The 57671-nt window shown below is 69.3% G+C and carries 43 protein-coding genes (2 of these 43 only partly in view); 16 read left to right on the top strand and 27 right to left on the bottom strand.

Going from position 1 to position 57671, the window contains the following annotated elements:
- The 5 genes from B0F77_RS21725 to B0F77_RS21705 all read right to left on the bottom strand — a co-directional run.
- Positions 1-175 carry the beginning of a cupin domain-containing protein gene (locus B0F77_RS21725; protein WP_086664772.1) on the bottom strand. The gene continues 191 nt to the left of window position 1, outside the view, so only the first 175 of its 366 coding nucleotides appear in the window; it begins with the start codon at positions 173-175; its stop codon lies off the left edge, out of view.
- A gap of 10 nt (positions 176-185) precedes the next feature.
- Positions 186-764 carry a hypothetical protein gene (locus B0F77_RS21720; RefSeq protein ID WP_245848514.1) on the bottom strand — a complete coding sequence of 193 codons (579 nt, stop codon included), beginning with the start codon at positions 762-764 and terminating at the stop codon, positions 186-188.
- A complete protein-coding gene (locus B0F77_RS21715; protein ID WP_086664770.1) occupies positions 751-2355 on the bottom strand; it encodes a VWA domain-containing protein in 1605 nt (534 codons plus the stop codon). The genes B0F77_RS21720 and B0F77_RS21715 overlap by 14 nt, the downstream gene beginning before the upstream one ends.
- Before the next feature lie 289 nt (positions 2356-2644).
- Entirely contained in the window at positions 2645-3787 is a 1143-nt protein-coding gene (locus B0F77_RS21710; RefSeq protein WP_086664769.1) for a toxic anion resistance protein, read from the bottom strand.
- Between the two features lies 1 nt (position 3788).
- Positions 3789-4862, bottom strand: a complete 1074-nt coding sequence (locus tag B0F77_RS21705) for a hypothetical protein (RefSeq protein WP_086664768.1) — start codon at positions 4860-4862, stop codon at positions 3789-3791.
- Between the two features lie 170 nt (positions 4863-5032).
- Here B0F77_RS21705 and B0F77_RS21700 point away from each other — a divergent pair, with 170 nt between their 5' ends.
- Positions 5033-5365: a YciI family protein gene (locus tag B0F77_RS21700; RefSeq protein WP_245848513.1), complete on the top strand. Its 333-nt coding sequence runs from the start codon at positions 5033-5035 to the stop codon at positions 5363-5365.
- Here B0F77_RS21700 and B0F77_RS21695 read toward each other — a convergent pair.
- The 7 genes from B0F77_RS21695 to B0F77_RS21665 all read right to left on the bottom strand — a co-directional run bounded on the left by B0F77_RS21695 (position 5351) and on the right by B0F77_RS21665 (position 23166).
- Positions 5351-5737: a VOC family protein gene (locus tag B0F77_RS21695; protein WP_086664766.1), complete on the bottom strand. Its 387-nt coding sequence runs from the start codon at positions 5735-5737 to the stop codon at positions 5351-5353. The two genes, B0F77_RS21700 and B0F77_RS21695, sit on opposite strands and share 15 nt — an antisense overlap.
- Positions 5738-5759: 22 nt before the next feature.
- Positions 5760-6716, bottom strand: coding sequence for an alpha/beta hydrolase-fold protein (locus tag B0F77_RS21690; protein WP_086664765.1), 957 nt, complete (start codon positions 6714-6716; stop codon positions 5760-5762).
- On the bottom strand, positions 6713-8404 hold the full coding sequence (locus tag B0F77_RS21685; RefSeq protein ID WP_211293918.1) for an ABC transporter ATP-binding protein: 1692 nt from the start codon (positions 8402-8404) through the stop codon (positions 6713-6715). Before B0F77_RS21685 ends, B0F77_RS21690 begins: the two co-directional genes overlap by 4 nt.
- A complete protein-coding gene (locus tag B0F77_RS21680) occupies positions 8391-19295 on the bottom strand; it encodes a non-ribosomal peptide synthetase (RefSeq protein ID WP_211293917.1) in 10905 nt (3634 codons plus the stop codon). Before B0F77_RS21680 ends, B0F77_RS21685 begins: the two co-directional genes overlap by 14 nt.
- A gap of 29 nt (positions 19296-19324) precedes the next feature.
- The gene (locus B0F77_RS21675) at positions 19325-21121 is read right to left on the bottom strand and encodes an ABC transporter ATP-binding protein (RefSeq protein ID WP_086664764.1); all 1797 of its coding nucleotides are present in this window, start codon (positions 21119-21121) and stop codon (positions 19325-19327) included.
- Between the two features lie 87 nt (positions 21122-21208).
- On the bottom strand, positions 21209-22237 hold the full coding sequence (locus B0F77_RS21670) for an iron-siderophore ABC transporter substrate-binding protein (RefSeq protein ID WP_211293916.1): 1029 nt from the start codon (positions 22235-22237) through the stop codon (positions 21209-21211).
- Positions 22238-22332: 95 nt separating this feature from the next.
- Entirely contained in the window at positions 22333-23166 is an 834-nt protein-coding gene (locus tag B0F77_RS21665) for an ABC transporter ATP-binding protein (RefSeq protein WP_086664762.1), read from the bottom strand.
- 73 nt (positions 23167-23239) lie between these two features.
- Here B0F77_RS21665 and B0F77_RS21660 point away from each other — a divergent pair, with 73 nt between their 5' ends.
- Positions 23240-24022: an SDR family oxidoreductase gene (locus B0F77_RS21660; protein ID WP_086664761.1), complete on the top strand. Its 783-nt coding sequence runs from the start codon at positions 23240-23242 to the stop codon at positions 24020-24022.
- A 4-nt stretch (positions 24023-24026) separates the two neighbouring features.
- On the opposite strand, the gene B0F77_RS21655 is transcribed toward B0F77_RS21660, so the two are convergent.
- The 7 genes from B0F77_RS21655 to B0F77_RS21625 all read right to left on the bottom strand — a co-directional run bounded on the left by B0F77_RS21655 (position 24027) and on the right by B0F77_RS21625 (position 30951).
- Positions 24027-25106 (bottom strand): FecCD family ABC transporter permease, encoded by a 1080-nt coding sequence (locus B0F77_RS21655; protein WP_211293915.1) that lies wholly within the window; start codon positions 25104-25106, stop codon positions 24027-24029.
- Positions 25103-26167 carry a FecCD family ABC transporter permease gene (locus B0F77_RS21650; protein WP_245848510.1) on the bottom strand — a complete coding sequence of 355 codons (1065 nt, stop codon included), beginning with the start codon at positions 26165-26167 and terminating at the stop codon, positions 25103-25105. Before B0F77_RS21650 ends, B0F77_RS21655 begins: the two co-directional genes overlap by 4 nt.
- A 50-nt stretch (positions 26168-26217) precedes the next feature.
- Entirely contained in the window at positions 26218-26658 is a 441-nt protein-coding gene (locus B0F77_RS21645) for a hypothetical protein (protein ID WP_086664760.1), read from the bottom strand.
- A 70-nt stretch (positions 26659-26728) separates the two neighbouring features.
- Positions 26729-29446, bottom strand: a complete 2718-nt coding sequence (locus B0F77_RS21640) for an AfsR/SARP family transcriptional regulator (protein ID WP_086664759.1) — start codon at positions 29444-29446, stop codon at positions 26729-26731.
- Between the two features lie 85 nt (positions 29447-29531).
- Positions 29532-29969 (bottom strand): roadblock/LC7 domain-containing protein, encoded by a 438-nt coding sequence (locus tag B0F77_RS21635; RefSeq protein WP_086664795.1) that lies wholly within the window; start codon positions 29967-29969, stop codon positions 29532-29534.
- A gap of 44 nt (positions 29970-30013) precedes the next feature.
- The gene (locus B0F77_RS21630) at positions 30014-30388 is read right to left on the bottom strand and encodes a hypothetical protein (RefSeq protein ID WP_086664758.1); all 375 of its coding nucleotides are present in this window, start codon (positions 30386-30388) and stop codon (positions 30014-30016) included.
- A gap of 176 nt (positions 30389-30564) precedes the next feature.
- Positions 30565-30951 carry a hypothetical protein gene (locus B0F77_RS21625; protein ID WP_086664757.1) on the bottom strand — a complete coding sequence of 129 codons (387 nt, stop codon included), beginning with the start codon at positions 30949-30951 and terminating at the stop codon, positions 30565-30567.
- Between the two features lie 98 nt (positions 30952-31049).
- On the opposite strand from B0F77_RS21625, the gene B0F77_RS48020 reads away from it, so the two are divergent.
- Entirely contained in the window at positions 31050-31208 is a 159-nt protein-coding gene (locus B0F77_RS48020) for a hypothetical protein (RefSeq protein ID WP_158102785.1), read from the top strand.
- A gap of 19 nt (positions 31209-31227) precedes the next feature.
- Here B0F77_RS48020 and B0F77_RS21620 read toward each other — a convergent pair whose 3' ends face one another.
- From B0F77_RS21620 to B0F77_RS21600, 5 genes are all read right to left on the bottom strand, one after another.
- The gene (locus tag B0F77_RS21620; RefSeq protein ID WP_086664794.1) at positions 31228-31653 is read right to left on the bottom strand and encodes a nitroreductase family deazaflavin-dependent oxidoreductase; all 426 of its coding nucleotides are present in this window, start codon (positions 31651-31653) and stop codon (positions 31228-31230) included.
- A gap of 62 nt (positions 31654-31715) precedes the next feature.
- Positions 31716-32717, bottom strand: a complete 1002-nt coding sequence (yjfF, locus tag B0F77_RS21615) for a galactofuranose ABC transporter, permease protein YjfF (RefSeq protein ID WP_086664756.1) — start codon at positions 32715-32717, stop codon at positions 31716-31718.
- Complete coding sequence (locus tag B0F77_RS21610) at positions 32714-33700, bottom strand: ABC transporter permease (RefSeq protein ID WP_086664755.1); 987 nt, start codon at positions 33698-33700, stop codon at positions 32714-32716. Before B0F77_RS21610 ends, yjfF begins: the two co-directional genes overlap by 4 nt.
- A complete protein-coding gene (locus B0F77_RS21605) occupies positions 33697-35226 on the bottom strand; it encodes a sugar ABC transporter ATP-binding protein (RefSeq protein ID WP_086664754.1) in 1530 nt (509 codons plus the stop codon). The genes B0F77_RS21610 and B0F77_RS21605 overlap by 4 nt, the downstream gene beginning before the upstream one ends.
- 85 nt (positions 35227-35311) lie before the next feature.
- The gene (locus B0F77_RS21600; RefSeq protein WP_169730961.1) at positions 35312-36277 is read right to left on the bottom strand and encodes an ABC transporter substrate-binding protein; all 966 of its coding nucleotides are present in this window, start codon (positions 36275-36277) and stop codon (positions 35312-35314) included.
- Positions 36278-36480: 203 nt separating this feature from the next.
- Here B0F77_RS21600 and B0F77_RS21595 point away from each other — a divergent pair, with 203 nt between their 5' ends.
- The 6 genes from B0F77_RS21595 to araA all read left to right on the top strand — a co-directional run bounded on the left by B0F77_RS21595 (position 36481) and on the right by araA (position 45801).
- Positions 36481-38958, top strand: a complete 2478-nt coding sequence (locus tag B0F77_RS21595; protein WP_086664753.1) for an alpha-L-arabinofuranosidase C-terminal domain-containing protein — start codon at positions 36481-36483, stop codon at positions 38956-38958.
- The gene (locus B0F77_RS21590) at positions 38955-40394 is read left to right on the top strand and encodes a family 43 glycosylhydrolase (protein ID WP_086664752.1); all 1440 of its coding nucleotides are present in this window, start codon (positions 38955-38957) and stop codon (positions 40392-40394) included. Before B0F77_RS21595 ends, B0F77_RS21590 begins: the two co-directional genes overlap by 4 nt.
- An 83-nt stretch (positions 40395-40477) precedes the next feature.
- Positions 40478-41491 carry a LacI family DNA-binding transcriptional regulator gene (locus B0F77_RS21585; RefSeq protein WP_245848508.1) on the top strand — a complete coding sequence of 338 codons (1014 nt, stop codon included), beginning with the start codon at positions 40478-40480 and terminating at the stop codon, positions 41489-41491.
- A 451-nt stretch (positions 41492-41942) separates the two neighbouring features.
- Positions 41943-43628 (top strand): ribulokinase, encoded by a 1686-nt coding sequence (araB, locus tag B0F77_RS21580; protein ID WP_086664751.1) that lies wholly within the window; start codon positions 41943-41945, stop codon positions 43626-43628.
- Positions 43628-44281: an L-ribulose-5-phosphate 4-epimerase gene (locus B0F77_RS21575; protein WP_086664750.1), complete on the top strand. Its 654-nt coding sequence runs from the start codon at positions 43628-43630 to the stop codon at positions 44279-44281. Before araB ends, B0F77_RS21575 begins: the two co-directional genes overlap by 1 nt.
- Positions 44282-44298: 17 nt before the next feature.
- The gene (gene araA / locus B0F77_RS21570) at positions 44299-45801 is read left to right on the top strand and encodes an L-arabinose isomerase (protein ID WP_086664749.1); all 1503 of its coding nucleotides are present in this window, start codon (positions 44299-44301) and stop codon (positions 45799-45801) included.
- On the opposite strand, the gene B0F77_RS21565 is transcribed toward araA, so the two are convergent.
- Positions 45771-46553, bottom strand: coding sequence for an alpha/beta fold hydrolase (locus B0F77_RS21565; protein WP_211293914.1), 783 nt, complete (start codon positions 46551-46553; stop codon positions 45771-45773). The two genes, araA and B0F77_RS21565, sit on opposite strands and share 31 nt — an antisense overlap.
- A gap of 211 nt (positions 46554-46764) precedes the next feature.
- Between B0F77_RS21565 and B0F77_RS21560 the strand changes: the two genes are divergently transcribed.
- The 3 genes from B0F77_RS21560 (at position 46765) to B0F77_RS21550 (ending at position 50659) form a co-directional block, all read left to right on the top strand.
- Entirely contained in the window at positions 46765-47595 is an 831-nt protein-coding gene (locus B0F77_RS21560; RefSeq protein ID WP_086664747.1) for a hypothetical protein, read from the top strand.
- A gap of 157 nt (positions 47596-47752) precedes the next feature.
- On the top strand, positions 47753-49741 hold the full coding sequence (locus tag B0F77_RS21555; RefSeq protein WP_086664746.1) for an RICIN domain-containing protein: 1989 nt from the start codon (positions 47753-47755) through the stop codon (positions 49739-49741).
- Between the two features lie 36 nt (positions 49742-49777).
- Positions 49778-50659 carry a cellulose binding domain-containing protein gene (locus B0F77_RS21550; protein WP_143466841.1) on the top strand — a complete coding sequence of 294 codons (882 nt, stop codon included), beginning with the start codon at positions 49778-49780 and terminating at the stop codon, positions 50657-50659.
- Between the two features lie 49 nt (positions 50660-50708).
- Here the strand turns inward: B0F77_RS21550 and B0F77_RS21545 are convergent, their stop codons facing one another.
- The gene (locus B0F77_RS21545) at positions 50709-51170 is read right to left on the bottom strand and encodes an NUDIX hydrolase (protein ID WP_211293913.1); all 462 of its coding nucleotides are present in this window, start codon (positions 51168-51170) and stop codon (positions 50709-50711) included.
- Positions 51151-53226, bottom strand: coding sequence for a hypothetical protein (locus B0F77_RS21540; protein ID WP_086664743.1), 2076 nt, complete (start codon positions 53224-53226; stop codon positions 51151-51153). Before B0F77_RS21540 ends, B0F77_RS21545 begins: the two co-directional genes overlap by 20 nt.
- 132 nt (positions 53227-53358) lie before the next feature.
- Between B0F77_RS21540 and B0F77_RS21535 the strand changes: the two genes are divergently transcribed.
- From B0F77_RS21535 to B0F77_RS21520, 4 genes are all read left to right on the top strand, one after another.
- Complete coding sequence (locus tag B0F77_RS21535; RefSeq protein WP_086664742.1) at positions 53359-54036, top strand: GntR family transcriptional regulator; 678 nt, start codon at positions 53359-53361, stop codon at positions 54034-54036.
- Positions 54037-54134: 98 nt separating this feature from the next.
- Positions 54135-57104: a beta-L-arabinofuranosidase domain-containing protein gene (locus B0F77_RS21530; protein WP_158102784.1), complete on the top strand. Its 2970-nt coding sequence runs from the start codon at positions 54135-54137 to the stop codon at positions 57102-57104.
- 94 nt (positions 57105-57198) lie between these two features.
- On the top strand, positions 57199-57501 hold the full coding sequence (locus B0F77_RS21525; protein ID WP_245848506.1) for a gas vesicle protein GvpO: 303 nt from the start codon (positions 57199-57201) through the stop codon (positions 57499-57501).
- Positions 57502-57515: 14 nt separating this feature from the next.
- Positions 57516-57671: the 5' portion of a gas vesicle protein gene (locus B0F77_RS21520; RefSeq protein WP_086664791.1), read on the top strand. It continues 150 nt past the right edge of the window; 156 of the gene's 306 nt are visible here — the first part of the coding sequence; its start codon is at positions 57516-57518; its stop codon lies beyond the right edge, outside the window.

Raw genomic sequence — 57671 nt, 5'->3', positions numbered from 1 at the left:
ACTCTGGTGTGCCGGCGGACGGTTGCTCGACCACCAGCATCGAGGACGCCTGGAACGGGCCGGAGACGAGCAACGGCGGCACACCCTCGACCGTGACCGTCGGTGTGCCCTGCACCTCGACGTCCTCGAAGGCCGATCCGCCGTTCTCGTCCGCGAACACCCGCACGTAACGCATGATCTGCAGGCTACTCGCGATCTTCGAGGTAGCGGGTGTGGTCCGCCTGCCGCTGCACGTCGGCCGCGTGGAACCGTTCCGCGACCCGCACGGCATCGGCGTGCAGCAAGTCCAGCTGCCGCACCAGTTCCGCGCCCGAACCACGCGCGGCGGCGAACCACCACGGCAGGTTCAGGTAGGTCTGGACGGACAGCGGCAGGTCGGTGCCGACGAGCCGGGTGACGGCGTGCAGGGCGTCCGGGTCGGCGCGCAGCGCGCGCGGGCGGTCCAGCATGCCGCGCAGGATCTCGGCGATCTCCGCGAGCTTCGGCGCGACCTCGGCGGGCACGTGGAAGCCGCGGACCCGCAGGACGAGCGCGTCCAGTTCGGTCCGCAGCTGCCCTGCTTCCTCCTCAGGGTCGGTCACCAGGATGATCCGCTCGGGCGGCGCGGCGAGGGCGCCCACGCCGTAGAGGCCGAGCACCACCAGCAACCAGTAGGAGCCGGCGAACCCGGCGAGGTGCAGGAGCAGGCCGATCAGCCCGCCGGCGCAGCCCGCGATGTTCTTCCAGGACGTCAGGTAGCGCAGCACCGGGTTACTGGTAGCCACGGATCTCCTTGAACGCCGCGGAAAGCGAGCGGCTGCGGGCGTCGAAGACCTTGCCGCCGCTCATCTTCGCCAGCTGTTCCATCTCGGCTGTCGCGCTCTCGCCGAACAGCACCGGGAAGATCGGGATGCCCTTGAGGTTCTGTGGCAGGCCCTGGTGGAACGCCTGGAAGTTGCCGATGGTCTCGTCACCGGTGTTCTCCCCGTCGGTCATCAGCACGATCGACGTGAACCGGTCCGGGTCCGCGTCGATCTGCTCGCGCAGCACGTCGTACCCGCCACGCAGGCTGCTGTAGATCGCCGTGCCGCCGACCGCGTTCAGCGACGTCGCCGTGGTGCGGATCTGGTCGAGAACCGGGCGCGGGTCGGCGGTCGGCACCTCGTACTTCAACGCCGGTTGCGCGCTGCTGCTGAACGGCAGCAGCGTCACCTGCTCGCGGCCGTGGAACCGGTTGAACTTGCCCGCGAGCGACTCGTCGGCGCCCGTCAGCCCCACCAGCGCCTGGCGCAGGCCCTCGATCCGGTCGCCCTGCATCGAACCGGACGTGTCGAGCACGTACAGCGTGCGGGACGGGCGGCGCAACTGGTCGAAGTAGGTGGTGACCAGACCGTCCACAGCGGACTGACTGCCGGGGAACGGCAGTTCGACGAGGTCCTTCACCGCGAACTTCGGGTCCAGCGGTACCTGCGGCACGACCGGGCGGCGGCGGGTGGTGTCCATGATCTTGCGCTGGACGTCCGCGCTCTTCAGGTGGTCGGAGAGTTTCTGGTGCGCCGCACGGGCTTCCGAGCTCGCGGACGTGAGCAGGGTGAGCGGGTAGTCCGCCGTCACCACGCCGTCGCTCGGGTACACCAGCGTCAACGGCTCCTGGCTCTGCGACAACAGGACCGACTCGTAGTTGATCAGACCGTCCACTTTGGCGCCGGGGTCCTCGCCCCTGGCCCTGCGCTGGTAGGCCTCTGACAGCCAGCCGGACGAGCCCGCGGACAGCGTCTGCGCGGAGAAGAACTGCTTGAGCTGCGGCGCGACCGCGTTGATCTTGGCGGCGTCGAGTGCCGAGCCCGAGCCGGACAACGCCGCCGCGACCCCGACCAGTGCGGAGAAGCCCGAGTTGGAGGCAGATGGGTCGGTCATGCCGTAGGTGAACTTCCGGGCGCCCGCGGCCGCGGCGATCTCCGCCCAGCCGACGCGTTTGGTGTCCCAGCCGAGTTCCTTGACCTTGGCGGCGGGCAGGCCGAGCACGACGGGGGAGGACATGACCTTGGTCGGGGTGCCGAGGCGTTTCTGGGCCTCGGGCACCAGCTCCAGGTAGCGGTTCGACGAGAACCAGACCGCGTCGAAACCCTGTTCGGCGGCGCCGCTCGCGACTTTCTCGGCACCCTCGATGGTGCCGGTGAAGCTGAACTTCACCGAGATTCCGGTGGCCTTGGCGGCCTCGTCGAGGACGGGCTGGAGGTCGGCGAGTTCGCTGCCCGCCAGGACGCGCAGGACGCCGGGAGCGGCGTCGCCCACCGGTCTGGACGAGTCGGCTTCGTCGGAACACCCCGCGAGCAGCGCCAGAGCGGCGACCGCGGGAACGAGGCGGCGGATCATGCTTGCTCCTTCGTACGAAGGAAACGAACTCCCGCGGAGCAGAGCAAGAAGCGGGGGCCCGCCCCGAGGGCGAAAGACCGTCGTGTACGTCCGGTCAGCCGGTCCGGGGTGAAAACCAAGCTGCGGACGGGCCTACCGCCGGGCTGGCGGGAGGTGAAGTCTGTGGAGCTCAGGTAAGACCGATGGTCGGTATTCCGACCCTCGCCGTGAAAGCGGGTCGGCACTGGGCGGTGAAGCAGAAAACTCAACCCGCGAGGGGCGAATCTCCCTGCTTCAGTGGGGAGGGAAGTCAAGCTTGCTCCTCAGCGCCGCGCACGCGGCTCAGGTGGTCGTGGGCGCGCCGGATCTCGGCGTCCAGCGCGGTGACCGTGCTGGACATCGAGTCGGCCGCGCGGGCCTTGAAGGTGTCGATCGCGTCGATCGCCGCGTAGATCTGGTCGAACGAGGTGCGAACCGCCTCGATGCCGACCGCCGGGGTCGCGGCGATGCGCTGGATGTCCTGGCCCTGCAACGACATCAGTGTCGCGTTCGACTTCAGGATCGAGTCGGTGAGGCCGCGCACCGCGTCGACCTGGTCGATCACCTCGCGCTGGCCGGCCAGCGCCGCCGCCACCGCCACGCCGACGCGCAGTGCGGTGACGGTGGTGCTGACGGCGCGTTCGATGCCCTTGATCAGCTCGTCGTTGTTGCGGCGCACCACGTCGAGCGCCAGGTACCCCTGCGCGCACACGGCCAGCTGGGTCAGCAGGTCCTGATGGCGTTGCCGCAGACCGAACAGCACGTCGGCGCGCAACGTGTTGGCGCGCCCTGGATCGGCCAGGTCGAGGATCGCCACCTGCCGTTGCACCGCCTCGTCCATCTCGGCGGCGAGCGCGGCGTCCTGCGACAGCTTGGTCATCAGGTCCCACAATCGCTGCCGCTCGCCCTTGATGGCGGCGTTGTCGCGTTTCAGCGCGTCCTGGCCGGACCGCAGTTTCAGCACGATCCGGTTCACCGGCTCGTCGGCCGCCCGCAGCCGCGCCAGCACACCCTTGGCCGCGTTGCCGCCGGGGATGAACCCCAGGATCTTGCGGCCGGTCAGCTTCGTGAGGTCCTGCGGGTCCAGCTCACGCACCGAACGCCGCAACTCGGTCAGGCTCGTGGACACCTGCGTGGTGTGGGGCGACGACACCGAGGCGAGCGTGCGGTCCAGCAGCCGTCCCGCGATCTGGGCCGCGATCCGCATCTCCGCCTCGCCGAGCACCAGCGCCTCGTCGACGATGCGGCTGAAGTCCGGCGACTGCGGATCGACGGCGTTCAGCGCGTCGATGAAAGCCATGGCTCGCGCGGAAAGCTCGACCCTGGACTCGTCGGTGACCGGGATCAGCCCTGCCGCGCGGGCGACCGGCACGGGCTCGACGGGGTCCGGTGGCGTGAGCGCGAAGTCGGTCACGTCAGTACTGCTTCGCGATCGCTTCGAGCATCCGCTCCAGCGTCTCGTGCGCGGGCGGTTCGACGACGTCCACGATCGTCTGCGGCACGGTCAGGTTCTTCTCCTTGACGATGTCGTTGAAGTGCTTGGGATCGGCGGTCCGGAACCCGAACGTCGCCGCGAGCCTCCCCAGTTCGGCGTCGCTCGACAGCAACTGCCCGACCCGGTCGCCGGGCTCGCGCAACGGCACCAGCGTGTGCTTGGACAGCACGGTCGGCGCCGGGTACAGCAGCTTCATGTCCGGCCGGATCGTCGAGTCGCCGCGCACCACCCGATCGACGAACTGCGCCTCGTACGCCAGCACCAGCGGCGTCTTGCCCATCCCCGCGGACAGGTAGTCCTCGAACGGCCCCTCGCTGCTGCTCTGCGTGTAACCCTGGTCCAGGAACAGCTTCGACACCGCCGGCAGCACCTTGGCCTCGGCGTCGGGCGTGCTCACGACTCCGCCGTTCGCCACGAACGACGTGATCGCGAGATACATCGCCGCCGAATTCGAATCACGCGGATCCGTCGTGGTGACCAGCAGGTTCTTGCGCGCCGCATAGGAACCGTTGCCCGGCAACTGGTCCCACCGCGTGCCCTTGGCCGCGAGATCGAGGTAGGCCTGCACGTCGAACGTCTGGTAGCCCGGCCCCGCCTTGACCACCCCGGCCTTGGTGAGCAGGTCGGCGATCGGGTCGAACGTGGCGATCACCATCGGCGACGAGAACGGCGCGTACGTCCGCGCCGCCTTGCGGTCGCGCTGGATCTTCTCGGCGGCGGGCGCGCTCGACGGGAACGCGAAGTCGTACCTGTCGAGCTCCGTGGTCGTCGCGATCTGCCGCGACCCGGCCGGATCCACCTCGACCTTCAGTCCGTGCTTCGCGAAGACGTCCTTGACCCGCTGGTCGGCGAAGAAGGCGAGCTTCTCCGAGCCGATCACGCCGCGCACCGTCTGGAGCTGCGTCTGCTCGCCGCCGCCCTGCCCCAGGACGATCGCCGTGACGACACCCACCAGCAGCACGATCGCAAGACCGATGCCGAGCGTTCTCTTCACTGTCCACCTCTGCCGGATGCCCTGTCGGAGAAGAGATCCTTCGTCACTTCGACGCCGTTACGAGGTGGGTGGTCGCAACCGTGAGATGAACAGTCGATGAACGGGCCGATGAGTTCGCGGCGCCGCCCGAGTCGGTATGGCTGAAGAGTTCGAATCGAGGAGGTTCAGTGATGAGGTTCGTGACGATCGGCTACGGCGAACGCGCGGGCTACGACCGCACGGACCAGGCTGTTCGCGACGCGGCGCACGCCCACGACGAGCGTCTGCGCGCGGCCGGGGTGCAGATGGGCATCGCCGGGTCGCCCGTGCAGGTGCGCAACCCGGAGAACGCCGGGACGAAGGTGGAGGAAGGCCCGTTCATGCGATCCACCCTGCCGATCGCGGGATTCGCGCTCATCGAGGCCGAGTCCTTGGAAGAGGCCGTCGAGATGGTTGCGAACACTCCGTGCGCGGTTGCTCACGGAGTGGTGGAGGTGTGGCCGTTGCAGTCAGCGCAGGGGTGATCTGTCGCCCACGGACCACTTGTGGCCGAACGGATCCGTGAAGCCGCCCTGCCGGTGCGTGCCCCACGGCATCTGGTGCTCCACAACGGCCGAGCCGCGGACAGCTCCGGCAGCGAGAGCGCGTCCCACGAACCCGTCGGGATCGTCGCAGAACAGCTCGACGCGGACGCTCGTGACCCCGCTCGGACTGCTCTCCGCGGGGTTCGACGGGGTGACCTCGTGGACGAAGAAGGCCGCGCCGCCGATCGACAGGCCGGCGACGCCGCCGAGGTTCCACAGCTCCGTGGCGCCGAGTGCGGTCCGGTACCAGCTGACGGCCGCGTCGGCGTCCGGGACGATCAGCATCACCGAGATCACCGCAGGCTCGCCCATGGGGACAGCGTGCCGGATCCGGTCAGAGATCGCTCAGCAACCAGGCGACGTCGCGGACCAGCGCGTGCCGCCACCCGACGCGGTCGTGCCCGGCCGGTGACCGGTTGACCCGCACCGTCGCCCCCGCCGCCGCGGTCAGCTCTTCCACGGCCGCACAATGCCTGTGCATCGCCGGTTCGTGCTCACCGACGTCGAACGCCACCCGCAGGCCCGACAGGTCGAGGCCGGGCAGGCGTGCGGCGGTGTCACCACCGGCCGGGCCGTCGAGCGCGATCCCGTGGCCCGGCAGGTCGCGGGCGTACCAGAACGACCCCGACTGGCAGGCCACCTTCGAGACCAGCGACGGGAAGTCCAGCGCGGCCTGGAACGCGCTCAGCCCGCCCAGACTCTGCCCGGCGACGACGAACCGCGAGAGGTCCACGGTCACACCGTTCTCGGCCAGCAACGGCAACAGCTCGTCCTGGATCGCCTGCCACAACGCGGGACTGCTGTACTCGGCATCGCGATCACGAGGCGTGGGCAGGAAAACCAGCGTGGTCGGCGGCATCTCGCCGTTCTTCACGGCCGATTCGAACGCGGCCACAGCGGGGTGCGAGTACATCCAGTCGTCGCCGTCGAGCAGCAGCACCACCGGCTCGCCGCCTTGGTGCACGCGAACGGTTTTACGTCCGAGAGAACCGTTCCAGCGGATGCGCGACGACGGCAGGTCCAGCACCTCGTCCGGCCCGACGACCGGCCAGTGCGGCTGCGGCTCCAGGTCCGGGGTCGAGAAGATCGACCTGTTCGGCCCCGCCCCTTCGGGGTTGAGCGGATCGGCGTGCTCCTCGCCGTCACAGAGGAAGTGATAGGTCACGCGAAGCCGGGCGGGCAGGTCGACCTCGGCGACCCAGACGTCGCCCCGGCGGTGCAGCTCGACAGGCTCCAGCACGCTCTCGAACCGCAGGGTCGCCGGACCACCATGCCACTGGAACAACGTCATCGCGCCACCGCCAACTGGTACGAGGAGTCACGGCCGAGCAGTTCGCGGTGCGTGCCCTCACCGGTCACCGTGCCGTCGGCCAGCACGATCACGCGGTCCGCCACGTCGAGCAGCGCCGGGCTGCTGGTGATCACGATCGTGGTGCGGCCGCGGCGCAACGCGGTGACGTTGCGGGCGATGAGCTGTTCGGTCACCGCGTCGACGGCCGTGGTCGGGTCGTGCAGCACCAGGATGTCCGGGTCGGCGGCCAGGGCGCGGGCCAGGGACAGGCGCTGGCGTTGCCCGCCGGAGAGGTTCGCGCCGCGGTCGCGCACGGCGTAGTCGAGGCCGTCGGAGTGCAACGCCACGACGTCCGTCAGCATCGCGGCGGCCACGGCTTCTTCCACCAACGCACTCGAACCGGACGGATCGACGTTGTCGCGCAACGTTCCCGCGAACACCTCGTGGTGCGACGGGTTCACCAGCAGGCAGGTCCGCACGCTCTCGATCGAGAGTGATGCGATCTCCCGCTTGCCCACCCGGACCACACCCGAGTAGGCGGACGGCGGCACGTCGACGGAGAGCAGCGAGGTCAGCTCGGCCGCCGCCTGGGGCTGGTAGGCCGCGATCGCCACGAACTCGCCGGGCCGCACCGAGAACGTCAAGTCCCGCAACGTTCCGTGCGTGACGGACCTGACCTCGAGACCGCTCGACGGTCCTGGCTCCTCGACCCCGGGGGTCATCCGGGGCGGCGCCGCGAGGATCAACGCCATCCGTTCGGCGGAGGCGCGCGCGATCATGACGTACTTCGGCATCTCCGAGAACATCTTCAGCGGCTCGATCAGGAACTGGGCCAGGCCCACGGCCATCACCAGCTGACCGACCGAGATCTCGCCCCGGAACGTCAGCAGGCCCGCCCACAACGTCACCGCCGCGGCCAGCAACGAGTTCAGCGCCAACGCCAGACCGGCGTAGACGCCGTTGACCCGTGCCACCACGATCGACTGCTTCTTGGCCTCGGTGCTCACCCGCCGGTACGCCTGGAACGCCGCGTAGCTGCCGCCGAACCCGTGCAGTGGCCGCAACCCCGCGATCAGGTCGGACACCTTCGCGCCGGCCCGCGCGACCTTCGCCTGCTGCATCTGGGTGTTCGCGCCGATGCGTCGTGACATCACGCTCAGCACGCTGAGGATCGCCGCGGTACCGACGAACACCAGCACACCCAGCGGCACGCTGATCACCGCCAGCACCACGCCGGTGATCACCACCGACACCAGGGAGCTGATCAGCAGCGGCACCACCTCGATGATGTCCGCGGTCTGGTCGGCGTCCTCGGTGGCGATGGTGAGCACCTCGCCGGACTTCAGGTCGACGTCCCGCGCCACCGGCTGCAGGCCGTGGTCCGCGACCGCGACCCGCCACCGGTGCGCTTCCGTGGTGTTCGCCTTCTGCAGGATGCGCATGCCGAACCGCCACGAGTACGACACCGTGGCCATCACGAGCCCGAGCGCCAGCAGCGCCAGGCCCAGTGAGCTGAGCTGACCGCCGCGCAACGCGAACTCGACGATCACGCCCAGCAGGATCGGTACCGCGGTCTCGGCGGCCTGGTACGAGCCCATCAGCAGGGTGCCGGAGGTCATGGCGCCGACGTTGCGGCGCAACGCGACCCGCAGGATCTCCCGGCCGGAGCGGACTTCAGTGTTCGTCAACGTGGCGCGCAATCGCTTCGGGGGTGGAAAGGGACAGCAGGTCGCGGATCGTGACCACGGGACCGAACTCGCGGCGCAGCAGGCCGATCAGCCGGACCGCGAGCATCGAGTGCCCGCCCAGGTCGGTGAAGCCGCTCGTCATGCCCACCTCGTCCTCGTCGAGGTCGAGCGCCTCGGCGAACATCTCCCTGACCACGAGCTCGGTCTCGGTGAGCTCGCGGACCTCCTGCCGGACCAGGGTGCCGAGCGGCCGGGCGTCGGGCAAGGCGCTCGTGTCGGCCTTTCCGTTGACCGTCAACGGGATCGCGTCCACCTCGGCGTAGTGCGAGGGCCGCAGGTAGTCCGGCATCCCGGCACCGACCTCCGCCGCGATCGACGGGATGTCCGCGCCCGGCTCCAGCACGAGGTAGGCCGCGAGCCGGTACGCGCCGTCGACCTGCGGGTCGGCCTGCGCGACGGCGGCGACGAACCGGACGCCTTCGTGGGCGGCGAACCTCGCCTCGACCTCGCCCAGCTCCACGCGGTGACCGCGGATCTTGACCTGCTTGTCCGTGCGGCCGAGGTAGAGCAGGTTGCCGTCGGGACGCCTGATCACCAGGTCGCCCGTCCGGTACATCCGCTCGCCCGGCACCCACGGGCACGCCACGAACCGTTCGGCGGACTGCCCCGGCTGACCGAGGTATCCGCGCGCGATGCCCACGCCCGACACGTAAAGCTCGCCGGGGACGCCGTCCGGCACGTGCCGCAGCCACGGGTCGAGCACGTACACGTCGGTGTTGTCGATCGCCACGCCGACCACCGGGTCCACGCAGTCGAACGTGCCGACGCCGAGCGTGTTGATCGTGTACTCCGTTGGGCCGTAAAGGTTGTAGCCGATCGTGCCGGGGGTGTCGGCCAGCTGCCGCCACAGCGTCGGCGTCACGGCCTCACCGCCCAGCAACACCAGCGCCGGCTTGTGAGCCGGGTTGTTCAGGAGGCCTTCGGCAACCAGTTGCTGCGCGTAGGTCGGCGTCACGTTGATGACGTCGATCCGGTGCTCAAGGCAGTACTCGACCAGTTCGGTCGCGTCTCGGCGCAGTTCCTCGTCGCAGACGTGCACCTCGTGGCCGTCGGCGAGCCAGAGCAGCTCCTCCCACGACATGTCGAAGGCGAACGACACGGTGTGCGCGATCCGGAACGTCCGGTGCCCGTGCTCGGCCAGCACCGGCTCGAAGATCCGCCGCTGGTGGTTGACCAGCATGTTGGTCAGGCCGGCGTACTCGGTCACCACGCCCTTGGGCTTGCCGGTCGAACCGGACGTGTAGATCGTGTAGGCCGCGTGCTTGAGCCGGTCCGGGTCGTCGGGGGCGAACGTGATCACCGGCTCGGCGTCCGGCCACGGCCCGTCGAGCTCGAATGCGGGGCCTTGGATCCGCGGCGCCACCGAGCTGGTCGTGATGATCAACGACGGCCGGGCGTCGTCGATGATCGCGGCGATCCGCTCGTCCGGGTGGTCCAGCTCCAGCGGCACGTAGGCCGCACCGCAGCGCAGGATTCCGAACAGTGCGACGACCCAGTCCATCGAGCGCGGCACCGCGATGGCGACCGACGTCTCGACGCCGATGCCCCGGTCGGTGAGCACGCCCGCCAGATGACGGCTGCGGTCGCGCAGTTCCGCGAACGTCATCGACTTGCCGTGCGCGACCAACGCGATCCGGTCCGGGTTGCGGTCGGCCGCGATGTCGAACAGGTCGACGACGGTCTGGTTGCCGAAGTCGTTGGCGGGGTTGAGCTCCGGCTCAGGTCCGGTGCCGCGGATCGCCCCGACCGGGCCGTCCGCGGTGGCGAGGTCGTCGAGCACCCGCAGGTAGTCGTCGAACAGCCGCTCGGCCAGCGCGGGGTCGGTGACCTCCGGCCGGTACTCGAGCTTGACCGTGAGCTGCCTGCCCGGCGTCACGACCCAGGTGAACGGGTAGTGCGTCGAGTCCTCCGACTCGTGGTCGATGATCCCGTTCGCCGCGTTGAACTCGTCGAACGTGCTGTCGCCCAGAAAGTTCTGCAGTACGAACAGGTTGTCGAACAGCTGGTCGTGGCCGCTCGCGCGCTGGATCTCGCCGAGCCCGACGTGCTCGTGTTCCATCGCGTCGACCCGCGACGCCTGCACGTTCGCGAGGAACGTGGCCGCCGTGTCGTCCGGCCGTGCGGTGATCCGCATCGGCACGGTGTTCAGCAGCACGCCGACGATCCCGTCCGTGCCCTCCTCCTCACGACCGGACACCGTGACGCCGAACGTCGCGTCGCCGCGTCCGGTCTCGCTGCCCAGCAACAACCCGAGCGCGCCGGTGACGACCGAGTTCAGCGTGACCCCGTGCCTGCGCGCGGCCTCCTTGATTCTTGCGGAGTCCTCCGTGGACAGAATTTTGACGATCTTGGTCGGCAAGGTGTCCGAAGTGGACCCGTCGCCGAGCAGTGTCGGACCGGGCAGGTCCGCGAGGTAGCCGGCCCAGAACCGTTCGGCCGCTTGAGCGTCCTTGGCTCGCAGGGCACGGGTGTAGCTCTCGAAGCTGGGCGTGGCGGGGGAGGAGTCGACCGGCTCGTTGCGGAGGAACGCCTGGTAGGCGTCGAACAGGTCGCGCAGCACGATCTCGCGCGACCAGCCGTCCCACAGCAGGAGGTGGTAGCTGAACAGCAACGCGTCCCGGCCGTCCGGCAGCCGCAGCACGGTGAGCCGCACGAGCGGCGGAGCGCCGAGGTCGAAGCCCGTGCCGCGGTCCTCGACGCGCAGTGCCTCGACGGCGTCCTGGTTCAGCACGTCGACCGTGCGAACCTTGATGTCGTTGTGAATGCCGAGAACCTGGACCGGCGACCCGTCCTCGTCCTCGAACCCCGCGCCGACGACCGGGTGCCGGGCGATGACGTGCTGCAGGGCTTTGGTCAGCGCGGCGGTGTCGAGGCGGCGGTCGAACGTGAAGTAGCTCTGCGCGACGTAATGCCCAGCCGCACTCAGCTCCGCCTGGAAGTACAAACCGCGCTGCAACGGCGAAACCGGTGCCGTGCGCCGCGCGTTCACCGAGGCGTCCGCGATCCGTTCGAGCGCGAGCAACCACCGTGCCGCGATCTCGTCGGACACGTCCTCGGTCAGCGCGAACGTGGCCCGCAGACTGCCGGTCGACGTGTCCACCCACGAGTTGACCTCGACCGCGTACGGACTCGGCTGCTCGCCGGCGTCGATGGTGATCGCCTGCGCCTCGCTGCCCCGGCCGAGGTAGTTGAACAACACCTGCGGCCTGGGCAGTGCCGCCAGGACCGGCGCGGTCTGCGGGTTGAGGTACCGCAGCCGGCCAAAACCGACGTGCTGCTGCTCATCCGGCTGACGCTGGGTGAGCTCCCGCGCCGCCTGGACGGGATCGGTGTGCGGGCTGAGCCTCACCGGCGCGATGGAGGTGAACCAGCCGACCGTGCGGGTGTAGTCGTGGTGGTCCTCTACCGGCACACGGCCGTGGCGCTCCAACTCGATCACCAGATCCGTCGGCGTGCTTTGGATCTCGGTCAACGCCGTGCGCAGCGCACCGCAGAGGAGCTCGGTCAGGCCGACGCCGAGCGCGACCGGCGCGGCGTGCACGACGCGGTCGGTGATGTCGGCGGACAGGTTGACCGTGATCTCGCGCTGGTCGCCGATGTGGTGCGTCAGGACCGGGGAGTCGAGCACGTCGATCCAGCGGCGCAGGTCTGTGTCGGACTGGGCCTGGATGGTGAGGGCGCTGGTGTAGGCGCTGAACGGGGTGGTGGCCGGGGCCAGGTCTTCGCCGCGCATGGCGGCGGCGATGTCGTCGAGCAGGATCAGCCACGAGACCGCGTCTACGGCGAGGTGGTGGACCACGACGACGAGGGTGCGGGTGGACTCCAGCCAGGTGAACGCGGCCATGACGCCGGCCTCGGGGTCGAGGCGGTGAGCGGCTTCGTTGGCGGCGGCCTGGGGGTCGTCGGTGGTCGCGACGAGCACCGGCACCACACCGGCTGCGACCTGCGGATCGTCAGAATTGTCAGACCCGCTTGAGACGATTGGAGTGGGGACCCGATCCCCCCAGGGGGCCTGCCAATCGGGATCGATTCCGAACGACCAGACCCCGTGCTCGACCCGCAGTCGCATCCGCAGGGCCGCGTGAGCTCGAACCACGGCGTCCGCGGCGCGCTGTGCCTCCGCCAGGCTGCCGCACTCCACCTGTCGGGCCTGGGCGAACAGCTTCAGGTCCCCGCCCAGCTCCCGCTGCCGCAACACGATCGGCGTCGGCACGATCGGCCCGTCCTCCTGCTGCTGCTGAAGTGCACGCGGGGAGCTTTCGTTCACTTGGAGCGCACGAGAGGGCCCCGCGTGCGCGGCCAGGGCGCGCGGGGTTTTGTGGAGGAAGAGGTCTCGGGGCGCGATGGACAGGCCGAGCGCGCGCGCCCGGTTGACCACGCTGATGGCGATGATGCTGTCGCCACCCGAGACGAAGAAGTCAGAGTCGGCGTCGACGTCGGTACCGGGCAGAGCCTCGGCGAAGATGCTCACCAGCGAGGTCAGGACCGGAGCGTCGGCCGCGGCGGCAACCGGTGCCTCCTCGGCACGGGCCCGCTCCTCCAGCACGGCACGGTCCAGCTTGCCGTTCACCGTCAGCGGCAGCGCGTCCAGCGCCAGAACCCGCTGCGGCACCATGTGCACCGGCAGCTTCGCCCCGAGCACCGCGGCGATGTCCGCGGCGGGCGTGCCCACGACGTGCGCGACCAGATGGTCGGCGGTGTCCGCCACCGTCACGGCGACGTCCACGACGCCGGCGACCGAGCGGATCGCCGCCTCGACCTCGCCCAGCTCGATCCGGAAACCCTTGAGCTGCACCTGGTTGTCCGCGCGGCCGACGAACTCCAGCGAGCCGTCGAGGGTGCGGCGCGCTAGGTCGCCCGTGTTGTACATGCGCGCGCCGTCGCCGGAGAACGGGTCCGCCACGAAACGGCTCGCGGTCAGGCCCGGCCGGTTGTGGTAGCCCAGCGCGATCTGGAAGCCCGCCACGTAGATCGCGCCGACCTGGCCCGGTGGCACCGGGCGCAGAGACGGGTCCAGCAGGTACGTGCGCAGGCCGGGGATCGGTCCGCCGATCGGGCTGACCTCGCGGCCCGAAGCGAAGTCAGCGTCCTCCAGCACGCGATGCGTCACGTGGACGGTGGTCTCGGTGATGCCGTACATGTTGACCAGCTCGGGACGGTCGGTCCCGTACCGCTCGACCCACCCGCGCACCCGCGACAGCTCAAGGGCCTCGCCGCCGAAGATGACGCGGCGCAGTGCGGGCAACGGCGATGAGAGCCGGTCGGCCTCGATGAACTGGTAGAACGCTGACGGCGTCTGGTTCAGCACGGTGACGCCACGCGCGCGCACCAGGGCGTGGAAGTCGACCGGCGAGCGGGTCAGGCCGTGGTCGGGCACCAGGAGTTCGCCGCCGTAGACCAGCGCGCCCCACAGTTCCCACACCGCGAAGTCGAACGAGTACGAGTGGAACTGCGTCCACACGTCGTCCGGGCCGAAGTTCATGTCCGGCTGGGTGTTCGCCAGCAACGTCACCACGCTGGCGTGCGGCACGACGACGCCCTTGGGCTTGCCCGTCGAGCCGGACGTGTAGATCACGTAGGCAGGGTTCTGCCAGTCGAAGGAAGGCACGGCAGCCTCGCCCGGCACCTCGTCGCCGTAGACCAGGACACGCGCCGCAACGCCGGCGCGGGACAGCAGGCGTTCGAAGCGCTCCCGGTGCTCGCGTTCCACCAGCACCACCTGGGGTGCGGAGTCGGCGAGGACGTACTCGAGGCGCTCGTCCGGGTACGCGAGGTCCAGCGGCACGTACGCGCCGCCGGCGGACACGATGCCGACCAGAGCGACGACCTGCTGCGGCGATCGCCCGATCGCGACCGCCACCCGCTGCCGCGGCCCCACACCCGCGTTGACGAGCGAGCGCGCCAGCCGGTTCTTGGCGTCGGCGAGCATTCCGTAGGTCAGGCTCTCGGAGCTGCCGTCGAGGTGGCACATCGTCACGGCGCGAGACGACGGGGAACGCTGGGCCGCGGCGTCGAACAGGTCGGCCAGCGTGACCGGTTCGACGTCGGCAGCGGCGCGCGTCGAGGTCAGCGATGGCACCGGAATGCTGGAACCGCCCAGCAAGGAAGTCAGCGTGTCGACGAACGCCCGCAGGATCGTGTGGGCGCCGGCCTCGCGCACGACCGTGGTGTCGTAGATGAGGTTGAACCGCAGCGCGCCGTCGTTTCCGCGCTCCGCCACCAAAGTCAGCGGGTAGTGCGACGCGCCCTCGTTCACGATCTCGGTGATCTCGAACGGGCCGCTCAACGACGTCGCGTCCGTGGCCACGTCGAACACCACGATGGTGTCGAACGCCGAACCGTGCGGCGCCTGCCGTCCGATGCGGGTGAGCGACACGTGCTGGTGCGGCAGGACCGCGGTCTGGTGCGAACGAACCGATGCCAGCAGTTCGCGCGCGGTCGCGGAGTCGGACCACCGCACGCGCACCGGGATCGTGTTGATGAACAGGCCGACCATCTCGGCGATGCCGGGCACGTCGGCGTCCCGGCCGGAGACCGTCGAGCCGAACACGACGTCCTGGCTGCCCAGGATGCCGCCCAGCGTCACGCCCCACGCGCTGTGCACGGCGTTGCTCAGCGACACACCCGAAGCGCGCACCGACTCGTCCAGGTCAGCAGGCGCGTCGATCACCATGTCGGCGAACTGGTCGGACGGCGTGTGCCCCTCGGCGACCAACGACGGCGCGGCCAGCCCGGCGAGCTCGGCGGCCCAGACGCGGTCGCTTTCGAGAGCATCACCGGTCACCAGCCAGCGCACGTAGTCGGCGTAACCGCCGCGTACGTGCACAGAACCTGGCGTCTCGTACTCGGCCAGCAAAGCCCGCAGCATCGGCGGGACCGACCAGCCGTCCGCGATGATGTGGTGCACGGTCTGGACCAGCACGTAACGGCCGGGCGCGGTCCGGATCAGCGTGAAGCGCATCAACGGCCCGCGGGCGAGGTCGAACCCGGCGACGCGGTCCTGTTCGGCGAACGCCTGGAGCTCCTCTGCGGTCATGCCCTGACCGTCCACAGTGGAGAACTCCGGCCGGACCCCGGACTCCAGCACGGAGACGACCCGGCCGTCCGGCAGGCCGACGAACCGCGCGGCGAGGTTCGGGAACAGCTCCAGCACGCGCACGGCAGCCGCTTCGAGCCTGCGCGCGTCCACGGATCCGGACAGCGTCAGCAACTGCTGCTCGACGTAGCGGTGCGCCGAGTCGTCGTCGAAGACCGAGTGGAAGTACAGGCCCTCCTGCAACGGCGTCAGCGGCAGCACGTCGCGCAGCGCCGGGTTGTCCAGCGAGTCGACGTCCGCCTGCGTCAGCGGCACCAGATCGAAGTCGCTGGGGGAGTGGCCGCCCACGGTCAGCGCGGCCAGGCCTTCCAGCGCCTCTGTGAAATACGAGCCGATCTTCGCGATGTCGGCGTCGGTGAACACACCCGACGGCCACGAGATGACGGTGACCAGTTCGAGTTCGCCGTCAGCGCCCGGTTCGGCGGAGGCGTTGAACTCCAGCGCGCGCGGCAACCGCATCGCCGGGTCGCGCTTCTCGCCGAGCTGTCCGGCGTTCTCCGCGAGCTGCCAGTCGCCGCTGGTGCCTCCGCCGAAGCGGCCGAGGTAGTTGAACAGGACCTGGGGACGGCCAACGCCGAACTCGTTGCGCCCCAAGTACTTCAGCGCACCGTAGGAGACGCCGTTCGAAGGCACCAGCGCGAGGTCTTCCTTGACCCGCTTCAACGCCGAGGCCAGGTCGTCCGAACCCGGATCCACGGTCACCGGGAACAGCGTGGTGAACCAGCCGACCGTGCGGGACAGATCCGGGTCGAGCGGCACGAACCGGCCCTCACGGCCGTGGCCCTCCAGCTCGATGTGCGCGAACGTCTGGTCCTGACCGTTGTCCCGCCGCCACCGGGCCAGCGCGACCGCGAGACCGGTCAGCAGCACGTCGTTGACCTTGGCGTGGAACAACGCGGGCACGTCGCCGAGCAGTGCGGCGGTGGCGGCGGAACCGACCGTGACCGTGCGAACCTGTTCGCCCGCAACGACATCCTCGTCGGTCAGCTCACGCCGGCCGAGCAGCTGATCCTCCCCCGGCAGCGCACGCTCGAAGTACGCGCGGTCCGCCTCGAAAGAAGCCTGCTCCAGCAACTGGGTCCAGCGACGGAACGACGTGCCGACCGGACGGAGTTCCACGGGTGAGCCCGACGAAACCTGTTGCCACGCCAGGGCGAGGTCGTCGAACAGGATGCGCCACGACACACCGTCGATCACCACGTGGTGGATCACGATGACGAGCTGCCGGGCCTCGGACCGCCACACCGCCCGCAGCATGATGCCCGCGTCCGGGTCGAGCCCCTCGGTCGCGGCGAGCACGCACTCGTCGAGCGGCGCGTTGCTCTCGTCCCACAACGCATGGCCGTCGGAGGGGATGTCGAACGACCAGCGCTCACCGCGGACCAGCTTGGCGCGCAACATGTCGTGCCGCTCGACCACCGCGTCGAGGATCTGCGTCAAAGCGTCGGCGGTGAGGTCGGGGGGAGTGTTGAGCACGACCGACTGCACGAACCCGTCGATGGCGTCCGTGGTCTCGCCGAGCCACTGCACGATCGGCAGACCCGCCACCGGCCCGGTCGGCACGTCGTCGTGGTCGACCGCCGAGGCACCGTCCCGCGACGCGACGGCGGCCAGCGCGCGCGGAGTGCGGTTGAGGAAGATCTGGGTGGCCGTGACGAACACGCCCTCGGCCCGCAGTGCGGACAGCAGCGAGATCGCCAGGATGCTGTCGCCGCCCAGCTCGAAGAAGTCCTGGTCGGCACCGACCTGCTCAACCCGCAGCACCGACGCGATGGCGGCGCAGATCACGGCCTCGTCGTCGTTCGCCGCTGCGGTGACCGGCCCGGTCTCCGCCACCGGCTCCGGCAGCGCGCGGCGGTCCAGCTTTCCGTTGGCGGTCAACGGGAACTCGGCCATCACGACGATGTGCGCCGGCACCATGTACTCGACGAGGTGCTCGGCAGCCCACTGCTTCACGGCGTCGGCGGTCAGGCTGTCCACGGCCGGCACGACGTACCCGACGAGGTAGTTGCCGCCCGCCGAGTTCTTCCGCACCACGACACAGGTGTGACGGACCTGCGGGTGCTCGGCCAGCGCGACCTCGACGTCCTCCAGCTCCAGCCGCATGCCGCGGATCTTGACCTGGTTGTCCACGCGGCCGAGGAAGTCGAGCGAGCCGTCCGGCGCGAACCGCGCCAGGTCACCGGTGCGGTAGAGGCGCGAACCGTCGGCGGCGAACGGGTTCGCGACGAACCGCGACGCCGTCAGGCCTGGGGCGTTCACATAGCCGCGGCCCAGCAGGAACCCGCCGATGTACAGCTCGCCGCCGACACCGGGCGGGCACGGCCGCAGTTGGTCGTCCAGCACGTAGAGGTCCGTGTTCGGGTTCGCCCTGCCGATCGACGTCGACAGCCGCTCGGCCTCGCCGCGGTAGATCACGTGCGAGACGCCGATCGTGGCCTCGGCCGGGCCGTAACCGTGGTACATCGGGATGTCGAGCTGCGTGCGGAACCGGTCGTACAGCTCGGGGGTCAGCACCTCGCCGCCGCACCACACGTGCCGCAGGCTGTCCAGCTCGCCCTCGGAAGCGATGTTCAGCAGCACGTCCAGCATCGACGACACCAGATACACGAACGTCACACGGTGCTGGTCGATCGTGCGCAACAGGTGGTGCGGGTCGCGCTCGCCGCCGGACCGCACGACGACGGTCCGTCCGCCGCACACCAGCGGCAGGAAGATCTCGTTGATCGAGATGTCGAACGACAGCGGCGCCTTGAACAGCGACGCGTCGGAGTGTCCGAAGTGGAGGATCTGGTCGACCTGCCACAGCAGGCGTTCGCTGATCGCCTCGTGCCGGATCATCGCGCCCTTGGGGCGGCCGGTCGAACCGGACGTGAACATCACGTACGCGAGCTGCGCGCCCTGGATCGTGACGTCGGTGGGTTCGCCGGAGTACGCCGAGAAGTCCCACGAATCGAGGTCGACCGCGACGGCCGGGGGTTCACCCTCCTGGCCGGTGCCGAGAAGTAAGACGACCTGGGCGTCGGTGATCACGGACTCGCGCCGCGACGCCGGCCACTGCGGGTCCAGCGGCACGAACGCGCCACCGGCCTGCAGCACGGCGAGCAGGCTGATCACCATCTCCGCCGAGCGGTCGAGCGAGATGCCGACGACCTGCTCGGCCCGCAACCCGCGTTCGACCAGGTGGCGGGCCAGCTGGTTGGAGCGGGTGAGCGCCTCGCCGTAGGTGAACGCGCGCTCGCCGTCGTTGATCGCGACGGCGTCGGGGCGCTGCCGGGCCTGCGAGCGGAACAGTTCGACGATGCTCGGCCGGTCGCGCGGGAACTCGTTGTCGTTCCACCGCGCCAGATCCGCGAGCCGCTCCTCGACCGTCTGGGAGGTCAGCGTGCCGATGGCGCGGTTCGGGAACTCGGCCAGGTCGTCCAGCGCTCGTTGTGCCTCAACGAAGTCGACGCCCTCCGGGAGCGGGATCGCCCAGCCCTCAGGCCGTTCGGCGACGTCCCACCGCTGGCCCTTGTCGGCCCAGACCAGCAGATCGCCGAAAAGCGTTGCAGGCGTGAGGTCGAGTCCGTCGACCTGAAGGTCCGGGTTCGCCCAGCGGGACAGCGCGACGGCGCTCGCGACGGCGATGGTCCGCTGAGGGTACTCACCGGCACGGCGCCGAATGGAGGCGATCCGGGCGGTCGAAAGAAGTACGTCACGCTCGGCCATCAGTTCCATCGACGACTCAGCCATCCCTTCACGATCGGTGAAGGTAGCCTAACCTAAGTAGTTGCCGATCCGAATCGCCAAGCGGCCCAAAGTGCCGCGTAACGCCCGTCACGCGCGACGAGTTCCTCGTGGGTGCCCTGCTCGATGACCCGGCCCGCGTCGAGGACCGCGATCCGGTCGGCCGCCATCGCCTGCGTCAGCCGGTGCGCGACCAGCAGCGTGGTGCGGCCCCGGCAGGCCGCGAGCGCGGCACGTTCGAGCGCGGCGGCACCCTGGCTGCCCGCCTCGGCCGTCGACTCGTCGAGCACGACGACGGGGGACCGGCCGAGCACGAGCCTGGCCAGCGCGATCTGGGCGATCTTGGTCACGTCGAGGCGTTCGCCACCCTCGCCGACGTCGGTCTGGAGTCCCTGCGGAAGTGCCTCGACCCACGAATCCGCGCCGACGGTGCGCAGCGCGTCCATCAACTCGTCGTCGGTGGCGCCGGGAGCGGCCAGCCGGAGGTCCTCCGCGAGCGGACCGGCGAAGACGTGGGCCTCCTGGGTCAGGATGCTGACCAGCGCGCGGGCGCCGGCCTCGTCCAGTTCGGCGAGATCGGACGGTCCGATGTGGACGGACCCGGTCTGCGGGGTGCCGGTACCGGCGACCAGTGCCGCCAGCGTCGTCTTGCCAGCACCGGTCGCGCCGACCAGCGCGAGCGAGGTGCCGGCGGGGATCTCCAGGTCGACGTCCCGCAGCACGTCGTGCTCGGATTCGGGATAGCGGAAGGAAAGCCCGCGCACCGACACCGGAAGCGGTGCGGCGTTCCGGTCCACCGCGACCGCGCTGCGAACCAGTTCGTCACCGTCGGACTCCGTGAGCACGCCGACGAGCCGGGTCAGCCCTGCACCGGACTTCTGCGCCTCGTCGAAGAACGCCATGATCAAGCCGAGCGGCACGAACAGCTTGTGGAACAACAGCGCCGCGACCGATACCTGGCCGAGCGACGACTGTCCGTTCGTCACCAGGAAGTAGCCGACCACGATGATCAACCCGAGGCCGATGAACTCGGCGCGGTTCTCCCTGCCGATGAACCGGCCGAAGAACCGGAAGACGTCGATGCCGATGTCGCGCACCCGCCACGACTCGGCGGTCACCTTGTCCCGGAACGCGTTCTCGAGACGGTAGGCGCGGACCGTGTCGATGCCGTCCAGGCCGCTGATCAACGCCTGGGCGCGATCGGCCTGGGCTTCGGAACGGGCCCGGTAGAGCGGCTGCGAACGCGGCAGGTACCAGCGCAGCGCCAGCCAGTAGGCGGGCAGCGCGCAGGCACCGGCGAGACCGAGCCGCCAGTCGAGCCCGAACATGCCCGCGGTGGCGATCACCACCAGCACGACCGCCGAGAAGATCGTCGGAATCGCGGTGCGGAAACCCTTGGAGATGACCGCGACGTCGTCACCGACCCGGGACAGCACGTCGCCCCGGCCGACCTGTTCGATGCGCGCACTCGGCATCCCGAGCACCGCGCGGACCGCGCCTTCCCGCAGCCGCGCCAGCATTTCCGCGCCGACCCGGCCGACGAGGTACGTCGAGACGGCGGTCATCACCGCGCCGGACACCGCGGCCACGACCGTGGCGATGCCGATCGTCCAGAGCAGCGATGCGTCTCGCCCGCCGACGATCCCGTCCACCACGGTGCCCAGCAGGAACACCGGGATGATCTGCAGCACCGCCCCGGCCACCGTCGCCAGCACGGTGGCGATCGGCAGGCCGGGGGCGGCGCGGCAGTGGTCGAGCACCCACGTCAGTGCCTCCCGTCCGGACGCCGTGCGCAGGATCTTCGCGGGCACGGTGGAGACACTCCTGGTCACGAGAGACCTTTCCACGGTCGCGGGCTGGCCATGAACGGCGCTTTTGTGGACCTCAGGTCCACAAAAGCGCCGTTCATGGCAGTTGGGTCAGCTGACGGACTTGGCGGCCTTGACCAGCTCGTCGATCGCGTACGGCATGGACGCGAGGGTGGCCTGCGAGATCGCGGCACCGACGGCCGGACCCTCGCTGTCGAGGATCCAGTGGACCTTGCCGGCCTTGACCGCGGGCAGGTTCGCGAAGAGCTGGAAGCCCTTGAGCGCCTTCTGGTCCGCCTCGTCGTTGATGATGAAGATGCGGTCGACGTTCATCACGTCGATGCGCTCGGGGGACAACGACACGTAGAACTTGCCACCCGCGAGCTCGTCGACCTTCGTGTTGCCCTTGAAGCCGAGGCCGGTGATGACCTGGCCACGCACGTCGGTCGTGGCGAACGGGCCGATGGCGTCCTTGTACCAGGACGCGACGACCGCGGTCTCGTTCGCCCAGGCCGGGTTCGCCTTCTTGGCCTCGGCGATCTTGTCGTCGATGGCCTTGATCATCTTGGTGCCCTCGTCGCCCTTGCCGACCGCCTTCGCGACCTGCAGCGCGTTGTCCTGCCACTTGGCGGAGAAGGGCTCCTTCTCCTCCTTGGTGCGGCCGACCACCGGAGCGATCTTGCTGAGCTTGTCGTACCACTCCTGGGTCGCCTCGGAGTAGACGGCGACGATCAGGTCGGGACGCAGCTGGGCGATCTTCTCGTAGTTCGGCTCGGTGTCGCCGTTCTTCATGACGACCTCGGGCGTGGTCGAGCCCCACTTGTCCTTCACCCAGGCCCACTGGGTGTTGATGTCGGGCTTCTTGCCCTCGGGGTTCGGGTACTGGTCGACCATGCCGACCGGTACGACGCCGAGTGCGAGCAGCGACTGCTCGTCGGTGTAGCCCAGGGAGACGACGCGCTTGGGCGCTTCCTTGATCTCCGTCGTGCCGAAGAAGTGCTCGACCTTGGTCGGGAACGTGCCACCGGAGGCGTTGTTCGAGTCGGCGGTCGTGGCAGGCGTGGAGGAACCGCACCCGGCGAGGACGCTGGCACCGACCACCACGGCTGCTGCCACAGCGGTCAGTCGCTTCCAGGTCATGGTCGTTCTCTGGCCCATTCGGCACCTCGTTCGTTCGCTGCCCACGCGGCGGTGGAAATTAGGACAGCCGAACCTTATCACCCGGTTAGGGCAGGCTAACCTAGTCCTTGGTCACTCTTCGATACCACGTGGGTCCGGCCGATGGGCACGATCAACGGACGCTCGCTGACCGGGTCGTCGATGACCTTCGCCTGCAGGCCGAACGTGTCCAGCAGCAGTTCGCTGGTGATCACCTGGCTCGGGTGTCCCTGCGCGACGATCGATCCCGCCTTCATGACGATCAGGTTGTCGCTGTAGCGCACGGCCAGGTTCAGGTCGTGCAGGACCATGACGATCGTGCAGCCGCCCTCGTGCAGGTCGTCGACGAGGTCGATCACGTCGATCGCGTGCGCCAGGTCCAGATAGGTCGTCGGCTCGTCGAGCAACAGCAGGTCGGTGCCCTGGGCGAGCGTCATGGAGATCCACACCCGCTGCCGCTGACCGCCGGAGAGCGAGTCGACCGGGCGGTGGGCGAGATCGGCCACACCGGTCATCCGCAGCGCCTCGGCGACGATCCCCGCGTCGTCGCTCGACCACTGGCGGACCCAGCTCTGGTGCGGGTGCCGGCCACGTGCGACCAGGTCGGCGACCGTGAGTCCCTCCGGCGCGATCGGGGTCTGCGGCAGCAGGCCCATCTTCTTCGCGACGTCCCTGGTCCGCAGCCGCGCGATGTCGTGGCCGTCCAGCAGCACGGTTCCCTGGCGCGGTTTGAGCAGCCTGGACAGCGTGCGCAGCAGGGTCGACTTGCCGCAGCCGTTGGGCCCGATGACCGTGGTGATGACACCGGTCGGGATGGAGACGTCCAGGTTGTCGAGCACGACCCGGTCGGCGTACCCGACCGTGACGCCCTCGGCCCCCAGTCGGGCGACATCGTTGCGCAGCGCGGTCATAGGGCAACCTTACTTAACTGAGGTTGCCCTTGGTCAGCGTGTGTCATGGCCCGCGTTCTGCCAGGCTGCCCCGATGTTCTCCGGCAAGCACGTGATCATCACCGGCGGCTCCAGCGGCATCGGCTTCGCGACCGCGGAGCTGCTGACGGCCCGCGGCGCCCGCGTGTCGCTGCTGGCCCGCGGTGCGTCGAGGCTGATCGCCGCGGCCGAGCAGCTGCGGGCCCGCGGCGGCCAGGTCGACACCCGCCCCGTCGACGTCGCGGACGGCGCCGCCCTCGCGGCGGTGATGAGCGATCTCGGGCCCTGTGACGTGCTGGTCAGCTGTGCGGGGCTGGCGCGTCCCGGCAAGTTCCTCGAACTCGACGACGAGGTGTTCCGCGAGATGATCGAGGTCGACTACTTCGGCACGTTGCACGCGGTGCGGGCGGCGGTGCCGTCGATGGTGGCCCGAGGCACCGGCAGCGTGGTGGCGGTGTCGTCGGCGGCCGGACTGCTCGGCGTCTACGGCTACAGCGCCTACGCCCCGGCGAAGTTCGCGGTGCGGGGCCTGATGGAGACGTTGCGGGCGGAGCTGCGGCCGCACGGCATCCACGTCGGCGTGGTGTTCCCGCCGGACGTGGACACGCCGCAGCTCGCGGAGGAGAACCGGTGGAAGCCCGCCGAGACGCGCGCGATCAGCGGGACCGTCAAGCCGATCCAGGCCTCGGTGGTGGCACGGGCGATCGTGGCGGGCATCGAGAAGCGGCGGTTCCTCATCTGCCCTGGCCCGAGCATGAAGGTGCTGGCGAGGCTCGGCGGGGTGCTGACGCCCGTGCTGAACCGCTACTTCGACCGCAAGATCGACCGGCTGGCCTGAACCGTCAGGCCGCGCGCTTCACGTTGGCGCGCACCAGGAGGTAGACGAGGAACGGCCCGCCGATGATCGCCGTGACGACGCCGACCGGCAGGTCGTTGGGCAGCACCAGCCGTGCGATGAGGTCGGAGCCGATCAGCAGCAGCGCGCCGAACAGCCCGGACGCGATCAGCGGCGGTACCGGGCTTTTGAGCAACCGCATGGTGATCTGCGGCGCGACCAGTGCGACGAACGGAACCGGGCCCGCTGCCGAGACCGCGACACCTGCCAGAAGCACGGCACAGAGCAGGAGCAGGGCTCGCACGGCGCCGTACCGGACACCGAGACCGGCGGCCACGTCGTCACCGAAGTGCATCGGCCGGAGCTGGAACGAGATCGCCAGCACGATCACGACCAGCGCGATGGTGACCCACAGCGTCGTCCACACCTGGGGCCACGATCGCGCGTCGAGCGACCCGACCAGCCAGGACTGCGCGCGGGCGACGTCGCGGATGTCCGCCAGCACGAGCAGCCACGTCGTGAGCGCCTGCATCACCGCGTTGACCGAGATGCCGATGAGGATCAGCCGGAAGCCGTCGATGCCCTTGCGCCACGCGAGGAAGTAGACGAGCAACCCGGTCAGCAGCCCGCCGGTGAGCGCGGCCGCGGGCAGCCCGATCGCGCTGGTGATCGCCGCGCCGCCAGACGCCGTCACGAGGGCGACCGCGGTGGCGCTGGCACCGCCGGTGATGCCGAGAACGTCCGGGCTGGCCAACGGATTGCGCGCGATCGACTGGCTGAGCGCGCCGGAGATCCCGAGCGCGGCGCCCACGATCAGGCCCACGAGCGCGCGCGGCATCCGCAGATCCATGATCACGAACTCGTCGACCCGCTCGCCCTGCCCGATCAGCGTCCGGACCACGGCGTCGAGCCCGATGGTGAAGTCGCCGACCGAGATCGACACGCAGAAGATCAGGAACGTCAGCGCGGCCAGAACCACCGTGACGAGCACGATCCACGGCCGCCAGACCCAGGACCAGCCACCGACGCGGACACCTGGATGCATGTTTTCCGGGTGCATCTCCGCTGGATGATTCTGGATGCTCATGCCTGCCTGAACTTTCCGAGCCAGACCAGCGCCGCGAAGAACGGTGCGCCGATGAGGGCGATGACGATGCCGGCCTGCAGTTCGGCCGGCCGCACGACGAGCCGTCCGAGGATGTCGCCGACGAGCAGCACGACCGCGCCGAGCAACCCGGCGTACGGCACCATCCAGCGGTAGTCCGGGCCGGTGATCCACCGCGCGATGTGCGCGACCATCAGCCCCAGGAACGCGATCGGCCCGCACGCCGCCGTCGCCGCGCCCGCCAGCAGCGTGACGGCCACGACCCCGATGGTCCGGCTCGCCGCGATGTTCACGCCGAGCCCGCGCGCCACGTCGTCGCCGAGGTTGAGCAGGTTGAGCGCGGGGGAGTTGAGCAACGCCAGCACCACGCCGACGCCGACGAACGCCGTCGCGACCCAGATCACGTCGAACCCGACGCCCTGCACCGACCCGGCGTTCCAGAACCGCAGCGCGTCCAGCGACTGCTTGTTCCCCAGCGCGACCGCGGTCGTCATCGCGGCGAGGAACACCGTGACGCCCTGCCCGGCCAGGGCGAGGGTGAGCGGGTTGCCCGACCCCCGGCCCAGACTCGACAGCCCGAACACGAGCACGCCGGCCGCGGCGGCGCCGACGAACGCGAACCACATGTACTGGACCGGGTTCTGCAGCCCGAACAGGTACACCGCGAGCACCACCGTGAACGACGCACCGGCGTTGACGCCGAGCAGCCCGGTGTCCGCGATGGGGTTGCGGGTGTGCCCCTGGATCAACGCGCCCGCGATGCCGAGCGCGACGCCCGCCACCACCGCGAGCACCGTCCGCGGGATGCGCAGGGTGTGCACGATGAGCGTGATCTCGGTGAGCCGCTGGTCCGTGCCGGGATCACCGAACAGGCCCTGCCACACCTCGGCGGGGCTGAGCGACCGCGCGCCGATGACCAGCGACAGCACCGCCGACCCGGCGAGCAACACCACCAGGCACGCCAGCCCGAGCAGCCGCCGCTGCCGCGGACCCGCCTCGGCCGGTGCGGACTCCCGTCCGCGTTGCTCCACCACGATGCTCACGACGGGCTACGTTAGCCGCCGCCGGTCGGCCGGACCCAGGGCACCCTTACCTAACCCCGCGCCTCGATCGTTTTCACGGTCTTGGCGAACGCACCGCCCAGGACCTGCCTGCCGAACAGGGCGAGCACACCGGCGAGCAGCCGCCCCTTGAGGTTCTTGCCGTCGCGCACGATCTCGGCGTGCACGACGGTCGTTCCGTCGGCCTGCTTGGTGAACGTGTAGGTGTGACCGGACCGCCCGCCCCACAGGTTGGAGTCGGTCGTGGTGAGCACGACGCGGCTCGGATCGGACCAGTCGTAGCGCAGACGTTCCCAGATGCCCCCGTTTCCCTCGGTGACGTCGGCGAACGTCTCGCCGCGCTCGTGCACCCGCAGCGCGTCGTCGCTGCTGTTGGGGAAGAGCTGCTTGCGGCCGGGACCGAAGTCGGTCAGCGCGGCGACGAACTGCTCGGGGCTCGCGGTGGTCGGCTGGTGCAGGGTGATGGTGGTCATGTCGTGGCTCCTCGTTGTGCTGTCTGCAGGAGCTACTTTCCTCGCGCCGCCGGTTGTTCGCGCCCGTGAATCACCCTGGTCGTTCCGTCCCCGGGACAGCGGTGAGCTGCTCGCGCATCCGGCCCGCCTCGTCCTCGCGGCCCTGCCGCTCGAACATGTCCAGCGCCCGTTCCCAGACCTCGGTGGCCTGGTCGCGCTGCTTCAGGGCGAGGTGCGGATGGCCGAGGTTGGTCAGCATGTTGGCGGTCGTGTAGTCGTCGTTCTCGGCCTGGCACAGCTCGATGGCGCGCTCGTACAGGGCGATCGCCTTGGCGTGGTTGCCGACCTGGTGCTCGATGCGGGCGAGCGTGTCGACGGCGGACGCCTCACCCTGCCGGTCGCCGAGCTCGTGCAGCAGGGCGAGCGCTTTCGCGGCGTGTTCGCGGCCGAGGCCGGTCTCGCCGACCTCGCTGGCGCAGTGGCCGATGTTGTTGTGCGCCAACGCGATCAGCATCTGGTTGCCGGTCTTCCGGTAGTGCGGCAACGCGGCTTTGGCGTGCTCGAACGCTTTTCCGTACTCCGAGCGGCTGGCCCACAGCCAGGCCAGCGTGCCGTGGGCGTCGGCGAGCTGAAGGGGTTCGCCGACCTGTTCGGCCAGTGCGAGGGACGCGGCGAGGTGGTGCTGGGCCTCGTCGTAGCGGTGCACCTGGCCGAGGCTGCTGCCCATGATCCGGTGCGCGACCACCCGTTCCTCCGGGTCGTCGGCGGCGTCGATGGCCGTCTGCCACATGGCCAGCTCGTCGTCGAGATGGCCCCGCAGCTGGTGATAGGCGTGCGACACCCTGGCCAGCAGCACGACCCGGTCGTTCCAGCCGTGCGCCGCGGCGGCCTGTTGCACGGCCCGGCGCGTGCCCCGTTCCGCGTCGAACCACGCCAGCGCGCCCGCCTTGCCGGCGGCGGGGCGGATGACGGTTCCGGCCGCCGGCGCGTCGAGCTCGATCAACGGACGGTGCGGGTCGATCAGCCGGTCGTTGGCGTGCGCGGTGTGCGCGTGGTGGTCGACGAGCCGGCGAAGCGCCTGGTCGCGGTTGCCGGGCCGTTCGGCCGCGTAGGCGCGCACCAGGTCGTGCATCCGGACGCGGAACCCGCTGCCGATCGAGATCAGCGAGGCCTGTTCCAGTGCCCGCAAGGTCGCATACGTGTCCTCTGTGGACAGACCGGCGAGGCTGGCCACCGCGTCCGGCCCGATGTCCTCGCCCGGTGCGACGCCGAGCAGCGCGAACAGTTCCTTCTGCTGGTCGGTCAGCGCGCGGTACGACCACGAGAGCACGACCGGCACGCTGACGCTCGGGTCGGCGTCGAGCGCGCCGAGGCCGAGTTCCTCGAGCTGCCGGGCGATGGCGGCCAGCGACAGGTCCGGCTCCGTCAGCACCCGTGCGCCGACGATGCTCAACGCCAGCGGCAGCCCGCCGCACAGGTCGATCAGCCGTGCCACGGCACGAGGTTCGGCGGTCAACCTGGTCGCGCCGATCCGGCCGGCCAGCAACGTGCTCGCGTCGCCGTCGTCGAGCACGTCCAGCCCGACCGAGCGGGCGGTGGTGAGGCCGGGCAAACGGTTGCGGCTGGTCACCAGCACCCGGCAGGTGTCGCCGCCGGGCAGGATCGGGACGACCTGGGAGGCGTCGACGGCGTTGTCGATCACCACCAGCATGCGCCTGCGCGCGGTCAGGCCGCGGAACAACGCGGCGCGAGCACGTGGGTCGGCCGGGACGCGGTTCGCGTCCAGCCCGAGCGCGTGCAGAAACCCGCGGATGGCCACGTCCGGTTCCATCGGCGTCTCGTCGGGGCTGAACCCGCGCAGGTCGACGAACAGCTGGCCGTCCGGGAAACGGTCCAGCTCGCGGTGCGCCCAGTGCAGCGCGAGCCAGGTCTTGCCCATGCCGCCCGCGCCCGCGATCGCCGCGACGCCCTGCTCCCGCAGGGCGTCGTCCAGCTCCGCCAGGTCCTCCTCACGGCCGACGAACTGCGCGGGCGCGGACGGCAGCTGCCTGGGCACGCCGGCCGCGGGTCCGGCGTCACCGAGGAGGAGCTCTTCGTGGAGCCGGCGCAGTTCCGGGCCCGGTTCGGCGCCGAACTCCTCGACGAGCCGGGTCCGGACACTGCGGAACTCCTCGAGTGCCTCGGAGCCGCGGCCCGCCTGCGCGAGCGCCTGCATGTGTTGTGCCGCAACACGTTCGTCGAGCGGACCGGCCGCGGCCCGCGCGGAGATCGTCGCGAGCAGCTCCGGGCCCTGGCCGAGCCGCAGCCGGGCGTCGACGAGATCCAGTTCGGCGGCGTCGCGTTCCGCGGCGAGCCGGTCGCGGGTGTCACCGGCCCACTCGCCGCCGATGCCGGTCAGCGGTTCACCTCGCCACAGCGTCGCCGCTTCGGTGAGAATCCGCACGACGGCTTCGTCGTCGCGCCGCCGGCGTGCCTCGTCGCGGAGCGCGCGGAACCGCATGAGGTCCACGGCGGACTCATCGGTGACGAGCGCGTACCCGTCGGCCCTGCTGGCCAGGGTGACGGCGGTGGTCCCGGCGAACGCCTGCCGCAGCCGCGAGAGGTAGCTGTGCAACGTCGCCCGTGACCGAGGCGGTGGCTGTGCGCCCCAGACCCGTTCGGTCAACCGGCTCACCGACACGGTCCTGTTCACGTCGACCGCCAGTGCCGCGAGCACGCAGCGCTGCCTCGCCGGCCCCAGTCCGACGTCGAGGCCGCCGACCCGCGCGCTCACCTCTCCGAGCAGAGCGATCTCGACCGCCGATCCCACCGCACCTCCCGTCCACGGCAACCACGAGCCTATGACACGGAGACGGGAGGGACGGGGTGGAATACCTCCGGTGGGTAACGCCAGTTCAGCGGCGAGCAGCGACCGCCTGTTGCAACAGGGTCAGTGCCTGCTTGGCCACGACGTTGAACATGCCCATGGTGGTGTCGCGCTCGCCGAGCACCACCAGCAGCGTGTCGGCGTCGACCCCGAAGACGCCGACCTGACCGGAGTCGCCCTCGAAGAACACCGCTTTCGGGCTGCCGACCCCGGCCTGGGTGGTGAACTGGGTCGCGAGCCCCGCGGCGGCCGCGGCCATCGCGGCGACGCCGTCGTCCTGGACGGCCCGCGTGGCGCTGCACAGCACCAGGCCGTCCCGCGTCGCGACCAAGACCCCGTTGATCGCGATCGAGTCGATGCTGTCCTGGATCTCCCGGAGCGCCTCGGTCATGAGTCGCGCGTTGGCGCCCGCCTCCGGCCGCGAGACCGTCGCCGCGGCGTCCTGCGTCGATCCACGTCTGCGCATGGGGAGCACGTCGGGCGTCGACGCCGGCTGGGTGGACATCCCGGTCACACCGTCAGGTCGGCTTCGATGGCCTTGAGGTGGTGCCGCGCCAGCGCGAGGTTCGCCCGCTCCCGGTCCAGCACGAGGTAGAGGAACAGCATCGAGTCGCCCCGCTTGGTGGGCTTGAGCAGGCGGATGAGGTGGTACTGGCGGTGCAGGGTGATCAGGATGTCCTCGATCTCGTCGTTCAGCTTGAGCGCCGAGATCACCCGCTGCTTGGACCGCACGACCTCGGTGTTGCCGGCCGCGGCCACCTCCAGGTTCAGCCAGTCACCGCCACCGATCGAGCCGAGCGACATCCCGCTGTCGTAGTCGACGAGCGCTGCCCCCACCGCGCCGGCGACGGTCATTGCTTCCTTTAATGCGGTTTCGATGTCCATCCGGAACACATCTCCTCGCGGCGAGTCACACGTGGAGACGGTTTTCCTGTGTTCCCAACGACTTTGCTGGCAGGACCACGTGATCAAGTCACCCTACGTCGCGTCGACCGTGCCTGAAATGCCCGTTCGGAGCAACGTGGACGGTCCATTTGGGACCGCGAGGACGCAAGGACGAGTCAGTCGTCCTTTTTCGACGCGACGAGCGACACGACGGCGAGCCCGGTGTTGACCGCCGAGATGATCGTGGTGAGCTTCGCGGCCCTGCCGGTCAGCTCGCCACGCCTGGCGGCGTACATCGCGGCGGCCGTGTCGGTGGCGTGAATGAGCACGGCCTGCCGCAGGACGCGCGGAGCCGACGCGTCATCGGCCTTCAGCGTCAGCAGATCCACGCCGAGAACGAGCGTGCGGATGCCGAACATGCGTGCGGGGTAGACGAACCGCTTGTCGTCACCCAGTTCCCCGCCGAGACTCTTCGCCATCCTCCCGGCCGCGAACAGCCCCAGCGCGCCGTTGAAGATCCGGACGCAGGCCAGTGCGATCCGGGTGACCTCACCCAGCTTCATCAAGCCACCTCTTCAGCCAGCAGTCGATGTTGTGGCCAGTGTGGACCACTTGGGTCTCGCCACGGGCGTCAACACCACGGCGCGGGCACACTGAGTTCATGAACGACAAGTGGAAGGCCCTGCCCGAACGGCCGAAGCCGGAGGACTGGGTCGAGGAGAAGGACACGAGCCCCCCGCTGCCGGGCGCGCTCGCCGAGGCGGAGGGCGACCGGGAGGTGCGGGAGGCGCGCAACGTCCTCGAACGCGGCGGCTTCTGACCGGCCGGGGGTCAGTCCGTCACTTCGGGTCGAGCACGAAGACCGGGATCTGCCGGTCGGTCTTCTCCTGGTATTCGGCGTAGGACGGGTAGGCCGCGACGGCCCGTTCCCACCACTCGGCTCGCTCGGCGCCGTCGACCTCGCGGGCGACGTAGTCCTTCGTCACGGTCGCGTCCTGCAGCACGATCTCCGGGTTTGCCTTGATGTTGTGATACCAGGTCGGGTGCTCGGGCGCGCCGCCCTTGGACGCCACGACCGCGTAGCTGCCGTCGTGCTCCACGCGCATGACCGGGGTGTAGCGCAGCTTGCCGCTCTTCGCCCCGCGCACGGTCAGCAGCACGATCGGCTTGCCGAGGACCTTGATGCCCTCGGTGGTCCCGGTCTCCAGGATCTTCTTCGTCTGGTTCTGCACCCACTCGGTGGGGCTGAGTTCCACGTCCGCCATGTCACCGATCAACGTCGGACGAGCCGCCCGCATTCCCGTGCGGGCGGCTCGTCCGACGAAGATCAGGTCGTCAGCGTCTGCCGCCGTCGCGGGCCGCGGGCGAGGCCTCGCTGCACCGCGATGAAGACCAGCAGAAGGGCGCCGATCACGATCTTGGTCCACCACGAGCTGAGCGTGCCCTGGAACGAGATCAGCGTCTGGATCGTGCCGAGGACCAGCACGCCGGCCAGCGAGCCGAGCACGTAGCCGACGCCGCCCGCGAGCAGCGTGCCGCCGATGACGACCGCCGCGATCGCGTCGAGCTCCATGCCGACGGCGTGCAGGCCGTAGCCGGACAGCATGTAGAGGCTGAACAGCAGCCCGGCCAGGGCCGAGCAGAAGCCGCTGATCACGTAGACGCCGACCTTGGTCCGCGCGGTCTTCAGACCCATCAGCAGCGCCGACTGCTCGTTGCCGCCCACCGCGTACACCGACCGGCCGAACCTGGTGCGGTGCAGCACGTAGAGCGCGACGAGCACCACCACGAGGGCGATCACGACGTTGTAGGTGATCGTGACGCCGCCGGGCAGTTCGATCACGGCGGTGGCGATGTCGCGGAACGTGCTGTCCTTGATGGACACCGACTCCACGCTGATCACGAAGCACAGGCCGCGGGCGAGGAACATGCCGGCGAGCGTCACGATGAACGGCTGGATGTCGAACTTGTAGATCACCAGCCCCATCAGCAGACCGAGGGTGCTGCCGATGACCAGCACGGCGACGACCACCAGCGGCACCGGCCAGCCGGCGCGCAGACCCGCCGCGGTCACCATGGTGGACAGCGCGACGACCGATCCGACGGACAGGTCGATGCCGCCGCTGAGGATCACGAACGTCATGCCCGCGGCGAGCACGATCAGGAACGCGTTGTCGATGAACAGGTTCGCGATTACCTGCCCGGACGCGAAGCCGTCGTAGCTGGCCGAACCGGCGCCGAACGTGAGCACGAACAGCACCACGGTCGCGAGGACCGGGAGGAACCGCGCCGGCACCCGCTGAGAGACCCGCTGGGTGAGAGCGGTCATGAGACTGCCACCTTTCGGGAGCGGAAGCTGAGTGCGGCACGGGCTTTCGGCGCCTGGACCAGGCACACGGCGATGACGACGACCGCCTTGAACACCAGCGTGACCTCGGGCGCCACACCGATCGTGTAGACGGTCGTGGTGAGGGTCTGGATGATCAGCGCGCCCAGCAGCGTGCCGGTGAGGGAGTAGCGGCCGCCGGCGAGCGAGGTGCCGCCGATGACCACGGCGAGGATCGCGTCCATCTCGATCCACAGCCCGGCGTTGTTGGCGTCGGCGGCGCTCACGTTGGAACTGATCATCAGGCCCGCGATGCCCGCGCACACCGCCGCGAACACGTACACGGTCCAGATGATCGTCCGGGACCGCACGCCGGCCAGCCGGGACGCCTCCGGGTTCACGCCGACCGCTTCGATCAGCATGCCCAGCGCGGTCTTGCGGGTGACGAAGGCGACCAGACCGAGCACCGCGAGGGCGATCAGGATGGAGATCGGGAGGATCAGGAACCCGGCGCCGACCTGCCGGTAGGGGGTGTTGTTGACGGTGATGATCTGGCCCTCGGTCACCAGCATGGCGATACCGCGACCGGCGGTCATCAGCACCAGCGTGGCGATGATGGGCTGGATGCCGAGGCCGGCGACGAGGAAACCGTTCCACAGGCCCAGCAACGCGCACAGCACCAGCGCGATCGCCATGCCGGCGAACGCCGTGCCCGCGTCCCCGGACGCTCCGATGTGGACACACGTGACCGCGCCCGCGATGGCCGCGACAGCGCCGACGGACAGGTCGATGCCGCGGGTGGCGATCACCAGGGTCATGCCCAGCGCGATCAGCAGGGTCGGCGCGCCGTTCTTGAGCACGTCGACCAGGCCGCCGTAGAGGTGGCCGTCCTGGATGCGCAGCGCGAAGAACGACGGGGTGACGACGAGGTTGAGCACCAGCAGCGCGGCGAGCGCGATCAGCGGCCAGAGCAGGCGGTTCTTCACGACGCCGTCCTCTCCGCGACCTGGTCGCCGGCGATGAGCCCGACGACCTCGTCGATGCTCGCGCCGCCGTCCAGTTCGGCGATCTTGTGCCGGTCGCGCAGCACGACGATGCGGTCGGCGATGCGCACGACCTCCTCCAGTTCCGCCGAGATGAACAGCACCGCGGTGCCTTCCGCGGCCAGCTTCGTGACGAGCTGCTGGATCTGGGCCTTCGCGCCGATGTCGATGCCGCGCGTCGGCTCGTCCAGGATCAGCAGCCGTGGTTCGGTCACCAGCCAGCGGGCCAGCAACACCTTCTGCTGGTTGCCGCCGGAGAGCGTGCGCACCAGCGCGTCCGGGTTCGCGGGCCGGATGTCCAGAGCCGCCAGGTACTTCTCGACCAGGTTGTCCTTGACCTTGCGCGGCACCGGGCGGCTCCACCCGCGGGCGGCCTGCATGGCCAGCACCAGGTTGTCGCGGATGCTGAGGTCCGCGACGAGCCCCTCGCCCTTGCGGTCCTCCGAGCAGAACGCGATGCCGGCCGCGATCGCCGAGCGCGGGCCGCGCAGGTGCAGCGGCGTGCCGTCGACGAGCAACCGGCCGGAGTCGGCCTTGTCGGCACCGAAGATCAGTCGGGCGAGCTCAGTGCGGCCGGATCCGAGCAGACCCGCCAGCCCGACCACCTCACCCGCGCGGATGTCCAGGTCGAACGGCGCGATGGAGCCACGCCGGCCGAGGCCCTCCGCGTGCACGAGCACCGGCCCGGACACGGTGTGCCGCTCGCTCGCGTCCTCGATCGCCTCCAGTGCGCCGAGCTCGCGGCCGATCATCTTCGAGACCAGTCCGCGCCGGTCCAGCTCCTTGGTCAGGTGCTCGCCGACCAGGGCTCCGTTGCGCAGCACCGTCATCCGGTCGGAGATCTCGTAGACCTGGTCCAGGAAGTGCGAGACGAACAGGATCGCGACGCCCTCGTCGCGCAGCACCCGCATGATCCGGAAGAGCTCGGCGACCTCACCCGCGTCCAGGCTCGACGTCGGTTCGTCGAGCACCAGGACGCGGCAGTCGACGGCGATCGCGCGGGCGATCGCGACGAGCTGCTGCACGGCGATGGGGTGCGACTCCAGCACGGACGCGGGGTCGATGTGCACGCCGATGCGGGCCAGCACCTCGGCGGCCCTCGCGCGCATCGCGCGGAAGTCGATGCCGCCGAAACGGCGGGGTTCGCGGCCCAGCAGGATGTTCTCCGCGACCGTGAGGTTCGCGCAGAGGTTGACCTCCTGGTACACGGTGCTGATGCCGGCTTGTTGCGCCTCGCCGGGAGAGGAGAACGCGACGGCGTCTCCCGCCAGCAGCGTCGAGCCGCTGTCGGGGGTGTGCACGCCGGTCAGCGTCTTGATCAGGGTGGACTTGCCGGCGCCGTTCTCGCCCATCAGGGCATGCACTTCACCGGGGAACAGCCGGAAGTCGACGTCCTGCAACGCCTTCACGCCAGGAAATGCGAGGCTGATGCCTCGCATTTCGACGACTGGCGGCGGTGACTCGGTCATGGCGGGAGCCTTCGTCGCTGGGGTGCGGGACCCGTCACCGGTACAGGTGAGAGAGTGACGGGCCCCGCAGTCTGTTGGGAAGGAATCAGTACTGGCGGTTCGGGAGAGCGGCCTTGGCCTGCTCCTGCGTGAACGCGCCCTCTTCGGTCACGACCCGCTCCGGTACCTGCTCGCCCTTGACGACCTTCTTCGCGAGGTCCATCAACTGCTTGCCCAGCAACGGGTTGCACTCGACGATGTAGTTGATCTCGCCGTTCGCCAGCGCCGTCATGCCGTCCTTCACCGCGTCGACGGTGATGATCTTGATGTCCTTGCCGGGCACCTTGCCGGCGGCCTTGATGGCCTCGATCGCGCCCAGACCCATGTCGTCGTTGTGCGCGTAGACGACGTCGATCTTCGGCTGGGACTTGAGGAAGGCCTCCATGACCTGCTTGCCGCCGGACCGGGTGAAGTCACCGGTCTGCGAGGCGACGATCTTGATGTCCGGCTTGGACGCGATCTTCTCCTCGAAGCCCTTCTTGCGGTCGATCGCCGGTGCGGCACCGGTGGTGCCCTGCAGCTCCACGACGTTCGTCGGGCCGGTGGCGTTGGCGACCATCCAGTCGCCGGCCTTGCGGCCCTCCTCGACGAAGTCCGAGCCGAGGAACGTCTTGTAGAGCGTCTTGTCGTCCGAGTCGATCGCGCGGTCGGTGAGGATCACCGGGATGTTGGCGCGCTTGGCCTCCAGCAGCACGGTGTCCCACCCGGTCTCGACGACCGGGCTGAACGCGATGACGCTGACCTTCTGCTGGATGTACGAGCGGATCGCCTTGATCTGGTTCTCCTGCTTCTGCTGAGCATCGGAGAACTTCAGGTCGATCCCGGCGGCCTTCGCCTCGTCCTGGACCGACTTGGTGTTCGCGGTGCGCCAGCCGCTCTCGGCGCCCACCTGGGCAAAGCCCATGGTGATGGTGTCGCCGGACGCGGCGGTGCCACCGCCCGAGCCAGAGCCACAAGCTGTCAGCGCGAACAGCGCGATCACGCTGGCGGCTGTCGTGATCTTCTTCAGCACAGGGGTTCCTCCGAGGTGACTACGGTGTCGCGGAGCTTTGCCGCGAGTCCGCGGCTGTCAGGTGGACAAGAGTGAACGCTCACATCGGTCCCGTCAAGCGTTCAACCATAACGAATTGTGAGCGTTGACCTGACCTGGTGGCGGTCGTATGTTAGCGCTCACTTTTGCTGCGAACACCTGCGAACGCCGGGAGCTCAAACCCAATGTCCCCGAGGCACGTTCTGTTGTCCGCCGCACTCGCGGCCTCCCTGCTCGCCGCCGTTCCCGGTTCGGGAGCGGCGGCTGAGACCGACTACACCCTGAAGGTCGACGCCACCAAGAAGGGTGCGTCGATCGACGACACGATGTACGGCGTTTTCTTCGAGGACATCAACCGCGCGGCCGACGGTGGCCTCTACGCCGAGCTCGTCCAGAACCGGTCGTTCGAGTACGACAAGGCCGACAACGCGGCCTACACCGGCCTGACTGCGTGGGCGCCGCACAGCGGCACCGTAGACGTGATCGACGACAGCGGCCGGATGAACGAGCGCAACCGCCGTTACCTCAGGCTCGGCCTGCCCGCCGGCGTCATCAATTCGGGTTATAACAGCGGTATCGCCGTCCAGGAGGGGCAGCGTTACGACTTCTCCGTCTGGGCGCGGACCGATCAGAGCAGCGTCCCCCTCACCGCCACCATCACCGACCCGGCCGGGAATCCGCTCGGCGACGCGGTGAAGGTCCAGGTCAAGGGCGACGGCTGGGCCCGCTACACCGGCAGCGTCCGCGCGAGGAAGTCCACCACGACAGGTCGCCTGCTGGTCACCGGCGGCGGCACCGGGACCCTGCGTCTCGACATGATCTCGCTGATGCCGCAGGACACCTACAAGGGCCACGGCCTGCGCCGCGACCTCGCCGAGAAGATCGCCGCCCTGAAGCCCGGCTTCGTCCGCTTCCCCGGCGGCTGCCTGGTCAACACCGGCAGCCACTACGGCTACGACGCGCCGAACTACGAGCGCCGCCGTTCGTACCAGTGGAAGGACACCATCGGCCCGGTCGAGCAGCGTGCGACGAACTGGAACTTCTGGGGCTACAACCAGTCCTACGGCCTCGGCTACTACGAGTACTTCCAGTTCAGCGAGGACATGGGCGCCATGCCGCTGCCCGTCCTGCCCGCGCTGGTCACCGGCTGCGGCCAGAACCAGGCCACGAACGACCCCGCGTTGCTGCAGCGGCACATCCAGGACACGCTCGACCTGATCGAGTTCGCGAACGGCCCCGCCGACTCCACCTGGGGCCGCAAGCGCGCCGAGATGGGGCACCCCAAGCCGTTCAAGCTGACCCACCTCGCCGTCGGCAACGAGGAGAACCTGCCGGACGAGTACTTCGCCCGCTTCACCGAGTTCCGCAAGGCGATCAACGCCAAGTACCCGGACATCACCGTCGTCGGCAACTCCGGCCCGGACGACACCGGTAGCACGTTCGACCGGCTGTGGCAGCTCAACAAGCAGGCCGGCACGAAGATGATCGACGAGCACTACTACAACAGCCCGTCGTGGTTCCTGGAGAACAACAACCGGTACGACTCCTACGACCGCAACGGTCCCAAGGTGTTCCTCGGTGAGTACGCCTCCCTGGACAACAAGTACTTCAACGCGCTGAGCGAAGCCGCGTACATGACGGGCCTCGAACGCAACGCCGACGTCGTGAAGCTCGCCTCCTACGCGCCACTGCTGTCCAACGAGGACTACGTCCAGTGGAAGCCGGACATGATCTGGTTCAACAACCACGCGTCGTGGGGCTCGGCGAGCTACGAGACGCAGAAGCTGTTCATGAACAACGTGGGCGACCAGGTCGTGCCCAGCACCGCGTCCGCCACGCCGTCGACCCAGGGCCCGATCACGGGCGCGATCGGCCTCTCGACGTGGGCCACCGCGGCGTCGTACGACGACGTGAAGGTCACCAGCGCGGCCGGTCAGCAGCTGTTCAGCGACGACTTCTCCGGCACCGACGCGCAGTGGACCAAGGGCGACAAGGGCATCTGGAAAGTCGTGAACGGCGCCTACGTCCAGTCCGACGCCGCCGCCGAGAACACCCTCGTCACCGCGGGCTCGCGGGACTGGCGCGACTACACGCTCAACCTCAAGGCCACCAAGCAGTCCGGGCGTGAGGGCTTCCTCGTCGCGTTCGGCGTGCGGGACACCGGCAACTTCTACTGGTGGAACCTCGGCGGCTGGAACAACACCCAGTCCGCCGTGGAGAAGTCCGTGGCCGGCGCCAAGAGCACGCTGATGACCAACAACACCAGCATCGAAACGGGCCGCACCTACGACGTGCGCGTCGAGGTGCGCGGACGCCACGTCGCGCTGTTCCTCGACGGGCAGAAGTGGGGCGAGTTCAACGACGACTCGCGCGTGGAACCGTTCCGGCAGGTCGTGACCAGGGACAACGCGACGGGCGAGCTGATCGTCAAGGTCGTCAACGCCCAGGACAACGCCGCCAAGACCAGCATCGACCTCGGCCTGCCGGTGGCGTCGACCGCGCGCGTGACCGTCCTGCAGGGACGGCCGGACGACGTCAACACCGAGTTCGCCCAGCCGATCAAGCCGCGAACGTCGCAGATCAGCGTGCGCACCGCGTTCACCTACACGTTCCCGCCGAACTCCATCACGGTGTTCCGCGTCAAGGACAGGAGCCGCAAGTGATCGACCGCAGATCCCTGCTGCTGGGCACCGGCGGCGTGCTCGCCGCCACCGGAACTCTGGGTCTCGCGGCCTCCGCCCCTGTCGTGGCCGCGCCGGAACCGCCCGCCGAACTGCCGACCCGCAGCCCGCTGGTCGAGCAGCGCGCCGACCCGTTCATCACGCCGCCGACCGACGGCATGTACTACCTGACCGGGTCCGTGCCGGAGTACGACCGGATCGTCGTGCGCGGTGCGTCCACGCTGGACGGTCTGACCGCCGCGCGCGAGCGGACGGTCTGGCGCCGCCCGGCGTCGGGCAAGATGGGCGGCTACATCTGGGCGCCCGAACTGCACCGCATCGACGGCAAGTGGTACATCTACTTCGCCGCCGGGGACAAGGACGAGCCGTTCCGCATCCGCACCTACGTGCTGGAGTCGCCCAACGCCGACCCGCGTGCGGACGGCTGGGTGCTGCGCGGCCAGATCGTGACGCATCTGGACACGTTCACGCTGGACGCGACCACGTTCGCGCACCGCGGGAAGCGCTACTTCCTGTGGGCGCAGAACGACCCCGCGGTCGGGTCCGGCACCAACCTCTACATCGCGGAGATGGCCTCGCCGCTGGCGTTGAAGACGACGCCCGTGCGCATCGCGACACCCACCGCGTCGTGGGAGGTGCAGGGTTTCCGGGTGAACGAGGGGCCGGCGGTGCTGATCCGCAACGGCCGGGTGTTCGTCACGTTCTCGGCGAGCGCCACCGACGCCCGGTACTGCATGGGTCTGCTGACCGCCGACGAGAACGCGAACCTGCTCGACGCCCGTTCGTGGACCAAGTCGGCTCAGCCGGTCTTCACCACGAACGCGCCGACGTCGCAGTACGGGCCGGGGCACAACTCGTTCACCACGGTCGGTTCGATGGACGTGCTCGTCTATCACGCACGCGACTACCGCGACATCGTCGGTGACCCGCTGTTCGACCCCAACCGGCACACGCGCGTGCAGCGGGTGTACTGGAACGACGACGGCACACCGAGTTTCGGCGTCCCGGTCGGCAAGGGCGGCCCGATCGTGCGGCTGGCCACGTTGGACGGTCTGCACGTGCGGCACTACGAGTACCGGCTGCGGTTCGACGGCAACATCCGCGAGCTGGCCGACTCGCAGTTCCGCTTCGTGCCGGGCTTTCTGGGCGCCGGCACGGTCGCGCTGCAGTCGGTGAACTTCCCGGACCGGTACGTGCGCGTCGACGGCGATGTGATCCGTATCGACCCGTACGAGGACACGGACGCCTACGGTCGCGCGACGAGCTTCACGCGCGTGCCAGGACTCGCTGACAACAAGGCGATCTCGTTGAATGTTGGAGCAAATTCTTATCTCATCCAAGATCGGGGCAGACTGGTGGTCGCCAGCCCCGGAAACGACCGCGACGCGCGCCGACGTGCGACGTTCCGGCTCGAATAGGCGTCACAATGGGTGCGCTGCAACAGGACCGACACATGTGATCGCTAACATCTCGGTCTAGACCAAAGGATCGGAGCCCGTCCGTGGATCAGAAGACCCAGCGCGACCCCGCGATGACCGACGTCGCCCGCCTCGCCGGGGTGTCCCACCAGACGGTTTCGCGTGTCCTCAACGACCACCCGAACGTCCGTGAGCAGACCCGCCTGCGGGTTCGCGCCGCCATCAAGGAACTGGGCTACCGGCCCAACCGGGCGGCACGGGCGTTGGTCACCGGCAAGACGCAGTTGATCGGCGTGGTGGCGCAGAACTCGACGCTGTACGGCCCGGCCTCTCTCCTGTCCGCCTTCGAGGAGGCGGCGGGCGAGGCCGGGTTCGCGGTGAGCGTCGGCCGGGTGAAGGTGCTGGACCGCGAGTCGATAGCGGCCGCTGTCGAACGGCACCGGGACCAGCGCGTGGCCGGCATCGTGGTGATCGCGCCGAACGCCTCCGCCGCCGACGCGCTCGCCGACGTGCCGGCCGGCCTGCCACTGGTGACTGTGGACGGTGACCCGGACCGCCGGACGCCGTTGGTCACCGTCGACCAGGCGGCCGGTGCGTTCGAGGCCACCACCCACCTGCTGGAGGCGGGACACCAGACCGTCTGGCACGTGTCGGGCCCCCAGGACTGGTTCGACGCGGCCGGCCGGGTAGACGGCTGGCGGCGCGCGCTGGAAGCCGTGAACGCCGAGGTGCCGCCGGTGGTGGCAGCTGATTGGAGCGCCGCCGCCGGCTACAAGGCGGGCCAGATGCTGGCGCGGATGCCCGAGGTCACGGCCGTGTTCGCGTCCAACGACCACCTCGCGCTGGGCGTGCTGCGGGCCATGCACGAGCGCGGCCGGCGGGTGCCGCACGACGTCAGCGTGGTCGGCTTCGACGACGTGCCGGAAGCCGCCTACTTCATCCCGCCGCTCACCACGGTCCGCCCGGACTTCGCCGCGGTGGCACGGGAAACGCTCGGGATGCTGCTCGAGCAGGTCATCGAGGGCGAGTCCGTCCCGTCGAGAAGGACCGTCGCGCCGGTGCTGGTGCGGCGGGAGAGCGTGGCGTTCCCGTCCTGATCGGCGGGCATCTCGGACCCCGGCCGGCCACGTGCCGGCCGGGGTCCGGAGCGTTCCCTGAGACAGGTGCGGGACGGGTCGTGTGGTGATCCGTCGGGCAGCGACCAGGGACGCGGTACCGAGCCTGTGTGGACAGTGGCGCCCGTTCACTCACGCAAACCCCATCAGCCTCATTTTTGGGTACGCGGGGACCCCGCGTACCGCTGAAGCGGACAAAAGGGCCCCGCGTGCCCGCTGGCAGGCGGGGCGGGGACTGCGGAGCGTGCTGGCTGCGGCGTTGGTTCACTCGAACGGTGAGCTGGCGGGTGGTGGTCCAGGGGCGGGAAGGCGATCCGCCGACCGGGTGTTTTGTCGTGCGTTCACTCTGGTGGGCATCCTGCGGTTCATCACGGGTTTCACGACGTTCGGCCCGCATCTTGACGGGCGGAATGTTAGCGATAACACTCAGGGCGTGACTGACAAGACGATCCATCCCGACGCCTGTGTGGTGGGCGTCGACTTCGGCACGCTGTCCGGTCGCGCGGTGGTCGTCCGCGTCCGGGACGGTGCCGAGCTCGGCACCGCGGTGCACGACTACGGCCACGGTGTAGTGGACCGCGCGCTGCCAGGGTCGGGCAAGGTGTTGCCGCCCGAATGGGCGTTGCAGGTGCCTTCCGACTACGTCGACGTGCTGCGGACCGCCGTCCCGCAAGCGGTCGAGGCTGCCGGGGTCGCGCCCGAGCTGGTGATCGGGATCGGCACCGACTTCACCGCCTGCACGATGGTGCCGGTGACCTCTGACGGGACGCCGCTGTGCGAGCTGCCGGAGTTCGCGGACAACCCGCACGCCTACATCAAGCTGTGGCGCCACCACGCCGCGCAACCTCAGGCCGATCGCATCAACGAGCTTGCGGCGCAACGGAAAGAGCCGTGGCTCGCGCGGTACGGCGGGCTGATCTCCTCGGAGTGGGAGTTCGCCAAGGGCCTGCAGGTCCTGGAGGAGGCGCCCGAGGTCTACGAGGCGATGGCCCGCTGGGTCGAGGCCGCCGACTGGATCGTCTGGCAGCTCACCGGCGAGTACACCCGCAACGCCTGCACCGCCGGCTACAAGGGCATCCACCAGGACGGCGCGTATCCGAGCGAGGAGTTCCTCGCCGCGCTGAACCCGGCGTTCACGAAGTTCGTCGCCGACAAGCTCGACCACCCGCTCTCCGCGCTCGGCGACAAGGCCGGGACCCTGACGGCCGAGGCCGCGGCGTGGACCGGTCTGCCGCAGGGCATCGCGGTCAGCGTCGGCAACGTCGACGCGCACGTCACCGCCCCGGCCGCGCAGGCCGTGGAGCCCGGTCAGATGGTCGCGATCATGGGCACGTCCACGTGCCACGTGATGAGCGGCGACGTGCTGCGCGAGGTGCCGGGCATGTGCGGCGTCGTCGACGGCGGGATCGTCGCGGGCCTCTGGGGTTACGAGGCCGGGCAGAGCGGTGTCGGTGACATCTTCGCGTGGTTCGTGAAGAACCAGGTGCCGCCCGCCTATCACGAGCAGGCGCGCGAACGCGGGCTCACCGTGCACGAGCTGCTCACCGAACTGTCCGCCGAGCAGGCGGTGGGGGAGCACGGGCTGATCGCGCTCGACTGGCACAGCGGCAACAGGTCCGTGCTGGTCGACCACGAACTGTCCGGTGTGGTCCTCGGCCAGACGCTCGCGACCCGCGCCGAGGACATCTACCGCGCACTGCTGGAGGCCACGGCGTTCGGCACGCGGGTGATCGTCGACGGGTTCACCGACTCCGGTGTGCCGGTGACCGAGCTGGTGATCGCCGGCGGGCTCATCAAGAACAAGCTGTTGATGCAGATCTACTCCGACGTCACGAACCTGCCGCTGTCCGTCATCGGGTCCGCGCAGGGGCCGGCGCTCGGCTCGGCGATGCACGCCGCCGTCGCGGCGGGCGCGTTCGCGGACATCCGCGAGGCCGCCGGTGCCATGGGATCGGTGCAGCGCCACGTCTTCAGGCCGATCGCGGAGAACGTCGACGCGTACGAACGGCTGTTCCTCGAATACCAGGAGCTGCACGATCACTTCGGCCGGGGTGGCAACGATGTCATGCGCCGGCTGCGCAGGTTCCGCCGGGACGCGTTGGAAGGGAAGAAGAACTGATGTCCGCCACGGCAGAGCTGCGCCGCACGGTCGCCGACCTGCACCGCGAACTGACCAAGTACGAACTGGTGATCTGGACCGCGGGCAACGTCTCCGCGCGGGTGCCCGGTCACGACCTGATGGTCATCAAGCCCTCCGGCGTGTCCTACGACGAGCTCGGTCCGGACGCGATGGTCGTGACCGACCTGCACGGCAATCTGGTGGAGGGCGAGTTCGCGCCGTCGTCGGACACCGCCGCGCACGCCTACGTCTACCGGCACATGCCCGAAGTGAACGGTGTCGTGCACACGCATTCCCCTTACGCCACGGCGTGGGCGGCGCGCGGTGAGCCGATTCCGTGCGTGCTGACGATGATCGCGGACGAGTTCGGCGGGGAGATCCCGGTCGGCCCGTTCGCGTTGATCGGCGACGACTCGATCGGCCAGGGCATTGTGGAGACGCTCAAGTCCAGCAGGTCCCGGGCGGTGCTGATGCGCAACCACGGACCGTTCACGGTCGGCCCGACCGCGAAGTCCGCGGTGAAGTCCGCCGTGATGCTGGAGGACGTCGCGCGGACCGTCCACTTCGCACTCCAGCTCGGCAAGGCTGAGCCGATCGACCAGCAGCACGTCGACGCTCTGTACGAGCGCTACCAGAACGTTTACGGCCAGTGAGCCCAGAAGGAGAACACATGCCGGACAAGCCCCAGATCTGGTTCCTCACGGGCAGCCAGCACCTGTACGGCCAGGAGACCCTCGACCAGGTCGCGGCTCAGTCCCAGCAGATCCAGCGGATGCTCACCGACTCCGGCCGGATCAGCACGGAGATCGTGTGGAAGCCGGTGCTGACCGACGCGGGCGCGATCCGCGCCGTCATGCAGGAGGCCAACGTCGACCCGTCGTGCGTCGGCGTGATCGCGTGGATGCACACGTTCTCGCCGGCGAAGATGTGGATCACCGGGCTCGACCTGCTGCGCAAACCGTTGCTGCACCTGCACACGCAGCTCAACGAGGCGCTGCCGTGGTCCACGATCGACATGGACTTCATGAACCTCAACCAGGCCGCGCACGGCGACCGCGAGTTCGCGTACGTGCAGACGCGGATCGGGGTGGCGCGCAAGACGGTCGCGGGCCACGCGAGTGATCCGCAGCTGGCCGAGCGGGTCGACGGCTGGGCCCGTGCGGCGGCCGGCCTCGCGCACCTGCGTTCGCTGAAGCTCGCCCGGTTCGGCGACAACATGCGGGACGTCGCGGTGACCGAGGGCGACAAGGTCGAGGCGGAGCTGCGGTTCGGCGTCTCGGTCAACACCTACGGCGTGAACGACCTCGTCGAGGCCGTGGACGCGGTGGCGGACGCCGACATCGACCTGCTGGTCGCCGACTACGCGGAGACCTACCGGCTCGCTCCCGAACTGGCGCGCGGGGCGGAGCGGCACGACTCACTGCGTTACGCCGCCCGCATCGAGATCGGCCTGCGGTCCTTCCTGGACGCCGGCGGGTTCGGCGCGTTCACGACGAACTTCCAGGACCTGGGCGGGCTGCGGCAGCTGCCGGGCCTCGCCGTGCAGCGGTTGATGGCCGACGGCTACGGCTTCGGCGGTGAGGGCGACTGGAAGACCTCCGCGCTGCTCGCCGCGGTGAAGGTGATGGGTGCCGGCACGGGTCGCGGCACGTCGTTCATGGAGGACTACACCTACCACTTCGGGCCGGGCACGCCGAAGGTGCTGGGCGCGCACATGCTGGAGGTGTGCCCGACGATCGCGGACGGCGTGCCGTCGTGCGAGATCCACCGGCTCGACATCGGCGACCGGGAGGACCCGGTGCGCCTGGTGTTCGACGCGGCCGCCGGCCGCGCCGTGGTGATCGGCCTGGCCGACCTGGGCGACCGCTTCCGGCTGGTGGCCAACGAGGTCGAGGTGGTCGGTCCGGACGAGCCGCTGCCGAAGCTGCCCGTCGCACGGGCGGTGTGGCGGCCGGAGCCGTCGCTCTCGACGTCGGCGGAGTGCTGGCTCACCGCGGGCGGCCCGCACCACACCGTGCTGACCCAGGCGGTCGGGCCGGAGACGTTGCGGGACTTCGCCACCATGGCGGCCACCGAACTGGTGCTGATCGACTCGGCGACCACCCCCGACCAGTTCGGTGACCGGTTGCGCTGGAACGCCGCCTACCACCGCCTGGCCGCGGGAATGCGCTGACTCAGGTCGCCCGCGTAGAAGGCGGCGATTCGCTTCCAGGTCGCGACGGGGTTGGAGTAGAGCGGAAGGTGCCCGCTGTGCGGGATCTCCGCGAGCTCCACCCCGTTCGCGTCCAGGGACGGCAGATAGGACAGTGACGCGCACTCCTCGCCGTAGAGGTACATCTTCGGGAAGGGGAGTGCGAGGAACTTCTGCAGCAGGTTTCCGTGGTCGGCGAGCTCGACCACCGAGCGGAAGATGCCGTGCACGGCGCCGCGGCGGATCTTGTGCGGCAAGTTCGCCGTGTACAGGCCGCTCGAGTAGCCCGGCACGTGGCGCAGGTTCGCGACGAACCGGTCGAAGAGGTCGCCGGGCTCCTGATGGGAAAGCGCTTGCCTGGTCGGCGCGCAGTCCTCGGGGGCGAGCGTGCCCTTGATGTTGACGAAGCTGAGCACCCTGCCCGGTTCGCGGTGGGCGAGCAGGAGTGCCGTGAGGCCGCCGAGCGAGTGCCCGACGAGGTGGAAGCGGCCGATGCCGGCCCGTTCGAGCACCGCGCGTGCCGTGTCCACCAGGAACGGCACGTCGATCGCCCGGAGATCGGCGCATTCCGTGGCACCGCAGCCCGGTGCGTCGTAGGCGAGGAAAGCACGCCCGGTGAACTCGTGACGCTGCGTGATGTCGGTGAAGTCCTCCTTGCTCGTGCCGAACCCGTGCAGGAACACGATCGGTTCGTCGTCACCGCCGCGGCGGACCGCGGCGACTTCGAGGTTCACGCCCTGGACTCTCAGGCGAAGTTGTTCGTGCACGACTCTGTGCCCCGATGGCATGGCTGTCCCCAAAATCTGCGCAGGTGCGGGTCTGCGTGACGAGACAGCCAGCATGCCACCCGCTGTGAACGCTCACAAGTAGTTGAACCCTGGACCTTCCCGGTCCGTATCCCGCTGTGCCGGCACATTTGGTCCACCGATTCGTGAGGGTTCGAACATGTCGAGAGCACATGCAAAACCGGAGCGGCGCAAGCGGGTGCTCGTCGCCGGGATCGCCGTCGCCGCCACGTTGACCGTCGGCACCGCGATCGCCGCCTTCGCTGCTGGGGAGAACAACAACAGCGCTGGTCAGTCGATCGCCTGCCCGACGCCCGTCATACCCGCGGTGCCCGCGCAGGCCCAGGCCGAGGTCCAGCGTGAACTGGCCAATCTGGACAAGCAGATCGCCGAGGCGAACAACCGGTTGCGCACGTCGGCGGGTCAGGGCGGCCCGAACTTCGTGCAGAACGCGATCGTCGGCCCGCTGAAGGACAAGCGGGTCGCGGCGCTGAACCGGATCGAGACGGCGATCGGCCGTGTCGCCGCCAAACCTGAAGGTTTGGAAAGGTTCGCGCCCTGTGGCCTCGGCACGGCGCCCGCGGTGGCCCCGGCGCCGGCGCAAGGATCTGGCAACAACGGCAACAACAACGCCAACAACGGCAACAACAACGGCAACAACAACGGGAACAACAACAACGGTTCCGGCACCGGGTCGTCGGCGTCGGGGAAGACGATCGAGTGCCCGCTGCCCGTCGTGCAGAACGTGCCCGCTCAGGCCAAGGCTGAAGTGGACAGGGAGCTCGCGAACCTCGGCAAGCAGCAGGCCGAGGCGAACGAGCGGTTGCGCACGTCGGCGGGTCAGGGCGGCCCGAACTTCGTGCAGAACGCGATTCTCGGTCCGTTGAAGGACAAGCGGGTCGCGGCGCTGAACCGGATCGAGACGGCGATCGGCCGGGTTGCGGCCAAGCCGGAAGGACTGGAACGTTTCGCCACCTGTTCGCTCAAGTAACTCTCCTCGGGGTTAGAGAGAACAGGGCCCGCCTCTCCTCGGGGGTGAGCGTCCCAGGGGCCTGCCGAGCGGATGCGCCACCGCTCGGCAGGCCTTGACGCACTGTACGGTCCTCGGTAGTTGTTAGCGTGAACATCGCCCGTTCAACGGAGAACCGATGACCAGATTCCCTGCCTTTCTCGCCGCTTCGGCGCTCACGCTGTCCACAGTGGTCTTCGGAGGCGTCCCTGCCGCCGCCGCTGTGGAGTCCGTGACCGTGCGGCCGGATCCGACCTATCAGCAAGAACCGTTCCAGGGCTGGGGCACGAGCCTGGTGTGGTTCGCCAACGCCACCGGCGGCTACCCCGACGAGATCCGCAACCAGCTCGCGGAGCTGCTGTTCGGAGAGGACGGGCTGAACCTCAACATCGCCCGCTACAACATCGGCGGCGGCAACGCGCCGGACGTGCCGCAGTACCTGCGCGCCGGCGCGGCCGTGCCCGGCTGGTGGAAGGCACCGGCGGGCACGAAGCGCACGGACACCGACTGGTGGAAGCCCGGCGATCCCCGGTTCTTCGACGCCAAGGCGGACCCGAACCAGCGCTGGTGGGTCGACCGGATCAAGTCCCAGGTCACCAAGTGGGAGGCGTTCAGCAACTCCCCGCCGTGGTTCCAGACCGTCAGCGGTTACGTGTCCGGTGGTTTCGACCCGAACGCGGACCAGCTGCGCGAGGACCGCGTGAAGGACTTCGCGGCGTATCTCGCGCAGGCCACCGCCGAGCTGGAGCGCTCCCACGGCATCAAGTTCGCGACGGTCGACGGGCTCAACGAGCCCAACACCCCGTACTGGAAGACCACGCTCGGCCCCGACGGCGTCCCGACGGGAGGCCGCCAGGAGGGCGCACACGTGAGCCCGGCGCTGCAGGCGAAGCTCGTGCCGGCACTGGCGGAGGCGTTGCGCGCCAAGCGGTTGAAGGCGGCGGTGTCCGCTCCGGACGAGACCAACCCCGGCATCTTCGCCGACGACTGGGCCGGCTACTCGGCCGAGGCCCGCGCGCAGGTCGGCCAGTTGAACGTGCACACCTACGGCCAGGACCGCCGCACGTCCGCCCGGGACATCGCCAAGGCCGCGGACAAGCCACTGTGGATGAGCGAAGTAGACGGTTCGTGGGGCAACTCGCAGAACTTCACCGCCATGGACTCCGGGCTGGGCATCGCCGCACGGGTCATCGACGACCTGCGTGAGCTCGAACCGCGCGCCTGGCTGCTGTGGCAGGCGATCGAGGACTACGACAACATGAAGCCCGGCGGCGAGACGCCGGCCGGCATGAACTGGGGCGTCGTCCAGATCCCGTTCAACTGCGGCCCGCAGGACACGCTCGCGACCTGCCCCGCACGGGTCAACTCGAAGTTCCACACGCTGCGGAACTTCACCCACTACGTCAAGCCGGGCGACCGGATGATCAAGGTCAACACCAAGACGGACGTGGCGGCGGTGCGCAACACCGAGCTGAAGTCCGTGGTGCACCTGAACCAGTCCGAGCAGCCGCAGGCCGTGACGCTGGACCTCTCCGCGTTCGGGTCGGTGCGGCCGAACGCCTCGGTGCGCCCGATCGTGACGGACATGTTCGGCGCGCTGGTCAAGGGCGCCCCGGTGAAGGTGAAGGACCGCAAGGCCACGCTCTCCGTGCCCGCGAAGTCCGTGGTCACGTTCGACGTGACCGGGGTGAGCGGCATGAACCGCTCGGAGGCGCTGAACGGCACCTACCGGCTGACCGGTGCGCAGAGCGACAAGTCCCTCGCCCCGTCCGGCACCTCGCTGGTGCAGCGCACGACCGACGCCCAGGCGAAGAACCAGGTGTGGCGGCTGGAGCGCAAGACCGGCGGTTACGGCAACGACGTGCAGTTCGCCGTGGTCAACACCGCCACCGGGCAGCGGATCGCCGCGGTGGACGGTAACGCGACGCTGATCTCCACCGACAGTCCAGCAGCCAGGTGGGTGCTGTCGTCCACCGGGGACGGCAGCTGGACGTTCGTCAACGTCGCCAGTGGAGCGTTGCTCGACGTGGTCGGCGAATCGCGTGAAGACGGCGCACGAATCGGTTTGTACCACGCGACTTCCGGTGCGAACCAGCGCTGGACCGCGGTTTCGGTTTCAGGTAGATAGTCGGGAGTGACGGTGGCGCGCAAGCACCTTGTGGTGATGTTGGTTCTGCTCAGCGGAGCCTGCTCGGCTGACCCGCCGGACGCGCCACCGTCCACTCGAACCCCGGTGAAACCGCCCTCGCTGATCAGCGAGGTGGTGCCACCGCAGAACGTGATCACCGTCGTGCGCGACGTGATCGACGGCCGCACGATCGAGCTGGCCGACGGGTCGAGGGTCCGCGTCGCGTCGCTGGCCGCGCCCGCGCCCTGCTGGTCGGAGGCCGCGCTGGCGTTCGCGCGGAAGACGCTGCTGGCCAGCTCGGTCCGGTTCTCCGGCCTCGCGCCCGGCGAGATCACCCTGGAGCTCGAGGACGGCACGGACTACGCGGTGCTGGCCGTGCAAGAGGGCGCGATGCGGCCGGAAGGCGTCGACGGCGGGCCGCTGATCGCCGCCCAGTCCGAGGCCTCCGCGGCCAAGCGGGGCCTGTGGGGCGCGCCGTGCGACGGCTCCGACACCTCGAAGCCCGCGCCGGCCCCGACGACGACAACTCCCGGTGCCGCTCCGCCGCCGCAGCAGCCACCGGCCCCGGCACCGACGACCACCACGCCGGCGCCCAGCAAGCCGTGCGCGGTCTCCTACCAGGTCACGGGGCAGTGGCAGGGCGGCTTCCAGGCGAACGTCACCGTGCGCAACACCAGCACGAAGGCCACGAACGGCTGGGCGTTGCGCTGGAACTTCGCCGGCGGCGAGGTGGTCCGGGAGATGTGGAACGCCACGGCACGGCAGTCCGGCGCGACGGTCAACGCCCTGAACGCCGACTACAACCCGCAGATCGCACCCGGCGGATCGGTGGTGATCGGCTTCAACGCCAACGCGTGGGGGCCCGGCGCGAAGCCTTCCTCGTTCACCTTCAACGGCGCGCAGTGCTCGGTGGAGTAACGGCTCACCCGCTCACGGCCGGTGGTCGACGAAGTCGGTCACGCTCATGTCAGCGCGGCGTCCCGGCCGGCACCAGGTCGCCGCGGTCCCGGCGCTCGAAGAAGTCCGCGAGGATCGCGTTGTCCTCGTAGCCCAGTTCGTGCGCGCCGACCTCGGCCCTGGTGAACCACTTCAGGCGTTGTCCCTCGGTGAGCACGACCCGGCCGAGGTCCAGGTCGATCTCGGTCCAGAAGGTGTGCTCGATCCCGTACGAGCGGGTGGCGGCGACCAGGGGACGCACCGCCTGCTCGTCGAGCACCACGCCCATCTCCTCGTCGATCTCGCGCCTGATGCACTCGTGCGGCTGCTCGCCTTCCTCGACGTAGCCGCCCGGCAGGCACCACGTGTTCGGGAACTTGATGGTCGGTTTGTCGTCACGGAGGTACAGCAGCACCTCCCCGGCCGAGTTGATCATCACGATGTTCGTGCCCTCGTCCATGTGCGTTCCGGATTCACCCGACGGATTCAGCATCACTGGCACTCACCTTGCAGCTGAGGGAACGGGTGACGGTGGGATCGCTTTCGGACCTGGCGGTCAGCGTCACCGTGGTGTAGCGCGCGGCGCCAGGAGTCCGCAGGACGTAGACCGGAACGGCGACGGTCCGCCCGGCCGCCGCGGTGGTCAGCGCGTTGTCCAATCGCGCGGTCCAGCCCTGGCCGCTGGACGACACCGAGAGCCGGTAGACGTCGTTGTCCAGTTTGGACGCCGCGCCCGGACTCGGGTGACCGCCGGTGTTCGTGGCGGCCTGGCCGGTGTTGGTGAGGGGGAACGAGCACTTCGCCGCCTGGCCGGGCTGCAGGCCGCTCACCGCCGGCGGGCCCAGCCGGACGTTGCGGCGTTGCGGGCCGGAGCCGTCGAGCGACCGCACCGCGAGGGTGTACGAGAGGACGCCGCGGCTGTCGCGCTGGACGCCGATGACGGAGAAGTGCAGCCGGTTCGCCCGGTCGACCCACTCGTAGGCGGAGCCGGAGTTCAGGCCCGCGTGGAAGGCCGCGTCGTTGAGCTGCCGGTGGTCGGCGACGGACGCCATGACGGCGGTGCCGTCCGGGCGGCGGAAGTCGACGAGTCCGATGTCGCGCGGGTTGGCGTCGACCACCCAGTTGAAGCAGTTGTAGCCGCACGTGTTGCCCTCGCCGGTCTTGTTCTTGGCGATGACGACGCCGTTGTCCGGGGTGAACGAGTCGAACCCCATCCGGCCGACGACTTCGAGCGTGTAGTGGTCCCAGCCGGTGTTGCCGTGGCAGAACGGGTCGGTGCCGGGGTCGCAGTCCGGCGTGCGGTCGGGCCGGCCCGCGCCGTCGAGGCGGACCTTGATGCCGGACGTCCTGCCGGGACCGGGATCGACGGCGCGGGCGGTGACGGTGTCGGCGACGAGTCCGGTGCGGGCGAGGGCTTCGCGGCTGAGGTCCAGGACGTTGCCCGCCGGCACGATGCCGGCGTGGATCCTGTTGCGCAGCATCAGTCCAGCGGGTGCCCAGCCGCCCATGTTCGGCGGGATGACCCAGCGCATGTGGTGGCCACCAGGACCGTTGAACGAGCCGCGGTCCATCATGTCCCACGGCGCGGAGCCCGCCCGGTGGAACGGACCGGGAGGGTTCTGCCGGTCGGAGAACGGATTGTTGTTGTTGTCGCCGATGTTGAAGAAGTAGTGGGCCATCTCGTGGGTGATGGTTCCCGAGCTCTCCGCCTGCCGGATCGACGACAGTCCCCACTGCTGCGCCGCGGCCCGCCAGGAGGTCCACTCGACGTAACGGGTGGGAGCCCAGTTGGGCATCGTGTTGTCCGGGTCGACCGACGCGGGCGGGCCCCACTCGTCGGGGATGTCCTCCTTGCGGTCGAACTTCATCTCGCCGAACTCCTGCCAGATGCTGGTCTCGTCGTAACCGGCGTAGACCCGCAGCACGACGTCGTAGCCGCACTTGCTGTCCGGGCAGGGGATTCCGCGTGCGGCGAGGTCGGCCTTCCACGCCGTGTCCGCGTCGTTGTCGAGGTTTCCGTTGCAGGCGGCGGTTTTCGGGCAGGCCGCGGTCTGGCCCCACTCGTTGAGGCCGTACTCGAACAGCGAGCGGGGGAGCCGGTAGGCGCCGAAGGTGTCCATCTGGCCGACGCCGAGCCGGCCTCGGCTCTGTTCCATCCAGTACTCGTGGATCGTGCGGCCGTGGTTGTACTGGTTGGGGATCGTGTAGTAGTCGCGGTAGAAACGCGGCACGTCCGACCGCGGGATCGGGTCGATCTGCGGGTTGCCGAACGGATCGCTGCCGCGCGGCTGCGTGATCACGAACGACTGGTCGGGGAAGTCGACGGCGACCAGGGCGATCCGCAGGCCGCGCTGAGTCGGCCTGGCGAGCGGGTCGTTCCACCTGGTGCCGGGGATGTCCGTCCAGTCCGCCCACGTCATGTCGTACTGGTTCTGCCAGCGCTGGGGGTCGATCGGAGCCACCTCGAACCGGGAGGCGCTCGCGACGGCCGTTCCCGGCACCGATCCGGCGACGAGCGCGAGGACGGCGAGCACTCTGATCAACCGCATGACTCACACGCTCCTTCGGGGCAGGCCGACGAACGGTGACAGGTAAAATACGACACCCAACTTGGCCATGTCACGATGAAACAAGCCGTACGATTCGAAGGTTCCGGAGTTGAGTCGCACCTGGAGGACCGGATGGCGGAACCGCGGCACCTCGCTCTGCCGTCCTTCGCACGTCGCCCGAGCGTGCGGGAAGAGGTCGCGAACGTGTTGCGCGGGGCCATCGTCTCCGGCGAGATGCGGCCCGGCGAGCTGTACTCCGCGGCCGGCCTGGCCGAGCGGTTCGGCATCTCCGCCACCCCCGTCCGCGAGGCGATGCTCGACCTGGGCAAGCAAGGGCTCGTGGAAGTGGTGCGCAACAAGGGGTACCGGGTCACGGTGCTGTCCGAGGCCGACCTCGACCAGATCACCCAGATCCGCCAGCTGCTCGAACCGACCGCGACCGCAGAGGCGGTCCCGCACGTCACGGACGAGGAACTGGTCGCGTTGCGCGGGCTCGCCGCCGCGATCGTCGCCGCCGCGGCCGAAGGCGATCTCGTCAGCTACATCAACGCCGACCGCGAGTTCCACCTCCGGTTGCTCGCCGCCGCCGGGAATCCCCGGCTGGTGCGGATCGTCGACGACCTCCGCGCGCAGACCCGCCTCTACGGGCTGTCCGCCCTCGTCGCGTCCGGCCGGCTGGTGGACAGCGCCCAGGAGCACGTCGAGATGTGCGACCTGATCGCCGCCGGCGACGCGAAGAAGCTGAAGAAGCTCATGACCACCCACCTCGGCCACACCCGCCGCGAGTGGGCGGGGCGTCCGGCGGAGTAGCCGCCTGCCCTGATCGGCGTCGTTGACGGGCAACTGGCCGTCAGTAAAATTGCACACCTCACATGGCATTACTGCCGACGGTGGTGGGGGACTGCAGCATGGACAAGGATCTTTCCCGGCGTCGCGTTCTCCAGATCGGTGCGCTGGCCGCCGCCACTCCGCTGGTCCCCGGTCAGGCGCAGGCCGCTTCGGCACAGGCGGACTCGGCCGCGCCGCAGGGGTTTCCCAGTCCGCGCAGCTGGGTCGTCCGGCCGTTCGAACTGGATCAGGTGACGCTCGGCGACAGCGTGTTCCGGGAGAAGCGGGACCGGCTGCTGCACTTCGCCCGCGAGTACGGGCCGAGCGTCATGAACGGCGTCCGGGACGACCGGCGCGGTCCCGACCGGATGTTGCGCAGTTTCCGCGTGAATGCGGGTCTGGGCCACCGGGGTGCCGAACCGATCGGCAGCTGGGAGACGCCGGACGGAAACCTGCGCGGCCACTACACCGGCCACTTCCTGACGCTGCTGGCGCAGTCCTACGCCTCCACCGGTGAACGGATCTTCAAGGACAAGCTCGACTACCTGGTCACGGCTCTGGGTGAGTGCCAGGACGCGCTGGCCGCGGCGGCCCGCAGGTCGACCCCCAGGGTGCCTGGACGGTCCGGCACCGCGGTGCGGCTGACCGGCACGCCGAACGGGCACGTCACCGGCGACGCCGACCACCTGAAGCTGCCCGCCGGCATCACGAAGGGCCTGACCGACTTCACGGTGGCCACCTGGGTGAACCTGGCGGTGCGCGACGCCGACGCGCGGATCTTCGACTTCGGCCGGCCCGGCGACAGCGCCGCCGACTCGCAGACCCGGATGTACCTCACCGCCCACACGTCGAGCGGTGGCCCGCGGTTCGCGATCACCACCAGTGGCAGCGGTGGCGAGCAACGCATCGACGCCACGACACAGCTGGCCGCCGGTCGGTGGACGCACGTCGCCATCACCAAGGCGGGCAACGTGGGCACCATCTACGTCGACGGAGTCGCCGCCGGTACCGGCACCCTCGGCCTCAGCCCCGCCGACCTCGGCGACACCACCGCCAACTGGATCGGCCGGGCCCAGTTCCCGAAGGCCAACATCAAGTTCCTCAACGGTACGATCGACGAGTTCCAGCTCCTCGGCCGCGCGCTCACCGCCGCCGAGGTGGCGGCCGTGGCACAGCACGCCGGCGCGGCGGGCACCGCGGACCTGGTGGCCTGGTACCGGTTCGACGAGAGCCCCGGTCCGTCCGTTGTGGACTCGTCGGGGCGGGGCAACCACGCCGAGTTCTTCGGCGCCACCGACGGGCGGCGGCACCCCGGCTTCCTCTCGGCGTACACCGAGGCCCAGTTCATCCGGCTGGAGGAGTTCACGAACTACAGCGGCGCCGGCATCTGGGCGCCCTACTACACGCTGCACAAGATCGTGCGGGGCCTGCTCGACGCGTACCACCTGGCGGGCAACGCGCGGGCGTTGGAGATCGCCCGCAAGGTGGGCGACTGGGTGCGCGGCCGGTTGTCCACAGTGGATCGTGACCGGCTGAACCGGATGTGGTCGCTGCACATCGCCGGCGAGTACGGCGGCATGAACGAGAACATGGCCCATCTCGCCGCACTCGAACCCGACCGCGACCGCAGGGCCGGTTATCTCGCCACGGCCAAGTGCTTCGACAACCGCCGCACGGTGTTCCCCGCGGCGGTGGAGAACCGCGATGTGCTGCGGGGCATCCACGTGAACCAGCACGTGCCGCAGTTCCTGGGCTACCTGCGCGTCTTCGAGCAGAACACCGCCGAACGGGACTACTTCACGGCGGCGGAGAACTTCTGGCACATGGTGGTGCCGCACCGCATGTTCAGCCACGGCTCGGCCGGCGGCCAGTACGCGGCGGCCGACGGTTACCCCGCGAACACCAACGCCGAGCTCTTCCAGCCGCGCGGCGACATCGCCGGATCGCTCACCTACCAGACCCGGCCGGAGACGGAACCGGACAGCGGCGGCGGCGAGACCTGCTCCACCTACAACCTGCTGAAGCTGACCAGGAACCTGTTCTGCCACAAGCCGGACGCCGCGTTCATGGACTACTACGAACGCGGTCTGGTGAACCACATCCTCGGTTCCCGGCAGGACGCGGACAGCGACGTCGAACCGATGGTGACCTACTTCCTGCCGGCGCATCCCGGTGCCACCAGGGGGTTCGGCAACCTCGGCACGTGCTGCGGCGGCACCGGACTGGAGAACCACACCAAGTACCAGGACACGATCTACTTCCGGTCGGCCGGCGGCGGGACCCTCTACGTCAACCTCTACATCGCCTCCACCCTGAAGTGGGACGGCTTCACCATCACCCAGCAGACGGACTTCCCGCGCGAGCAGAAGAGCACGCTGACCGTCTCGGGGCGGGGCCGGCTGGAGATCAGGCTCAGGGTGCCGGGCTGGGTCCGCAAGGGCTTCACGGTGCGGATCAACGGTGTCGTGCAGCACGCGAAGGCCGTGCCCGGCACGTACCTCAGCCTCAACCGGTTCTGGTGGCCCGGCGACCGGATCGAGATCACGATGCCGTTCAGCCTGCGCGTCGAACGGGCGCTGGACGACCCGGCCGTGCAGAGCCTGCTCTACGGCCCGCTGGTGCTGCCCGCGCTGAACGACTCGCGGACGTGGCGGACGTTCTCGTTCTACCGGCACCTCAAGCTCGACGGCGACCTCCGCGCGGCGGTCAGCCCGCTGGGGCAGCCCAACTTCTTCGCCACGCACGGCCACACGCTGCGGCCGCTCTACATCGCCGCCGACGACGCGCACCACCTGTACTTCAAGCGGCTGGAGCCGACCGTGGTGTTCGGGTCGGCCGATTCCGGTGTGTCGAACGAGTCGGTGGACGACGAGGGCTTCTCGTTCCTCGACCGCGTCTGGCAGGCGGCGCCGTTCCCGCACCACGACCGGTTCGTCCGGCAGGTCAGGGACGTGTCGGGGGAGTGGCAGCGGCGCGGCCGGTTCACCCGGCACGACCGCCAGGCCGTGATCGACGCGGCCATGCGGGCCGAGGAGAGCCTGCGCCCCTGAACCGGCCATTCGACTGGCGCGGACGGCCCAATGTTCGATTGATTCGAAAGCTCGATCTTTTGCTGGTCTCTCGGTTATGCCTAAGATCGGGAGAGTGGCCGTCGAATCGAATGAAAGTTCGTCGTCCGGAAAACCTGAAAAACTTACCGCGGTATTGGCAATTCGAGTCGCAACGGAGCAGTTCAGTGCTCTGATCGGCAGGACCCCCGAAGCCGTTTCGGGGATTCGCGCTGTGCCGGACGGCGGTTGGTCGGTGCTGGTCGACGTCGTCGAGCTCGAACGAATTCCGGCCACCACCAGCATCATCGCGACCTATCGAGTCGACATCGACGCCGCCGGTGAGTTGTGCGGTTGCGAACGGCTCAGGCGCTACACCCGTGGAACGACCGATATGTGACGGGATGGTTCTTCGTGGACAACAGATCCGGTTCGCTCGCCGACACGCTGGAACGCGTCCTGGACAAAGGTGTGGTGATCGTCGGGGACATAGCCGTCTGTGTGGTGGACATCGAACTGCTCACACTGCGGGTGCGGTTGTTCATCGCCTCCGCGCAAACCGCGCGTGAG

The sequence above is a fragment of the Lentzea kentuckyensis genome (assembly GCF_002150765.1).
In the GTDB taxonomy this organism is placed as follows: Bacteria; Actinomycetota; Actinomycetes; order Mycobacteriales; family Pseudonocardiaceae; genus Lentzea; species Lentzea kentuckyensis.
This window is presented reverse-complemented; position numbering and strand designations above follow the sequence as displayed.

What these genes read in the sequence shown, in the direction of transcription:
- B0F77_RS21715 (WP_086664770.1), bottom strand. Translation starts at nt 2,355, where the DNA reads ATGATCCGCCGCCTCGTTCCCGCGGTCGCCGCTCTGGCGCTGCTCGCG.
- B0F77_RS21700 (WP_245848513.1), top strand. Translation starts at nt 5,033, where the DNA reads ATGAGGTTCGTGACGATCGGCTACGGCGAACGCGCGGGCTACGACCGC.
- B0F77_RS21695 (WP_086664766.1), bottom strand. Translation starts at nt 5,737, where the DNA reads ATGGGCGAGCCTGCGGTGATCTCGGTGATGCTGATCGTCCCGGACGCC.
- B0F77_RS21690 (WP_086664765.1), bottom strand. Translation starts at nt 6,716, where the DNA reads ATGACGTTGTTCCAGTGGCATGGTGGTCCGGCGACCCTGCGGTTCGAG.
- B0F77_RS21680 (WP_211293917.1), bottom strand. Translation starts at nt 19,295, where the DNA reads ATGGCTGAGTCGTCGATGGAACTGATGGCCGAGCGTGACGTACTTCTT.
- B0F77_RS21670 (WP_211293916.1), bottom strand. Translation starts at nt 22,237, where the DNA reads ATGACCTGGAAGCGACTGACCGCTGTGGCAGCAGCCGTGGTGGTCGGT.
- B0F77_RS21665 (WP_086664762.1), bottom strand. Translation starts at nt 23,166, where the DNA reads ATGACCGCGCTGCGCAACGATGTCGCCCGACTGGGGGCCGAGGGCGTC.
- B0F77_RS21660 (WP_086664761.1), top strand. Translation starts at nt 23,240, where the DNA reads ATGTTCTCCGGCAAGCACGTGATCATCACCGGCGGCTCCAGCGGCATC.
- B0F77_RS21655 (WP_211293915.1), bottom strand. Translation starts at nt 25,106, where the DNA reads ATGAGCATCCAGAATCATCCAGCGGAGATGCACCCGGAAAACATGCAT.
- B0F77_RS21645 (WP_086664760.1), bottom strand. Translation starts at nt 26,658, where the DNA reads ATGACCACCATCACCCTGCACCAGCCGACCACCGCGAGCCCCGAGCAG.
- B0F77_RS21635 (WP_086664795.1), bottom strand. Translation starts at nt 29,969, where the DNA reads ATGCGCAGACGTGGATCGACGCAGGACGCCGCGGCGACGGTCTCGCGG.
- B0F77_RS21630 (WP_086664758.1), bottom strand. Translation starts at nt 30,388, where the DNA reads ATGGACATCGAAACCGCATTAAAGGAAGCAATGACCGTCGCCGGCGCG.
- B0F77_RS21625 (WP_086664757.1), bottom strand. Translation starts at nt 30,951, where the DNA reads ATGAAGCTGGGTGAGGTCACCCGGATCGCACTGGCCTGCGTCCGGATC.
- B0F77_RS48020 (WP_158102785.1), top strand. Translation starts at nt 31,050, where the DNA reads ATGAACGACAAGTGGAAGGCCCTGCCCGAACGGCCGAAGCCGGAGGAC.
- B0F77_RS21620 (WP_086664794.1), bottom strand. Translation starts at nt 31,653, where the DNA reads ATGGCGGACGTGGAACTCAGCCCCACCGAGTGGGTGCAGAACCAGACG.
- yjfF (WP_086664756.1), bottom strand. Translation starts at nt 32,717, where the DNA reads ATGACCGCTCTCACCCAGCGGGTCTCTCAGCGGGTGCCGGCGCGGTTC.
- B0F77_RS21605 (WP_086664754.1), bottom strand. Translation starts at nt 35,226, where the DNA reads ATGACCGAGTCACCGCCGCCAGTCGTCGAAATGCGAGGCATCAGCCTC.
- B0F77_RS21595 (WP_086664753.1), top strand. Translation starts at nt 36,481, where the DNA reads ATGTCCCCGAGGCACGTTCTGTTGTCCGCCGCACTCGCGGCCTCCCTG.
- B0F77_RS21575 (WP_086664750.1), top strand. Translation starts at nt 43,628, where the DNA reads ATGTCCGCCACGGCAGAGCTGCGCCGCACGGTCGCCGACCTGCACCGC.
- araA (WP_086664749.1), top strand. Translation starts at nt 44,299, where the DNA reads ATGCCGGACAAGCCCCAGATCTGGTTCCTCACGGGCAGCCAGCACCTG.
- B0F77_RS21560 (WP_086664747.1), top strand. Translation starts at nt 46,765, where the DNA reads ATGTCGAGAGCACATGCAAAACCGGAGCGGCGCAAGCGGGTGCTCGTC.
- B0F77_RS21555 (WP_086664746.1), top strand. Translation starts at nt 47,753, where the DNA reads ATGACCAGATTCCCTGCCTTTCTCGCCGCTTCGGCGCTCACGCTGTCC.
- B0F77_RS21550 (WP_143466841.1), top strand. Translation starts at nt 49,778, where the DNA reads ATGTTGGTTCTGCTCAGCGGAGCCTGCTCGGCTGACCCGCCGGACGCG.
- B0F77_RS21545 (WP_211293913.1), bottom strand. Translation starts at nt 51,170, where the DNA reads ATGCTGAATCCGTCGGGTGAATCCGGAACGCACATGGACGAGGGCACG.
- B0F77_RS21540 (WP_086664743.1), bottom strand. Translation starts at nt 53,226, where the DNA reads ATGCGGTTGATCAGAGTGCTCGCCGTCCTCGCGCTCGTCGCCGGATCG.
- B0F77_RS21535 (WP_086664742.1), top strand. Translation starts at nt 53,359, where the DNA reads ATGGCGGAACCGCGGCACCTCGCTCTGCCGTCCTTCGCACGTCGCCCG.
- B0F77_RS21530 (WP_158102784.1), top strand. Translation starts at nt 54,135, where the DNA reads ATGGACAAGGATCTTTCCCGGCGTCGCGTTCTCCAGATCGGTGCGCTG.